The sequence below is a fragment of the Achromobacter sp. GQ309 genome (genome assembly GCF_059759315.1).
Window position 1 is genome coordinate 1 of record NZ_JCAXDP010000010.1, and the last position, 57,671, is coordinate 57,671.

Genomic DNA, 57,671 nt, shown 5'->3' on the forward strand with positions numbered 1-57,671 from the left:
GCCTGCGGGGTTTTGTCTTTAGTGAGAGACCAGGCCGTTGCGCTGGAGGTTGATTGCGCGATTGGCGCGAACCCTTCCGCGGCTGTAGGCGCCAGGTCCCATTGCAGTAAACCGTAGTGCCCAACAGTGTCAAAGCGGCACTTAAGTAAGACCCAAGATTCGTAAGACCCAAGATTCGAACGATTGACCCTGGTGTCAATTGCTCAAGCAGCTACGCTTGACGACCATGGCAAGGTGGTACCACTCCTTCCCATCCCGAACAGGACAGTGAAACGCCTTTGCGCCGATGATAGTGGACGGACGTCTGTGAAAGTAGGTCATCGTCAAGCTCTTATCCTCAAAGCCCCACCGGTACCCGGTGGGGCTTTGTCTTTGGTGCGTCACTGGCCTGCAAGCCGCGCCAATGCTGAATGTGCCCAAATAACAACGCGCGTGGGCGGGGTGGCTTTGTGCGGTAAGATTGTTCGAGTCAATTCGTTGGAGCGTTATCGTGAGTGATCCCCAGACCCCCGTGCCCGGTACGACATTGGACCTTCGCACGTTGACCCACGTGGCCTATGGCTTGTATGCCTTGGGCTTTCTGACGAGTGGATTTCTGGGCATTGCCACGATCGCGGCTGTTGTGCTCATGTACCTCAAGCGGTCTGACGCGGCCGGCACCGTCTACGCCGGCCATTTCGACTGGCTGCTGCGTACGTTCTGGTGGGCGTTGCTGTGGCTTGCCATCAGTGGGATCGCGACGCTCATCTTCATCGGCTGGATCGGCGTGGCGGCAACCATTGTGTGGGTGCTGTATCGCCTGATACGCGGTTGGCTGTCGCTGCTGGAAGGCACTGCGCCCACGTCTTACGCCTGAGTCCAGGTTGTACCCTCGGAAAGGCCGGCATTGATGCCGGCCTTTTTGCATGCGCCTCGTGTGACGCAGGAGAACATGCGCGCGGATGGTTCTTGGCTCGCGTGTGCACTCAATGGAATTGGAAAGGACGCGGGCGGGCGCCTTGTTTAGGAGCGGGGCGCTGAGCTTCGATTTAGTTGAGTGCGACGCGCAGGACGCATTCAGAGGCGGCGCGTGCGCCTATCGACGTCGCGTGTGCCGGAGGGGCCATTGAAGTGCGTGAGCATGCAGCTTGTCGGCTTGCAAAGGCGCACCAGCGCTGACGATCAGGCGAGAGCGTCGCTATTGAAATCGGGCGGGGATGTCCACGGACGTGGCAATGGGGAACTGCGAGGAGGGGGCTTGCTTGGTGGCGTCGAGCTCGCCCGGCCGTAAGCCAGGGCGTCGCGACAATCCAAAGGCAGGGACGTACGCCGTACGCCCTTTGCCTGCTTACTTCAGATGTGCGTTGACCAGTTTGGTCAGTTCGAACATCGTGACCTGATCCTTGCCGAAGATCGGGCGCAGCTTGGCATCGGCGTTGATGTTGCGCTTGTTGCTGGCATCTTGCAGGTTGTGCTTCTTGATGTATTCCCAGATCTTCTTGGTGACCTCGGTACGCGGCACGGCTTCCGAGCCGATGACAGCGGCCAATTCGGCGCTGGGGGTCAGCGGCTTCATGAATGCAGCGTTCGGCTTGCGCGCGGTCGCGGGTTTGGAGGTTGTGGCCATAATGCGGCGCTCCTTCTCTGGCTGTTGGAAAAATTGTCCTGCGGCCGGAGCATAACGTGTCTCTACAGTAAAGACAAAGGCATTTATCCTCTGTAGCAACTAAAATGCACCGACTGTCCCCTCTCTCACGTCATTCTGTAACGTCCTATGTACGCACGTTCTCCGTTGGAATCGATTCGGCTTTTTCATGACGAATTGACGGCGCTCCGGCGCGATTTGCATGCCCATCCAGAACTCGGTTTTGAAGAGGTCAGAACGTCCGGCATCGTCGCGGGTGCGCTGGAAGCGTTGGGCATCGAAGTGCACCGCGGTATCGGTAAGACGGGCGTGGTGGGCGTGATCCGCGGCAAGCGCTGCGACAGCGGCCGCATGATTGGATTGCGGGCCGACATGGACGCGCTGCCCATGACGGAAGACAACACGTTCGGCCACAAGTCGACCAAGCCGGGACTGATGCACGGATGCGGGCACGATGGTCATACCGCAGTGCTGATCGGCGCGGCGAAGTACCTGGCGCAGACCCGCAACTTCGACGGCACGGCGGTGTTGATTTTCCAGCCGGCCGAAGAAGGACGCGGCGGTGCGCGCGCCATGCTGGAAGACGGTTTGTTCGACACGTTCCCTTGCGATGCGATCTATGCCTTGCACAACTGGCCGGGCCTCAAACCTGGCACGATCGGCATCAACCCCGGACCGATGATGGCGGCGGCCGATCGCTTCGAGATCCTGATCACGGGGCGGGGCGGTCACGGTGCGCATCCCTATCAGACGATCGATCCGGTAACGATCGCGGGTCAGATCATCACCGCGTTGCAGACCATCGTATCGCGCAATGTGAATCCGCTGGATTCGGCGGTGCTGTCGATCGGGTCGGTGCAGGCCGGGCATCCGGGCGCGATGAGCGTGATTCCGCGCGAGGCGCGCATGGTGGGCACGGTGCGCACGTTTCGCAAGTCCGTGCAGGAGATGGTCGAGATTCGGATGCGCGAGCTGGTGAATGCCATCGCCGGCGCTTTTGGCGGCACCGCTGAAGTGGTGTACGAGCGCATCTACCCTGCGACGCTGAATACGCCGCAGCACGCCAACCTGGTGGCCGACATCGCGACTGAGATGATCGGCAAGGAAAACGTGGTGCGCGACCTGGTACCCTCGATGGGTTCCGAAGACTTTTCATTCATGTTGCAGGCCAAGCCGGGCGCCTACTTCCGTCTTGGCCAAGGCGGCGCCGATTCCGGTTGCCTGCTGCACAACCCGCATTTCGATTTCAACGATGCCGTCATACCCCTGGGCAGTGCGATGTTCTGCGCGCTTGCTGAACGGGGCATGCCGCTGGCAGATTAAGAAGCCTTCCATGTCTACTCAAAGCACGACTCAACTCACCATCACCCGCCCTGACGACTGGCATCTGCATTTGCGCGATGGCGCGGCGCTTGAAGCCGTGGTCGGCGATACGGCGCGCCAGTTCGCGCGCGCAATCATCATGCCGAACCTGAAGCCGCCGGTCACGACGACGGAACAGGCTTTGGCCTATCGAGGCCGCATCCTGGAAGCGCTTGGCAAGTCGGGCGTCAATCCGGCTTCGTTCACGCCCCTGATGACGCTGTACCTGACCGACAACACGCCCGCTGAAGAGATTGTGCGCGCGCATGAGTCGGGCCATGTCTACGCCGTCAAGCTGTATCCCGCTGGCGCCACGACCAACTCGGACGCGGGCGTGACCGATCTGCTGGGCAAATGCACGAAGGCGCTGGAAGCCCTGCAGAAATGCGGTATGCCGCTGTTGGTGCATGGCGAAGTGACGGATCCGTCGATTGACGTGTTCGATCGCGAAGCCATTTTCGTGGAGCGTGTGATGAAGCCGTTGCGGCGCGCCTTCCCCGCCCTGAAGGTCGTGTTCGAACACATCACGACCAAGGAAGGCGCGGAGTACGTTCGCGATGCGGAAGGTCCGATTGCCGCGACGATCACACCGCAGCACATGCTCTACAACCGCAATGCCATCTTCCAGGGCGGCGTGCGGCCCCACTGGTATTGCCTGCCGATTTTGAAGCGCGAGACGCACCGTCTTGCGCTGGTCGAGGCGGCGACCAGCGGCAGCCCGCGTTTTTTCCTGGGCACGGATAGCGCGCCGCACGCGCGCGGTCTGAAGGAACATGCCTGCGGCTGTGCTGGCTGCTACACCGCATTGCATGCCATGGAGCTTTATGCGACCGCGTTCGAGGCGGCCGGCAAGCTCGACAAGCTGGAAGGGTTTGCCAGCTTCCATGGCCCCGACTTCTACGGTCTGCCTCGCAATACCGGCACGTTGACGCTGTCGCGCGAGACCTATCAGGTGCCGGAAGAGTTGGCGTTCGGCAACGCGACGCTGGTCCCGCTGGCGGCGGGCGAGGCGCTGGAGTGGCGCGCTCACGTCTGAGGACGATCGCGGCTGGCGCCGCATGCAAATGAAAAAGGGGTGAGCGGCTGTGCCGTTCACCCCTTTTTTCCGCCGCGCGGACTATCTATATATAGCAGTCACGTCAAAGCGTGCCATCGCGCCGCGCTTCCAGCAGTTCCCAGCGCGCAAACTTCTCTTCGAGTTCAGTTTCGAGCTTGGCGAGTTCGCCGTTGATGCGGTCGACCTCGGCCGGCGCATCGCGGTAGAGGCTGCCGTCAGCAAGTTGGCCGGCCAATTCAGCTTGCTTCGCTTCGAGCGCGGCAATCGCGTCCGGCAGGCCTTCGAGTTCGCGCAGGTCCCAGGCGTTGATCTTGCCAGCCTTCGCAGGCTTGGGCCGCGCCGCCTTTGCTCGTGCGGCGCCGTCGTCGGCGGGTTTCGCGGCCTTGTCGGCCTCAGCCTGCGGAGCGACAGGCGCCGGGCGCTGTGCGACCCATTCGTCGTAGCCGCCCACGTAATCGCGCCAGTGGCTGTCGCCTTCGTAGGCGATCGTCTGCGTGACCACGTTGTTGAGGAAGGCGCGATCGTGGCTGACGAGCAGCACGGTGCCTGCGTATTCCTGCAGCAGTTCTTCCAGCAACTCCAGCGTTTCGATGTCCAGATCGTTGGTGGGCTCGTCCAGCACCAGCACGTTGGCCGGCCGGGCAAAGAGCCGCGCCAGCAGCAGGCGCGCGCGTTCGCCGCCGGACAGGCTGCGCACCGGTGATCCGGCGCGCGCCGGCGAGAAGAGAAAATCGCCCAGGTAGGTCATCACATGCTTGCGCACGCCGCCGATCTCGACCCATTCGCTCCCCGGACTGATGATGTCGACGAGCGAAGCGTTTTCGTCGAGCTGCGCGCGCATCTGGTCGAAGTAGGCGACGGCGACGTTGGTGCCCAGGCGCGTCGTGCCGCTATCGGGCTGCAGTTCACCCAGGATGAGCTTGAGCAGTGTGGTCTTGCCTGCGCCGTTGGGGCCGATGATGCCGATGCGGTCGCCGCGCAGAAGGGTTGTGGAATAGTCGTCGACTACGATCTTGTCGCCGAAGCGCTTGCTGACGTGATCGAGTTCGGCCACGAGTTTGCCGGAGCGTTGGCCTTCGGCCAGCGCCAGCGACACATTGCCCACGCGCTCGCGGCGTTCGGCGCGCTGCACGCGCAGGCTTTCCAGGCGACGCACCCGGCCTTCATTGCGGGTGCGGCGGGCTTCCACGCCCTTGCGGATCCAGACTTCTTCCTGTGCCAGCAGTTTGTCGAAACGCGCCTGCTCGAGCCTTTCGGACTCGAGCCATTGGGCCTTGCGCTCCTGCCACTGCGAGAAGTTGCCCGGGAAGCTCAGGAGGCGTCCGCGATCGAGTTCGACGATGCGAGTGGTGACGGCGTCCAGGAACCGGCGATCGTGGGTGATGATGACTGCGGCGCCTTTCCAGGCGCGCAGCATGTCTTCCAGCCAGGCGATGCCTTCGAAGTCCAGATGGTTGGTGGGCTCGTCTAGCAGCAACAGATCCGGCTCGTCGATCAGGGCGCGGGCAAGCGCGACGCGCTTACGCGTGCCGCCGGACAGGCCGGCGATCTGCACGTCGGCGGGCAGGCCCAGCTTTTCGATGACGGCGCGCGCGCGCGAGGGGCGCTGCCAGTCTTCGTGGTCGCCATCTGCATTGCATACGACGTCAAAGACAGTGGCGTTGTCGTCGAGCTCGGGTTCCTGTTCGACGGTGGCCACTCGCAGACTCGAGCTGCGCGCAATTGCGCCGTCGTCGGGCTGCGTGCGGCCGTCGAGCAGTCTGAGGAGCGAGGACTTCCCTGCGCCGTTGCGGCCGATAAGGCCGATGCGCTCGCCGGACTGGATGGCGAAGTCGGCATGGTCCAGCAGTGGATGGTGCCCATATGCGAGCTGGACGTCGGTCAGGGTGATGAGAGTTTCGAGGGCCATGTAGTGTTGGTGTCTGCGGCATCTAAGCGGATCAGCGCGTATTGTCGCAGGAACCCGCCCCGAGGTTCTTGCGGGCGCCCTGGGGACAGAGCGGACGGCTGTAATAGAATACGCACTGCAAGATGGGTCGGACGATCGCGGTGGGTGCAAGCTCATCGAGGAAGGTCCGGACTCCACAGGGCAGGGTAACGGCTAACGGCCGTCCGGTCGTGTCTTCGGGCATGGCTGAGGAATAGGACCACAGAGACGAGACTGCGGCGCGGGCGCGCTATGCGTGCACTGATACGGCCATCTCCGTATTGCGCCGTCCGGCAACGGGCGGCGGCATCGCAGGGTGAAACGCGGCAACCTCTATCCGGAGCAACATCAAATAGGCATGCGTGCGGCCTCACGGCCGTGAAGGGCGGCTCCGTCCGAGCATGCGGGTAGATGGCTAGAGCGGCTCAGCAATGATCCGCGCAGAGGAATGATCGTCCGCCAGGGCAACCTGGTGTACAGAATCCGGCCTATAGACCCGTCTTGCACTGATTTTCCCGGCGCGCGCGGATCTGGACGAGGCTGCGCGGCCGTCTGGCGCCCACCGCGCCAGTTGATTGCCTCTTCCAGTGTCGCCCATCTGGCGGGAAGCCTCGCCAACCGGAAGGATCGACCCAGCCCCAGGCGGTAAACCGCAATCGTTAGGCGCTACTTCTTAAGTAGGACTTTTAGAGTATGTCGCAACCTCCTGATTTATTGGGAGGTTTTTCTTTTTGCGAATTTACAAGTTGATCTAAGTCCTTGTTGTGATTGAAAAAATTGCAACCGCTCGCTTGACCGCCCCTTTCCCATACCGTAGAGTGGGAAATAGTAGGAAATTGTGCAATTAAGTGGGGTAAATGTGGTGTTTCAGGGAAGCAGCGCGCTCACGCTGGATGCCAAGGGACGGATCTCCATTCCGACCCGGCATCGTGACGCGCTCATGTCGCAGGCCGAAGGCCGGCTGACCCTGACCCGCCATCCCGACGGCTGTCTGCTGGTGTATCCGCGACCGGAGTGGGAAAAGAAGCGCGAGCAGATCGCCGCTTTTCCGATGACGGCCCGCGCGCTGCAGCGGCTGTTGCTGGGCAACGCTCAGGACGTGGAACTGGACGGCTCCGGCCGGGTCCTGATCGCTCCTGAACTGCGCAACGCTTCCGGTATGACGCGCGATGTGATGCTGCTCGGTCTGGGCTCTCACTTCGAGCTGTGGGACGCCGCTACCCTGGCCAGCCGAGAGGCTGAAGACTTGGCCAAGGGTATGCCGGACGTGTTGAACCAGTTTTCGTTCTGAAAGAGTTATGGAATTCGAACATCGGCCCGTCCTCCTGGCGCCGACGGTGGACGCGCTTTTGCTGCCCGGTTTCGGCGGCAAGGGTGCGGCACGGTCGCAGCCGCAGGATGGGCAGGATGTGGCTACGCGAATCGAAAGCGGCGTCTTCGTAGACGGCACTTTCGGCCGGGGCGGCCACAGCCGCGAGTTGCTTGGCCGGTTGGGCAAGCACGCCCGGCTGGTCGTGTTTGACAAGGACCCGCAAGCCATTGCGGTCGCCAACGCGCTGGCGGCCGAGGATGCGCGGGTCACTGTGGTGCATGGGGGCTTTGCCACCATGGCCGAAGAATTGCAGCAGCGCGGCATCGGCAAGGTCGATGGCGTGATGCTGGATCTGGGCGTTTCGTCGCCTCAGATCGACGATGCCGAGCGCGGTTTCTCGTTCATGCGAGACGGCCCGCTCGATATGCGGATGGACACCACTCGTGGTCCCACGGTGGCGGATTGGCTGGCGCAAGCCAGTGTGGATGAGATGCGGGAGGTCATAGCGGATTATGGCGAAGAACGGTTTGCTTTTCAGGTTGCAAAGGCGATTGCTGCTCGCCGCGCAACAAGGCCGCTGCGCACCACGCTCGAGCTTGCCGAGTGCGTCGCCAGCGCCGTCCGCACGCGCGAAAAGGGGCAACATCCGGCCACACGCACCTTTCAAGCTTTACGGATTTACATCAATCGGGAACTCGAAGAGCTCGCGCGCACCCTCGCGTCAGCTTTAGACCTGCTTGCCCCGGGGGGGAGGTTGGCGGTGATCAGCTTTCATTCACTTGAAGACCGCATGGTCAAGCAGTGCATCGCGGCGGCGGCCAGGCCGGCTGCTGCGCATGCACGCCTGCCCCTGCGCGAAAGCGAAATGCCCCAACCCGTTGTGCGATCCCTGGGCAAGGTCGTGGCCGAGGACGACGAAGTCTCGACCAACGCCCGCGCCCGTTCCGCCATCCTGCGCGCGGCTGAACGTACGGAAACGCCGCTGCCTGCCGAGGGCGGCTTTGCATTTGTGAAGATCGGTTCGCTGCCCGGCAGCGACCTCGCCCCGCCGCCCCGGCGTGGCGGCAAGGGAGGGCGCCGCTGATGGGTCGCGTCAACCTGATCGTTGCGGCTTTGCTGATGCTGTCGGCCATTTCCCTGGTCACCAGCCGGTATCAGTCGCGCCAGCTCTTCGTGGAGCTGGGCCGCGATCAGGCGCATGCGCGCGACCTCGAAACCAACTGGCGGCGCCTGCAGCTTGAGCGCGCCGAGCTGGCCCGCAATGCGCGGGTCGACGCCATTGCGCGCGATGGTCTGAAGATGATTCCCATCGTCCCCGACCGTACGCTCTATATGAATCAGGCGCCCGTGCCCGCGGCCGCCGGAGGCACGCAATGAAGCGCGTGCCCTTCTTCGACAATCCCGTGCTGCGCGGAAGCTTGCCTACGTGGCGCGCCCGCCTGGTGCTGATCCTGCTGTTTGGCGGGTTTACCGTGCTGGCCGGCCGCGCGCTGTTCCTGCAAGGATTGTCGACGGAATTCCTGCAGCAGCAGGGCGAGCGCCGCTACGAGCGCACGCTGACGCTGGCCGCCACGCGCGGCAAGATCATGGACCGTAATGGTGCGGTGCTGGCATCGAGTGTGCCGGCGCGCGCCATCTGGGCGATTCCCGAAGACGTGAAGCAGGCCACGCCCGCGCAGCTGGATTCGCTGGCCAAGCTGCTGGACACGCCGGCGGGCGATCTGCGCCGCCGCCTCGTCGATGAGGACAAGAACTTCGTGTACCTGAAGCGCCAGGTCTCGATGGACGTGGCCGACAAGATCAAACAGCTGGGCTTGCCGGGCGTGCACCAGCAGCCCGAAACCCGCCGCTACTACCCGGACGGCGACGTGATGGCCCACGTGGTGGGCTTCAATAGCGTCGAGGACCAGGGGCAGGAAGGCGTCGAGCTGACGTTCAACCAGCAGTTGTCGGGCCGACCGGGAAGCCGCCGTGTCATCAAGGATCGGCTGGGCCGCGTCATCGAAGACGTGCAGGCCGTCACGTTGCCGGTTGATGGCCGGGACTTGCGCCTGTCCATTGACACGCGCTTGCAGTACCTGGTGTTCAAGGAACTGAAGGACGCCATGGACAAGCACCGCGCCAAGGGTGCGACGGCCGTGGTGGTGGATGTGCACACGGGCGAGATCCTGGCGCTGGCCAACGTGCCGACCTTCGATCCGAACAACCGCGAAACCTTCCATGGCGCCAACCTGCGCAACCAGGCGATCACGGATACGTTCGAGCCGGGCTCGATCATGAAGCCCTTTACCGCAGCGCTGGCGCTGGACCTGGGCCGCATCAGCACCTCGACGCAGTTCGAGACGGGCAACGGCCGGTTCACGTATCAGGGCAGCACGATCAGCGACGTGAGCCGCAACGGCACGCTGGATGTGGCGGGCGTGCTGCGCAAGTCCAGCAACATCGGCATGACGATGATCTCCGAGAAGCTGGAATCCCGTGAAATGTGGGATCGCTTCACCGAATTGGGTCTCGGCCAGGCGCCGCAAGTGGGATTCCCCGGCGCCGCGCCCGGCCGTCTGCGTCCGTGGGAACGCTGGCGCTTGATCGAAAAGGCCACGATGGCCTACGGCTACGGCCTGTCCGTGTCGCTGCTGCAAGTGGCGCGCGCCTATACCGTCTTTGCACGTAACGGCGACATGGTGTCGCTGACGCTGGTCAAGCGCGATAGCGATCCGACCAGCGTCAAGATCTACACGCCCAAGACGACCGCCCTGGTGCGCGCCATGCTGGAGGCCGCCACCGGCCCCGATGGCACGAAGGCCGCGCAGGTGCAGGGCTACCGCGTGGCGGGCAAGAGCGGCACCGCGCGCAAGATCGTGGACGGCAAGTACAGCACGCAACGTTACCGCAGCTCGTATGTGGGTTTTGCCCCGGTGTCGGATCCCAAGATCGTGGTGGCCGTGTCCATCGACGAACCGACGATCGGCGGCTATTACGGCGGCGCCATTGCCGCGCCCGTGTTCTCCCATATCGTGGGGGGGAGCTTGAGGCTGATGGGGGTGCGGCCCGACGCACCGTTTGAATCCACGATTGTTGCTGGTATCAAGGAGCCAGGCAGATGAGCGCCAACGGCTTCCACTCTTCCCCTGCCGCCACGGTTGCCGAGACCGTGGCGTGGTTGCATGAGCGCGTGTCGTTGACCGCGCATCTCAAGCTGGACTCGCGCGACATCGAGCCGGGCGACGTGTTCGTTGCTTGCCCGGGACTGTCGAGCGACGGCCGGCTCTATGTAGATAAGGCGTTGGCGCTGGGCGCCAGTGCCGTGCTGTTCGAAGCGCCTGCCACCGATGCCGTACAAGCCGCGTCGGCCGGCACGCCCATGCTTGCGGTGACCGGCCTGCGCTCGCTGCTGGGCGAACTGGGCGACACCTGGTATGGCCGTCCGTCGGCGGCGCTGGCCGTGGTTGCGGTGACCGGCACTAACGGCAAGACGTCGTCGGTGCAGTGGATTGCCCACGCGCTGAGCCGCAACGACAAGGCTTGCGGCACCATCGGCACCCTGGGCGCCGTGCTGCCCGACGGCCAGACGCGGGGCGGCAGCCTGACGACGCCGGATGTGCTGACTGTGCACCGCACGCTGGCCGCGATGCGCGACGCCGGCGCGAAGGCCGTGGCCATGGAGGCCTCGTCGATCGGCATCGAGCAGGGCCGCATGGATGGCGTGCGCGTGGCGCTGGCCGCCTTCACGAATCTGACGCGCGACCATCTGGACTATCACGTCACGATGGAGCGCTACGAAGCGGCCAAGGCGCGCCTCTTCCGCTGGCCTGGCCTGACCGCCGCGGTGATCAACGCCGACGATGAAGCCGGGCTGCGGATCCTGGCCAGCCTGCCGGACGGCGTGACGCCGATGGGTTACAGCCTGAGCGACGATCCTGAAATTCCGGCCGCCATGCGTGCGCGGGACCTGCAGGCAACGTCGCAAGGCCAGATCTTTACGCTGGTGTCGCCGCATGGCGAAGCCCAGATCGTGACGCGCCTTTTGGGCGCGCACAACGTTTCGAACCTGCTGCTGGTCGCGGGCGTGCTGTACAAGCTGGGCCTGCCGTTTGCGCAGATTGCGCGTGAACTGGCGGCGACGGATCCCGTCGATGGCCGTTTGCAGACCGTGGAACCGGCAGTGAGCTTGCCAGCGCATACGGCACGCGGTCCGCTGGTGGTGGTGGACTACGCCCACACGCCGGACGCGTTGTCCCGTGCGCTGCTGGCGCTGCGTGCCGTGGCCACGGCGCGTTCCGGCCGCCTGATCTGCCTGTTCGGCTGCGGCGGTGAGCGCGATCCGGGCAAGCGTCCGGTGATGGGCGCCATTGCCGCGGAGCTGGCTGACCACGTGGTGGTGTCCAGCGACAACCCGCGCACCGAATCGCCCGAGGCGATCGTCCAGCAGATCCTGGCCGGCGTGCCCGAAACGGCGCATGCCGACGTGCAGGTCGATCGCGCGCGCGCCATCTTGCAGACCATCTGGGCGGCGTCGCCGGAAGACGTGGTGCTGCTTGCCGGCAAGGGTCATGAAACCTATCAGGACATCGGTGGCGAGAAGCTGCCTTTCGACGATCGGGAATGGGCGCGCGTGGCGCTGCTGCTGCAGCAGACGCCCGGCGTGTCCACCGATACGCGCCGCATCGGCGAAGGCGAACTCTTCGTCGCGCTGGTGGGCGAGAATTTCGACGCGCACGACTACCTGGATCAGGCAGCTTCGCGCGGCGCTTGCGCGGCGCTCGTCGCGCACCAGGTTGCCGATGCCGGACTGCCGCAGCTTGTCGTGGGCGATACGCGCGTGGCGCTGACGCGCATCGGCGCCGCCTGGCGTTCCCGGTTCGTGCTGCCCGTGGTGGCGGTGACCGGCAGCAACGGCAAGACGACCACCAAGGAAATGATCTCCGCGATGCTCGCCGAATGGCAGGGCGACGCGGGGCGCCTGGCTACGGCCGGCAACCTGAACAACGACATCGGCGTGCCGCTGACCTTGCTGCGCCTGCGCGCGGGTCATCGCGCCGCCGTGTTCGAGCTGGGCATGAACCACCCCGGTGAAATTGCGCAGCTTGCCGCCATTGCCGCGCCTACCGTGGCGCTGGTCACGAACGCGCAGCGCGAGCACCAGGAATTCATGCACACCGTCGAAGCGGTCGCGCATGAGAACGGCGCCGCGATTGCCGCATTGCCGGCCGATGGCGTCGCCGTGTATCCCGGAGACGAGCCCTACGCAGCCATCTGGGATGCGTTGGCCGCGCCGCGCCGCGTGCTGCGGTTTGGCCTGCAGCCCGGCCTGGACGTCTATGCGGAACAGATCATCGCGGAAGTCGACGCCACGCGCTGCCGTGTCGTGACGCCGGTCGGCGTTGCCGATCTGACGCTGCCGGTGGCGGGATTGCACAACCTGCGCAACGCGCTGGCCGCCATCGCCAGCGCCATTGCAGCGGGCGCGCCGCTCGAGATCGCGGTGCGTGCGCTGGCGGGATTCAGCCCGGTGGCCGGCCGCATGCAGCACAAGCGAATGGGTGACGGAACGTTGCTCATCGATGACACCTACAATGCCAACCCCGATTCGGTCCGCGCAGCCATCGACGTGCTTGCGCGCATCGGCGGCACGCGCGTCCTGGTCTTGGGCGACATGGGCGAAGTCGGGGACAACGGCCCCGCCATGCACGTCGAGGTGGGCAATTACGCGCGCGAGCATGGGCTCGACGCATTCATCACGCTAGGCGAAGCCAGCCGGGCGGCAGCTGCCGCATTCGGCGCTGGCGCGCACGCCTGCGCATCGGTAGACGAAGTCGTTGCCGCCTTGCGCGGCTTGCGCCCGTCCTGCGTATTGGTAAAAGGATCGCGCTTTATGCGCATGGAGCGGGTAGTGACGGCTTTTTCTTTGAATGACGGTACGGCAGCCGCAGGGCAGGGAGAGCAGCATGCTGCTTGAGATCGCCCGCCTGCTTTCCGACGATGTGCGCGCGCTGGGCGTGTTCGAATACATCACCCTGCGCGCCGTGTTGGCGTGCGCGACGGCGCTGGTGATCGGCCTGGTGGCCGGTCCGCGCGTCATCCGCAAGCTGACCGAAATGAAGATCGGCCAGGCCGTGCGCACGTACGGTCCCGAATCGCATCTGGTCAAGACCGGCACGCCGACCATGGGCGGCGTGTTGATCCTGATCTCCATCGCCATCAGCACCTTGCTGTGGGCGGATTGGACGAATCGCTTCGTGTGGGTCGTGCTGCTGGTGACTTTCGGGTTTGGCTGGATCGGCTGGCGTGACGACTACCGCAAGGTGGTCTATCGCGATCCCGAAGGCATGCCGGCGCGTCAAAAATTCTTTTGGCAAGCCACCATTGGCATGGTGGCCGCGGTGTATCTGGCGTTCGCGGTGTCCGCGCCCGCCAACACCGAACTCTGGCCCCTGTTCAAGGCGTGGGTGGGCAGCGGCTTCACGATGGCGCTGCCGACGCGTGCCGACCTGATCGTCCCGTTCTTCAAGACCGTGAGCTATCCGCTGGGCGTGCTGGGTTTCGTGGCGCTGACCTGGGCTGTGATCGTCGGCACCAGCAACGCCGTGAACCTGACCGATGGCCTGGATGGCCTGGCCATCATGCCCACCGTGATGGTCGGCAGCGCGCTGGGCATCTTCGCCTACGTGGTCGGTCGCGTGGACTATTCGAAGTACCTGCTGTTTCCGTACATCCCCGGCGCATCGGAATTGATGGTGCTGTGCGCGGCGATCGGGGGCGCGGGGCTCGCATTTTTATGGTTCAACGCGTATCCGGCGCAAGTGTTCATGGGCGACGTTGGCGCGCTTGCGTTGGGCGGTGCGTTGGGCACGATCGCGGTCATCGTGCGCCAGGAAATCGTGCTGTTCATCATGGGCGGCGTGTTCGTCGTCGAGACGCTTTCCGTGATGATCCAGGTGACCTGGTTCAAGTACACGAAGCGACGTTATGGAACAGGTCGACGCATTTTCCGAATGGCCCCGTTGCATCATCACTTTGAAGTGGGCGGCTGGAAGGAAACCCAGGTGGTCGTGCGTTTCTGGATCATCAGCATGATGCTGGTGCTGATTGGCCTCTCTACGCTGAAGTTGCGATGAACATGATGGAATCCTCCCGCGCTGACGCGCCGCTCGTGCTGATCCTCGGATTGGGCGAGACGGGCGTCGCTGCCGCACGCTGGTGCGCCCGCCTGGGCGCCCGCTTGCGCGTGGCCGACACGCGCGCGGAACCGGGAGGCCTGGCCGCGCTGCGCGAAGCGTTGGCGCAAAACGAAGTGGAATACCGGCTGGGCTGCGACGAGTCGTTTGCCACCGATCTGCTGGATGGCGTGTCGCAGGTCGTGTTGAGCCCGGGTCTGGCGCCCACGCAGGCGCCCGCCGCCGACGTGCTGCGCGAGGCCGAGGCCCGCGGCATTGAAATCGTCGGCGAGATCGAACTGTTTGCCCGCGCACTGGCGGATCTGGCCGCCGATCGCGAGTATCGCCCGCGTCTGCTGGCCGTGACCGGCACCAATGGCAAGACCACCGTCACCGCGCTGACGCGGCAACTGGTCGAAGCCAGCGGGCTGACGGTCATCGCTGCCGGCAACATCAGCCCCGCGGCGCTGTCCGCGCTGATGGACGCGCTGGACACGGACGCGCTGCCGCAGGTGTGGGTGCTTGAACTGTCAAGCTTCCAGCTTGAAACGACGCGCACGCTGATGGCCGATGCGGCCGTCGTGCTGAACGTGACCCAGGATCACCTGGACTGGCACGGCGGCATGCAGGCCTATGCCGATGCGAAGGGCCGCCTGTTGAAGATGGCGCGCATCGCCATCGTCAATCGCGACGATCGGCTGACCGTTGATATGGTGTCGTCGCTGAACGCCATGAACGTGCGCAGCTTTGGCCGCGATGTGCCTGAGCTGGTGGGCGACATGGGCCTTGAACTGGGACAGGGCGTAGCGTGGCTGACGGCCTGCGAGTCCAACGATTTCGATGAGCCGGCGCCGCCCACGCGGCGCAAGAAGGACGCGCCCGAACCGGTGCGCGCCAAGGGCCGTATGAGCCGCCTCATGCCCGTGGACGCACTGCGCATCCGCGGCATCCACAATGCACTGAACGCGCTGGCCGCGTTGCAGCTTGCCCGCTGCCTGGATCTGGGCTGGGGCGCCATGCTGCGCGCGCTGCGCGACTACGCGGGCGAGCCGCATCGCGCCGCCTTCGTGCGCACCATTGGCGGCGTGGACTACATCAATGACAGCAAGGGCACCAACGTGGGCGCCACCGTGGCCGCGCTGGAAGGCCTGGGCCAGCCCGTGGTGCTGATCGCCGGCGGCCAGGGCAAGGGCCAGGATTTTTCGCCGTTGATTCCCGTCGTCTCACGCCATGCGCGCGCGGTGATGCTGATCGGCCTGGATGGCCCGGAGATTGGCCGCGTGCTGGAGCCGACCGGCGTCAAGTGCCTGACTGTCGAGACCTTGCACGACGCCGTGCGCGGTGCGGCCGAACTGGCGCAGCCGGGCGACGTCGTGCTGTTGTCGCCGGCGTGCGCCAGCCTGGACATGTTCCGCAATTACCCGCATCGCGGGCAGGTGTTCGTGGAAGAGGTCGAAGACCTGGCCCGCGACCGTGGAGAGGTGGCATGAACCGCAACGCCGCCTCCTGGGCGAATTCCGTGGCGCGTGGCGCCGAGGCCGCGCAATGAGCCTGATCGCCGACCTGACCGCCAGCGTCAATGCCGTACGGCCCGGCCGTACCCGCATGCGCAACTTCGACATGCCGCTCGTGATCGCGGCGTCGACGTTGCTGCTGCTCGGCCTGCTGATGGTGTATTCGGCATCGATCGCGCTGGCCGACGGCCCGCGCTATGCGTCCTATGGCCGCTATTACTTCGTGATCCGCCACGGCCTGTTCGTCAGCGCGGGCCTGGTCGGCGCCGCCATCGTGCTGTCGATCCCCATCCGGGTCTGGCAGCGTCTGGCCGTGCCGCTTTTCGTGGTGACGATGGTGTTGCTGGTGGCGGTGCTGATTCCGGGCATCGGCCGCGAAGTCAACGGCGCGCACCGCTGGATCCCGCTGGGTCCGCTGAATTTCCAGCCGTCCGAGCTGATGAAGCTTGCCGCCTTGCTTTACGCGGCCGACTACACCGTGCGCAAGCAGGAGCACATGCAGGCCTTTGCCCGCGGCTTCCTGCCGATGGCGTTCGCGCTGGCCGGCGTCGGCATGCTGCTGCTTCTCGAGCCCGACCTGGGCGCGTTCATGGTGATCGTGGCCATTGCCATCGGCATCCTGTTTCTGGGCGGCATCAACGGCAAGTATTTCAGCAGCCTGCTGGCCGTGCTGGTGGGCACGTTCCTGATGCTGATCTGGCTGTCGCCGTGGCGTCGTGCGCGGCTGTTCGCCTACCTGGACCCCTGGAACGAAGACAACGCCTACGGCAGCGCGTACCAGCTGTCGCACTCGCTGATTGCGCTGGGGCGCGGTGAATGGTTCGGCGTGGGCCTGGGCGCCAGCGTGGAAAAATTGCATTACCTGCCCGAGGCGCACACCGACTTCCTGATGGCGGTGGTGGGCGAGGAACTGGGCTTTGCCGGCGTCATGCTGGTGATCACGCTGTTCGCCATCATTGTGTACCGCGGATTCGACATCGGCCGTCAGGCCATCGCCATGGAACGCACGTTCGCCGGCCTGGTCGCGCACGGCGTGGCCATGTGGTTCGGCGTGCAGTCGTTCATCAACATGGGCGTGTGCCTGGGCCTGCTGCCCACCAAGGGCCTGACGCTGCCCCTGATGAGCTACGGCGGTTCGGGCGTGGTGATGAACCTGTGCGCGCTGGCGATGCTGATCCGGGTCGACGTGGAAAACCGCATCATGATGCGCGGGGGACGGGTATGACCGCCGCTCGCACGATCCTGATCATGGCCGGTGGCACCGGCGGTCATATCATGCCGGGTCTCGCCGTGGCCGACGTGCTGCGCGAACGCGGCTGGCGCGTGCTGTGGCTGGGCAATCCCGAAAAGATGGAAGGCCGCCTCGTGCCGCCGCGCGGCATTGAACTGGTGCCGTTGCGCTTCCAGGGCGTGCGCGGCAAGGGCGCGTCCGCGTTGCTGAAGCTGCCGTTCCTGCTGCTGCGCGCGTTCGCGCAAGCGTGGTCGCGGCTGTCCGACGTGCGTCCTGACGTGGTGTTGGGCATGGGCGGTTACGTGGCATTTCCGGGCGGCGTGATCGCGGCGCTGCGCGGCACGCCGCTGGTCGTGCACGAACAGAATGCCGTCGCCGGCACCGCCAACAAGTGCTTGGCGAAGATGTCGCGCCGTGTGCTGAGCGGATTTCCTGGCGTGCTGCCCAAGGGCGAAGCCATGGGCAACCCGGTGCGCGCCGACCTGTGCGCCTTGCCGGATCCCGCCGAACGCTATGCCGGCCGCACCGGTCCGCTGCGCGTGCTGGTGGTGGGCGGCAGCCTGGGGGCGCAAGCCTTGAACACCACCGTGCCGCAGGCGTTGGCGCGTCTGCCGCTCGAGAACCGGCCGACGGTCGTCCACCAGGCCGGTGAACAACATTTGCCGGCGCTGCAACAGGCCTACGCCCAGGCGGGTGTGCAGGCCGATTGCCGCGCTTTCATCGACGACATGGCGGGCGCCATGGCCGACGCCGATCTGCTCATCTGCCGCGCAGGCGCCATGACGGTGTCCGAAGTGGCGGCCGCCGGCGTCGCGGCGCTGTTCGTGCCGTTCCCCCACGCCATCGATGACCACCAGACTGCCAACGCGCGCTTCCTGAGCGACGCGCAGGCCGCCTGGCTGCAGCCGCAGACCGCCCTGACGCCCGAGTGGCTGGCGGACTGGCTGAGCCAGCGCACCCGACAAGAACTCGAGGCTGTCGCCGTCCGGGCCCGCGCGCATGCGCGTCCCGACGCGGCCGCCCATATCGCCGACGTCTGTGAACAAGCAGCGGGGCGTTCATCATGAAACACAGAATTCAACATATCCATTTTGTAGGCATCGGCGGTTCGGGCATGAGCGGCATTGCCGAAGTGCTGCTGAACCTGGGCTACGACATCAGCGGTTCCGACCTGAACGAGTCGGCGGTGACGCGCCGCCTGGCCGGCCTGGGCGTGAAGATCGCGATCGGCCATGCCGCCAGCAACGTCACGGGCGCCAGCGCCATCGTCACCTCCACCGCGGTGGCGGGCGACAATCCCGAAGTGATCGCGGCGCGCTCTGCGCGTATTCCGGTGGTGCCGCGCGCCATCATGCTGGCCGAGCTGATGCGCTTGAAGCGCGGCATCGCCGTGGCTGGCACGCACGGCAAGACCACCACGACCAGCCTGGTCGCCAGCGTGCTGGCGGCGGGCGACCTGGACCCCACGTTCGTGATCGGCGGCCGCCTGAATTCGGCGGGCGCCAATGCGCGGCTGGGGCAGGGCGACTACATCGTGGTCGAGGCCGACGAGTCGGACGCCTCGTTCCTGAACCTGCTGCCCGTGATGGCCATCGTGACCAATATCGATGCCGATCACATGGACACCTACGGGCACGACGTGGCGCGGCTCAAGAGTGCGTTCATCGAATTCACGCAGCGCCTGCCGTTCTATGGCAGCGCCGTGCTGTGCTCGGACGACGCGAACGTGCGCGAGATCATGCCGTTCGTGTCGCGTCCCATCACGACCTACGGCCTGAACGAGGAAGCGCAGGTGCGTGCCTATGAGGTGCAGCCTGACGGCACGCGCATGCGCTTTAACGTGCAGCGCACTCACCGCGACACGCTGTTGCCGCCCCTGAACGTCGAACTGAATCTGCCCGGCCTGCATAACGTGCGCAACGCGCTGGCCGCGATCGCCGTGGCGACCGAGCTGGGCGTGTCCGACGCTGCCATCTGCGAGGCGCTGCGCGCGTTCAAGGGCGTGGGCCGCCGCTTCACGCAGACGGGCGAATTTCCGGTGCCGGCCAACCACGGCGGCGGCACGTTCACGGTGATCGACGATTACGGCCACCATCCGGTCGAAATGTCGGCAACGCTGGCCGCGGCGCGCGGCGCCTGGCCCGACCGTCGCATCGTGCTGGCCTTCCAGCCGCACCGCTACACGCGGACGCGCGATTGCTTCGAGGATTTCGTGCGCGTGTTGGGCACGGCTGACGCCGTCCTGCTGACCGAGGTCTATGCCGCTGGCGAACCGCCGCTGGTCGCCGCTGACGGACGTGCCCTGTCGCGCGCGTTGCGCGTGGCCGGCAAGGTCGAGCCGGTGTTCGTGGAAGACGTGGCGGAGCTGCCGCAGACGGTTGTGGATTTCGTGCGCGATGGCGACGTCGTCATCGTGATGGGGGCGGGTTCGATCAGCAAGGTCCCCGCCCAGGTGGGAGAGCTGGCATGAGCAAGCAATTCGGCAAGGTGGGTGTGTTGTACGGCGGCCGGTCCGCCGAACGTGAAGTTTCGCTCATGTCCGGCAAAGGCGTGCACGAGGCGCTGACCAGCGCCGGCGTGGACGCGCACCTGTTCGACACCGGCGAGCGCAGTCTTGCCGAACTGGCCGATCAAGGCTTTGACCGTGTGTTCATCGCGCTGCACGGCCGTTACGGCGAAGACGGCACCCTGCAGGGCGCGCTGGAACTGTTGGGCATTCCTTACACGGGCAGCGGCCCGATGGCCTCGGCACTGGCCATGGACAAGACCATGACCAAGCGCATCTGGCTGCAGCATGGCCTGCCCACGCCCGACTTTGAAGTGCTGGACGCCGATACCGAACTGCGCCTGGTCCCCGACCGCCTGCAACTGCCGCTGATCATCAAGCCGCCGCATGAGGGCTCGACCGTGGGCATCACCAAGGTCGTCGGCTACTCAGACATGAAGGAAGCCTACGCCGCAGCCGCGCAGTACGACAGCGAGGTCCTGGCCGAGCAATTCATCACTGGGCGCGAGCTGACCGTGGCCGTGCTGGGCTCGGGCAAGGCGGCGCGCGCGCTGCCGGTGATCGAGATCGCGGCGCCGGGCGGCAACTACGACTACGAACACAAGTATTTCTCCGACGACACGCAGTATTTCTGCCCGGCCGCCTTGCCCGCGGACGTTGCTGAAGAAGTCGCGCGGATTGCCGTCAAGGCGTATCAGACGCTGGGCTGCGAGGGCTGGGGCCGCGCGGATTTCATCCTCGATGCCGACAACCGGCCCTGGCTGCTTGAAATGAATACCTCGCCCGGCATGACCGGCCACTCCCTGGTGCCCATGGCCGCGAAGGCCGTGGGGATCAGCTATGCAGAATTGTGCGTGGCCATCCTGTCCGAGGCCTCGTGCAAGGTGCACGGCCACGCCCGCAACGCTTGATCTGGATACTCCGTGTGGAACGACGCTCGTACTACCAACCTGATCGCCAACACGCTCGCCGTGCTGGCGGTTGCCGCCATGCTCATCGCGGGCGTGGTGTGGGTAGCGCAACGTCCGTATTTCACGCTGTCGGCGATCGAGCTGGAATCGATGCCGGACACCGAACTGCACTACGTGTCGACGGGCGCCGTGCGTTCGGCGATCGCGGGCCGCGTGAAGGGCAACTTCTTCACGGTGGACCTGGACGACGCGCGCGAGATCTTCGAATCGGTGCCCTGGGTCCGGCATGCCACCGTGCGGCGGATCTGGCCGAACGTGCTGCGTGTGCGCATCGAGGAACAGCAGCCCCTGGCGCTGTGGAACGAGAACCAGATGATCAACACCTGGGGCGAGGCGTTCACGGCCAACACGGGCGAGGTGGACGACGACACGGTGCTGCCGCAGTTCTCCGGACCCGACGGCACGGAAGCGCTGGTCGTGCAGCGCTACGCCGAGCTGGCGCGCTGGTTCGCGCCGCTGGACATGCATGTGGAACAGTTGGAACTGAGCCCGCGCTACGCCTGGCGCGTCGTGCTTTCCAACGGCATGCTGCTGGACCTGGGCCGGGATCCGGGCGCCGATGCGCCGGACCCGCACGGCCTGCCCGGCGCCTTGCCGTTCGCGGCTCGTATTCAACGCTTTGTGCAGGCGTGGCCCACCGTATCGGGGCGCCTGGTAGGGCGCACCGTCACGCAGGCCGACCTGCGCTATCCGAATGGTTTCGCCCTGGCGCTGGCCCCGTTGCCCGCGTCGGAAACCAAATCCAAATCCACACCGAAACCTCCCAAGAAACGCTAACGCCATGACCCGTGACATCAAGGACCTTATCGTCGCCCTCGATATCGGCACCAGCAAGGTGGTGGCTGTGGTGGCTGAAATCCTGCCTGAAGGCCGCTTCGAGGTGCTTGGCCTGGGCCAGCACGAATCGCGCGGCATGCGCAAGGGCGTGGTCGTCAATATCGAGACCACTGTGAATTCCATTCAGCGCGCGCTTGAAGAAGCCGAGCTGATGGCAGATTGCAAGATTCGAGACGTCTACACCGGCATCGCCGGCAGCCATATCCGCAGCTTCAATTCCAGCGGCATGGTCGCCGTGAAGGACAAGGAAGTCACCGCCACCGACGTCGCCCGCGTCATCGAGACCGCCAAGGCGGTGAACATCCCGACGGACCAGCAGGTGCTGCACGTGCTGACGCAGGAGTTCATCGTCGACGGCCAGGAAGACATCCGCGAGCCCATCGGGATGAGCGGCCTGCGCCTGGAAGTGCGCGTGCACATCGTGACCGGCGCCGTCAGCGCCGCGCAGAACATCGTCAAGTGCGTCCGCCGCTGCGGCCTGGAAGTGCAGGACCTGATCCTGCAGCCGCTCGCCTCCAGCCTGGCCGTGCTGACCGCCGACGAAAAGGAGCTGGGCGTCGTTCTCGTCGACATCGGCGGGGGCACGACCGACGTTGCCATCTTCACCGGCGGCGCAATCCGCCACACCGCCGTGCTGCCCATCGCCGGCGATCAGATCACCAACGACATCGCGGCGATGCTGCGCACGCCCACGCCCGATGCCGAAGAAATCAAGCTGCGCTACGGCGTCGCCAAGCAGGTGCTGGCCAGCCCGGACGAGTCCGTGGAAGTGCCGGGCCTGGGCGACCGCGGCCCGCGCCAGGTCAAGCGCCAGGCGCTGGGCGCGGTGATCGAGCCACGCGTCGAAGAACTGTTCACGTTGGTGCAGCAGGTGGTGCGCGATTCCGGCTACGAGGACCTGCTGGCTTCCGGCGTGGTCCTGACCGGCGGATCCGCGCAGCTGCCCGGCATGATCGAACTGGCCGAGGACGTGTTCCTCAAGCCGGTTCGCGTGGCGGTGCCCGAGTACGAAGGCAGCCTTGCCGACGTGATGCGCAATCCGCGCTTCTCGACGGTGATGGGGCTGCTGCAGGAAGCGCGCATGCAGCGTGTGCGTGGCCGCAAGGTGGCTGCGCAGACGGGCAACTTCAAGAGCCTGCTTGCGCGCATGAAAGAGTGGTTCATGAATTAAAGGGTGCAGGTTGGGGCCTGCTCCTTGGTGCGAACCGCGGCTGTCCAGCGGGGAGCGCCAGAAAGAGGAGGCGTCTCAAACCCGTAGCGGGCCTATGTAGCCGGCGTCGGCTTTGAGGCGATTCACAAAAGATAGGTTGTCGGGGAATTTTTGTGATTTGCAAATTCGGACTTGTGAGGGAGTCATCATGATGAACTTTGAGATGCTTGAGAACAACACCAAAGGGACCGTAATCAAGGTCGTTGGTGTGGGTGGTGCGGGCGGCAATGCCGTCGCGCACATGATTCGCAGCGGTGTGCACGGCGTGGATTTCATCTGCGCCAATACCGATGCGCAAGCGCTGGCGGCAACCAATGCGCCGGTGCAGATCCGCCTGGGCCGTACCGGTCTGGGCGCGGGCGCCAAGCCCGAGCAGGGACGCGCGTCGGCGGAAACCGCGCGTGAGGAAATCCGTGCCGCGCTGAACGGCGCGCACATGGTCTTCATCACCGCGGGCATGGGCGGCGGCACCGGTACCGGTGCGGGTCCGGTCGTGGCCGAAGTGGCGAAGGAACTGGGCATCCTGACCGTGGGCGTGGTCACGAAGCCTTTCTCCTTTGAAGGCAACAAGCGCCTGAAGATGGCCGAGGACGGTATCTCGGAACTGGCCAAGCACGTGCATTCGCTCATCGTGGTGCTCAACGAGAACCTGTATGAACTGATGGACGAGGACGCGACGCAGGAAGACTGCTTCCGTTCGGCCGACGACATCCTGCACAACGCGTGCGCGGGTATCGCCGAAATCATCAACGTCGAAGGCAACGTCAACGTCGACTTCGAAGACGTCAAGACGATCATGGGCGAGCAGGGCCAGGCCATGATGGGCACGGCGTCGGCATCGGGCGCGGATCGCGCACGTGTTGCCGCCGAGCATGCCATTGCTTGCCCGCTGCTGGAAGGCGTGGATCTGAACGGCGCGCGTGGCGTGCTGGTCAACATCACCGCCAGCCGCTCGCTGAAGATGCGCGAAACGCGCGAAATCATGGAAACGATCCGCAGCTACGCTTCGGACGACGCGACCGTGATCTTCGGCACCGCCTACGACGAGTCCATGGGCGAAAACCTGCGCGTCACGGTGGTTGCAACCGGCCTTGGCCGTGCGCAAGCCCGTCCGCAACTGGTGCAGAACACCGCTGAAGTGCTGCGCACCGGCACCGACAACATGCCCATGGGCACGATGCCGGCCGGCCAAGGCGGCGACTACCGCAATCTGGACATGCCGTCTGTCATGCGCAATCCGCGCAGCCAGGCGTCGGCCCAGGTGCGGGCGCTGGAAAGCTCGGGAATGGATCATTTCGACATCCCGGCCTTCCTGCGTAAGCAGGCGGACTGAACCTAGAGCCGGTCAACGGCTCTAACTGCACTCCCTCACTCCGGCTCGCCTGTCCCCACGGGCGAGCCGGAGGCAGAGCGGTCCGTGTTTCCCTTGCACGTTAAATAAGGGACGGAGGTTTCGGCCGGTCTGAACGCCAGTTTGAATGGCGGCATGGATCGGACAGCGTTACAATACTTCGGTTACGCCGGCAATCCGTACTTATCTTGCCGGCTTCCGAGTTCAAAATTCCAAGTCTCATGTTCCGACAGCGCAGCATCCAGAATCTCGTCCGCACGACAGGCGTCGGCGTCCACTCAGGACGGCGGGTGGAGCTCACCCTGCGTCCGGCACAGCCCAATACCGGCATCGTCTTTCACCGGGTGGATCTGCCGCAGGTCGTCGACCTGCCCGCGCAAGCCACCGGCGTGGGTGACACCCGTATGGCGTCCGTGCTGCAACAGGGCAATGTTCGCGTGTCGACCGTGGAACATCTCATGTCGGCGTTGGCCGGCCTGGGTATCGACAACCTGCACGTCGACCTCACTGCCGAAGAAGTCCCCATCATGGACGGCAGCGCGGCGACGTTTGTTTATCTGTTGCGCTCGGCCGGCATCGTCGAGCAGAACGCGCCCAAGCAGTTCATCCGTGTGTTGAAGCCGGTGGAAGTGCGTGAAGGCGAAGGCCGCAACGAGAAATGGGCCCGGCTCGAACCCCATGAAGGGTACGCGCTGGCTTTCTCGATCGACTTCCGTCACCCCGCCATCGACTCCACGGCAAATTTCGCCGAAATCGATTTCGCCACGCATTCGTATGTTCGCGAAATCGCGCGGGCGCGCACCTTTGGTTTCGTGAATGAAGTCGAGGCCCTGCGGTCGATGGGCCTGGCCCGTGGCGGCAGCCTGGACAACGCCATCGTCATGGACGAGTACCGCGTGCTGAACAGCGACGGGCTGCGTTACGACGATGAATTCGTCAAGCACAAGATCCTGGACGCCATCGGCGACCTGTATCTGCTGGGCAAGCCGCTGGTGGCACGTTATGTGGCGTGCAAATCGGGCCACGGCCTGAACAACCAGCTTGCCCGCGCGCTGCTCGAGCAGCGCGACGCCTGGGAAATCGTCACGTACGAATCGCAGGCAGAAGCGCCCCAGGCGTTTCGCCATGAATGGAAACTGGCCTGACGCCAGGTTTCCGCTGAACCCGCGCACGGGGGCCACCTCCGGCTCAGCGCGGGTTTCTGCATAGATACCCGCTTGGGTTTCTCCTTAGGGACGACGCTGGCCGTCATCCCCTCGCGCGATAGTCGCAATCCGGTAGCCCACCATCCGGCCATCGGTCTGAAAAGTTGGTTTCGCGACGTTTCCAGCCCTTTGAGTTGCCGGACAAAGCCGGGTTGCTCAGCTACTCTTGTGATGCTTCAAGAGCTTGGCGACGGCATCGGCCAACGGACCTGGCCGCAGATTGCCGTGCAGCGTTTCGAACGCACCCAGGGCCTTGTCGTTCAGCGGCTGCGCCTCTGTGGGAGGGCGCGGCTGACGGGCGCCGGGCTTGGGTAACCCCGCTTGTACCTTGATGGCAATTTCGTTAAGGTTCCAGCCCTGGTCCGCCAGAGACCGCGCGATGCGCGGCGCCAATTGACGCATCTTGGCCGCATGCGCGGCGGTCGGCACCACCAGGTGCAGACACAGGTTTTCCAGCTTGGCGACCTGGCACACAGCACCCAGCGGGGCGGGCAACACCGCCGCCACCGCGTATTGAATTTGCAGATGCTTGCGGGCAGTCGCCAATACACCGGCGCCCCGCATGTCATGACCCAGCCATCCCAGGGCGGTATTTTCTACGCGCCGGCTGGTACTGGAACGTTGACGGTATGAAGCGGGTCTATTCATGCCGGCTTTAAAAGAATTAGGAAGCAAACCTTGAAGATCGTGATTATGCACGCCCGCGACGGGCAGGACGGGCATTTCACCCTGGGCGGCGCGCGACTGGCGTTGTTCCTGGGGGGCGCCTTGATTACCGCGGCCATTTTTGGCGCAGCGCTTCAACGATACATCACTCCGATCCTTCCCGCCGTCCACACAATGGGATGGCCGCTCTCTGAGCAGCCGGGGCGCGACGCCGATTTCCTGCGTGAAAACATGAACCTGCTGGCTTCGAAGGTCGGCGCGCTGCAGGCCAAGCTGGTCAGCATCGACGGCTTGGGCCAGCGCGTGGCCAAGGTGGCGGGCGTGGCCTACACCGACCCCGAATTGGCCCAGCAGTTGGCGTCTGCGCAGCCCGAGGCGCCGGCGCATCCCGAGGCCACGCAGGTCATGGACGACCTTTTTACCGACCATCCGCCGCCCAGCGCGGCGTCGGCCGAGGCGCTGGGCCGACAGCTCGACGAGATCCAGGCACGGCTGTCGCAGCAGACTGACAACCTGAAGTTGCTGGACGCGGCGCTCACCAAGCGTTCGGCGGATCAGGCGCGCATGCCGACCGCCATGCCGATCACCGATTACCCCTATCTGTCGTCCTCGTATGGCTGGCGCCGCAACCCGGTGACGGGCCGCTCGGCCATGCACGAAGGGCTGGATTTCGCGGCGCCCTCCGGCACGCCGATTCTGGCCGCGTCCGGCGGCGTGGTGCTGGAGGCCAAGTGGGCGCCAGGCTTTGGCAACATGGTCGAGATCGACCACGGCGACGGCCTGATCACCCGCTACGCCCATGCGTCGTCGTTGCTGGTCAAGCAGGGCGATCTGGTCGAGCGCGGCCAGCAGGTCGCGCGCGTCGGCAGCTCTGGCCGATCCACCGGCCCGCACCTGCATTTCGAGGTCCGCCTTGCCGGACAACCGCTGGATCCGCGCCTCTTCCTGGGGCCGCAGCCTCAGCACGCGCCGCCCGCCGTCGCGCAGGCTGCCGCGCCTTGAACCCTTCGCGGGTTGGCCGGTCAAACCGGCCGACAGTGCTACCCTGGTCATAGGTCCAGGCTATTACGCTCCAGGTGCGTTAAACTGGTTCGTTTCCCGGCGGACCCCCGCTCAACCAATAACATCAAGTCACGGGTGACGCTGCCCCAAGCGCTTCGGGTGTGGTGTGGCTCGTGCGGCCGACATACGCATGGTTTCTCTGCTCAAAAAACTCATAGGTAGCCGCAACGACCGGCTGCTTAAGCAGTATCGCAAGCTGGTAACCCAGATCAATGGGCTCGAACCCAAGATCTCCGCGCTCTCCGACGCGGAACTGGCGGCCAAGACCGACGAATTCCGTTCCCGCCACGCCCAGGGCACGTCCCTGGACGATCTGCTTCCCGAAGCCTTCGCCGTTGTGCGCGAAGCCGGCAAGCGGGTGTTCGGCATGCGGCACTTCGACGTGCAGATGCTGGGCGGCATCGCCCTGCATAACGGCAAGATCGCCGAAATGCGCACGGGTGAAGGCAAAACGCTCATGGCGACGCTGCCCGTCTACCTGAACGCCATCGCCGGCAAGGGCGTGCACGTGGTCACGGTGAACGACTACCTGGCCCGCCGCGACGCCGAATGGATGGGCCGCCTGTACCGGTTCCTGGGCATGTCCACCGGCGTGGTGGTGCCGCAGCAGCCGAACGACGAAAAGAAGGCCGCGTACGCTGCCGACATCACGTACGGCACCAACAACGAATTCGGTTTCGACTACCTGCGCGACAACATGGAATTCCGTGTTGAAGACCGCCGCCAGCGCGTGCTGTTCTACGCCATCGTCGACGAAGTGGACTCGATCCTGATCGACGAGGCCCGCACGCCCCTGATCATCTCCGGCCAGGCCGAAGACCACACCGAACTCTACGTCCGCATGAACGCGGTGCCGCCGCTGCTGACGCGCATGGCGCACGAGCCCAAGCCGCAGGAGCCGGAACCCGAAGGCGATTACTGGGTCGACGAAAAGAGCCAGCAGGTCTACCTGTCGGAAGCCGGCCACGAACACGCCGAAGGCATTCTTGCCCGTCTGGGCATCCTGCCCGAAGGCGAATCGCTGTACGACCCGCGCCACATTGCGCTGATGCACCACCTGATGGTGGCGCTGCGCGCCAACACGCTGTTCTTCCGCGACCAGCAGTACGTCGTGCAAGACGGCGAAGTGGTGATCGTTGACGAATTCACGGGCCGCCTGATGGTGGGCCGCCGTTGGTCCGATGGCCTGCACCAGGCCGTCGAAGCCAAGGAAGGCGTGAAGATCCAGCACGAGAACCAGACGCTGGCGTCGATCACGTTCCAGAACTACTTCCGCATGTACGAAAAGCTGTCCGGCATGACCGGTACGGCGGACACGGAAGCGTACGAATTCCAGGAAATCTACGGGCTCGAGACGGTCATCATCCCGACCAACAAGCCCATGGTCCGTAAAGACCAGAACGACCAGGTCTTCAAGACCGACGGCGAAAAGTACAACGCCATCCTCGAAGACATCCGCGATTGCCACCAGCGCGGCCAGCCTGTGCTGGTGGGCACCACCAGCATCGAGAACTCCGAGCTGCTGTCGGGCCTGCTGAAAAAGGCCAAGCTGCCGCACGAGGTCCTGAACGCCAAGCAGCACGCCCGCGAAGCCGAGATCGTGGCCGAAGCCGGCAAGCCGGGCCACATCACGATCGCCACCAACATGGCCGGTCGCGGTACCGACATCGTGCTGGGCGGCAGTGTCGACAAGCAGGTCGACCTGATCCGCGCCGACGAATCGCTGTCCGAAGCCGAAAAGACCGCGCGCATCGAAAAGATCCGCGCCGAATGGAAGCCGCTGAACGATCAGGTCAAGGCTGCGGGCGGCCTGCGCATCATCGGCACCGAGCGCCATGAATCGCGCCGTATCGACAACCAGCTGCGCGGCCGTGCCGGCCGTCAGGGCGATCCGGGCTCGTCCCGCTTCTACCTGTCGCTGGAAGACTCGCTGATGCGCATCTTCGCGGGCGACCGCGTGCGCGCCATCATGGAACGCCTGAAGCTGCCCGAGGGCGAGCCCATCGAGGCCGGCATGGTCACGCGCTCGATCGAGACCGCGCAGCGCAAGGTCGAAGGCCGCAACTTCGACATCCGCAAGCAATTGCTGGAATACGACGACGTTTCCAACGACCAGCGCAAGGTGCTGTACTCGCAGCGCAACGACGTGCTGGAAGCCGCCAGCGTCAGCGCAACCGTGCAGAACCTGCGCGACGCCGCGGTGACCGATCTGTTCAACACGTACGTGCCGCCGGAATCGGTGGAAGAACAGTGGGACATCCCCGCGCTGCAGAAGGCGCTGGAAGCCGACTGGCACCTGCATCTGCCGCTGACCGAGATGCTGGAAAAAGAACCCAACCTGAACGACGAAGAACTGCGCGAACGCGTGGTGGCCGCGGCGCGCGATGCGTACCAGGCCAAGGTCGACCAGGTGGGCGAGGAATCGTGGTCGCAGTTCGAGCGCTCGATCATGCTGCAGGCGATCGACACGCACTGGCGCGAGCATTTGTCGGCGCTGGATTACCTGCGTCAGGGCATCCATCTGCGCGGCTATGCGCAGAAGAATCCCAAGCAGGAATACAAGCGCGAAGCCTTCGAACTGTTCTCGGGCATGCTGGAACGCGTGCGCGACGACGTGGTGAAGGTGCTGATGACGGTGCGCGTGCAATCGTCGGAACAGGTCGAGCAGGCCGAAGCCGAAGCGGCGCAGTCGCATGTGCAGAACGTGCAGTATCACCACTCCGACTACGACGAGGCGCTGGCTTCCGACGCGCAGGAAACGGGTGCGCAACCCGCGCGCAACGCACTGCCCAAGGTCGGCCGCAACGATCCGTGCCCGTGCGGCAGCGGTAAGAAGTACAAGCAGTGCCACGGTAAGCTGGTCTGATAAAAGGGGTTAGCCTTCATGCTGCATTCTGTCGGCCGCACTGAATTCGACCACGCCGTCGTCATGGTGCGAGACCGGCTGGATGCGCTGGCGCCCCATTACGAACGGCAGGGGTTTCACCTCAGCGACAAGGCTGTGCACAACCTGGGGTCGTGCAATCGCTTGATCGTGCTGGAAGGCACGTACGTCGAATTGCTGGGTTGGCCGCCGGGCGCGCCGCCCGCGCGCAAGGAAATTGCCGATTCGCCATTTGGCCTGGAAGCGCTGGTGTTCCGGACCTATGACGCCGAGGCCACCTACAAGCGGCTGCAGGACGCCGGCTTTGCCGTCAATCCCGTCCAGGAACTGACCCGTCCGGCCATGCTGGACGGTCAGGAAGTCCAGGCCCGTTTCCATACCGTGCGATTTGCCGAGCAGCCCTTGCCCGGCATCCGTATGTATTTCTGCCGACACCTGACGCCCGAGTGCGTCTGGTCGCCCGAGCTGATGGCGCATCCCAATGGCGCCCGCAGCCTGCATCGTATCGATGCGCGCGCGGCGGACGCCCGCGGCGTGGCCGAGCGTCTGGCGCTGGTGGCCGGGGTGACTGCCGAAGCCGCCAACGGCGGGTGGGACGTGCCGCTGGCGAACCTGCGCATTCACGTCCAGCAGGATGACAACGCGCAGACGCCTGTCCTGTCGACGCTGACCCTCGAAAATCGCGATGGCGCGCACTACACGCTGGATACCGGACTGTAGCCTTCCACGTACCGACTGCTTGCCGATAGCCCGCCGCCTGGCGGGCTTTTTCATGCCTGCCCGTCCCCGCCGCGAGGCGGCCGTGGGCGACGACCGTGAAAAGGGTGCCCGCCTGGGGCAAACCCGGGTTGTCCGTCAAAGTGTATGCACTTTAGTATGCACTTCATCCCGACTGGAGCATTGTCACAGGCGATCCGGTATGACGCTCTCCCAACCTGCAGCCACCCCCGTTGCCCGCGCGGCCCGCACCTCGGCCGGGCAGGCCGAGTTGTATGGCGCCGTCAAGGCCATGGCGGTGCGCTTTGAGTTCAAGCCGGGTGAACGCATCAACGAGGTTGAGCTTGCGCGCCGGCTGCACGTAAGCCGCACGCCGCTGCGCGAGGTGCTGAACCAGTTGATGGTCGAAGGATTTCTGACGCGCGCGGTCAATCGCGGCTTCATTGCCCGCCTGCTGGATGCCAAGCAGATCCACAGTCTTTATGAATACCGCGCGGTGCTGGAAGCCGGCATCGTGCGTGCAGCCTGCGAGCGCGCGACCGACGAGGAGCTTGCCAGCCTGCGCGCCTTCGTCGAACGCTCGCGCGACGAGCCCGACGACAGTGATGCCGCCCGGTTGCTGGAACTGGACGAAGCCTTTCACCTGGCGCTGGCGCGTTACTCGCGTAACGAAGAATTCGTGCGGGCGCTGGAAAGCGTCAACGCGCGCATTCATTTCGTGCGCTGGATCGACATGCAGCAAGGACGCCGCAGCCATACGCAAGGCGAGCACCTGCGCATCGTGGACGCGCTGCAAAAGCGCGACATCGAGGCCTTGCCCGGCCTCATCAGCGCGCATATCGGCCGTCGGCTGGACCAGATCACCGACGTCATCCGCACGGGCTTTTCAACGATTTACATGCGGGACCAGGCCGAACCCGCCACGGTAGTGCCGGCCAACACCACAACAGCAGGGGAAAACTGATGAATAGAACGATCAAGCGGGCGCTGGCGGCGGTATGCACGCTGGCCGCGGCCGGGGGCGCCTTTGTCGCCGCGCCGGCGATGGCCGAGGAACGGTCGCTGATTCTCGTCGTGCCGTATCCGCCGGGCGGCAGCACCGATATCCTGGCGCGGATCCTGCAGCCGCGCCTGTCGCAGCAGATGGGCGGCCGCGCGGTGGTGGTCGAGAACCGTCCGGGCGCCGCCAGCCAGATCGCCACGGCGTTCGTGGCGCGCGCCGAACCGGACGGCAACACGCTGCTGGTCAGTTTCGACAATCACGGCATCAACCCGGCCGTGAAGCCCAAGCTGCCGTACGACACGTTCAAGGATTTTGTCGCCATCGGGCAGACGGTGCGCTTTCCGCTGGTGATCGGCGCGAATCCGAGCGTGCCTGGGGACAACCTGAAGGAGTTCCTGGCGGCAGCCGCCAAGCAGCCGCCCAACAAGTTCAACTATGCGTCCACGGGCGTGGGCTCGCTGAACCATCTGGCGCCGGAAGAGCTCAAGCGGCTGTCGAAGGTGGAGCTGCTGCACGTGCCGTATGGCGGCGGCGGACCGGCCATTCAGGCGGTCGTCGGCGGGCAGGCCAACATGACGTGGCTGAGCTTTGCCGCGCTGCGTGGCCAGATCCAGGCCGGCAAGATCAAGCCGCTGGCCGTCGCCGGCGAAAAGCGCCTGCCCGAACTGCCCAACGTGCCCACCGTGGCCGAATCGGGCTTCCCTGGCTTTGTCGCTTATTCGTGGAGCGGCATGTTCGCCCCGAAGGGCACGCCGGAAGCCACCGTCAAGAAACTGACGGCTGATTTCCAGGCGGTGCTGGCCGATCCCGAGATCAAGAAGAAGATCACGGAAGCGGGCTTTGAGATCGTTGCGTCTGATGGTCCTGCGCTGGATGCGTACGTGAAGTCGGAGTACGACCGCTGGAGCGCTTTCATCAAGAGCAGCAACATCAATCTGGACAACTGAACGGCGTCGGGCCGGGGCGGCTGAATGCCGCCCCGGCCCGGCTCCCGAATTACGTGGAGATGACATGGAACACATGAACGGCGCCGAAGCGATGGTGCGGATGCTGCAACACAACGGCGTCAAACATATCTTTGGCCTGTGCGGCGACACCACCTTGCCGCTTTACGACGCGCTGTACCGCTTGGACCACGGCATGCAGCACATCCTGACGCGTGACGAGCGCAGCGCGGCCTACATGGCCGACGCCTATGCACGCGTGACCGGCAAGGTCGGCGTGTGCGAAGGCCCGAGCGGCGGCGGCGCGACCTATCTGCTGCCTGGTCTGGTCGAAGCCAACGAGTCGTCGATTCCCGTGCTGGGCATCACGTCGGACGTGGCCGTCGGCTCGCGCGGCAAGTATCCGCTGACCGAACTGGACCAGGAGGCGCTCTACCGCCCGCTGACCAAGTGGAACCGCACGATCGACCGCGCGGACCAGATTCCGGGCATGGTGCGCGCGGCCTTCCGCGCCATGACGACCGGCAAGCCCGGCTCGGCGCACCTGTGCTTTCCCTATGACGTGATGAAGCAGGAAGTGGATGCGTCCGACGTGTGGGCGCAGCCCGAGCACGGCAGCTTCCCCGCCATGCGCTTCGCGCCGGATCCCGCCGACGTGGCGCGCGCCGCGCAACGCCTGGTGGCGGCGCGCTCGCCCGTGATCATCTGCGGCGGCGGCGTGGTCATCGCCGGCGCCTGCGGCGCGCTGCAGGAAGTCGCCGAGGCCTTGAAGGCGGCGGTGTGCGTGACGGTGAGCGGGCAGGGCAGCCTGGCCGACACCCATCCGCTGAATGCGGGCGTGGTGGGATCGAACGGCGGCGTGATGGCGACGCGCGATGTGGTGGCGGCTGCCGACGTGGTGCTCTTCGTGGGCTGCCGTGCCGGGTCGACCTCGACCGAGCACTGGCGCTTCCCGAACCGCAACGTGCCGATCCTGCACATCGACATCGACCCGATGGTGATCGGCGCCAACTACCTGACCGAAGTCGGTCTGGTGGGCGATGCCAAGCTGGCCCTCGAAGCGCTGTCCGCCGAAGTGCAGGCGCGCATCAAGCACCGGCCGTCCGATGCGACCGACGGAGCGGTGCTGGCCGGCCGCGCCAAGGAGGCACGCCGCGCGCAGCTTGAGCCGCTGGCCGCCAGCCTGGACGCGCCGATCCGCCCCGAGCGCGTGGTGCAGTCGCTGAACCGCCTGCTGCCCGACGACGCGGTAGTCTGCGCGGACCCCGGCACGCCGTGCCCGTATTTTTCGGCCTATTACGACGTCTCGCGTCCCGGCCGCCACTTCATCACCAACCGCGCCCACGGCGCGCTGGGCTTTTCGATGTCGGCGGCGCTGGGCGCCTGGGTCGGCCGTCCGCAATCGAAGTGCGTGTCGGTGATGGGCGACGGCAGCTTCGGCTTCACGGTGGGTGAATTGGAAACCATCGTGCGCCACAAGGCGCCGCTGCTGATGGTGGTGTTCTCGAACTCGGTCTACGGCTGGATCAAGGCCAGCCAGAAGGCCGGCTACGACAAGCGCTACTACAGCGTGGACTTCAATCGCACCGACCATGCGCGTATCGCCGAGGCCTATGGCGTGAAGGCGTGGCGTGTCGAGGACCCGTCCAAGCTGGACGCCGCGATCAAGGCCGCCATGGAGCACGACGGCCCTGCGCTGATCGACGTGATCGCGCAGCCGCTGCAAGATACCGCGGCGCCCGTGAGCCAATGGATGGGTTGATGCGGTAAGCGCAGCGCGCTGCATTGCCGATGGGGCCCTTCGCGGGGCCCCATTTTTCTTGGCCGGTCCGATTAGAAAAAAATTCCCTGCCGGCGGGCGCGCTCCTATACTGGACCGCTTCGGAGCGGCGGGCCGCGGAGGTCCGGCGCCGTCAACGCGACAGCAGAGAGGGCAGGCATGGACCTGGGGATCAGCGGCAAAAAAGCACTGGTGTTTGGCGGCAGCCGCGGCATGGGGCGCGCCTGCGCCCTGCAGTTGGCGCGCGAAGGCGTGGCCGTGACCATCGCGGCGCGCAATCCGCAGACGCTTGAACAGGCCGCCGCCGACATATCGCGCGAAACCGGCATCGGCGTGGGCTGGGTGTCGGCCGACCTGACGCTTGCCGAGGGGCGCGACGCGGCAATCGCCGCCTGTCCGCATCCCGACATCCTCATCAACAACGCCGACGGCCCACTGCCGGGCGACTTCCGCGACTGGTCGCGCGACGACTGGATCGCCGCGCTCGACGCCATGATGCTGGGACCGATCGACATGATCCGCCGCGTGGTGGACGGCATGGTCGAACGCCGGTTCGGCCGCATCGTCAATATCGTGTCGCGCAGCGTGAAGGCGCCGCATGCCGAGCTGGGGCTGTCCAACGGTGCGCGTTCGGGCCTGATCGGCTTCGTGGGCGGCCTGGCGCGCCAGACGGTCCGGCACAACGTCACCATCAACAATCTGCTGCCGGGCGCCTTCGCCACCGATGCGCAGACCCGGCACATCCAGGGCATGGTGGAGCAGGGCGGCAAGACGTTCGAGCAGTTGTGGGACGAGCGGGCGCGCAGCAACCCCGCCGGCAGGTATGGCCAGCCCGAGGAACTGGGCGCGTTGTGCGCGTATGTCTGCTCGGCGCACTCGGGTTACATGACTGGGCAGAGCCTGCTGATCGACGGGGGCGGCTACCCCGGGACTTATTGATGGCTTCAAGACATCCCATGGACCAGACGGACCTGAAGATACTCGCGCTGCTGCAAAAGGACGCCACCTGCTCGGTTGCGGAAGTGGCCGAACAGGTGAATCTTTCCGTGACGCCGTGCTGGCGCCGGATCCAGAAGCTGAAGGACGACGGTGTCATTGCGCGCAACGCCATCCTGCTGGATCCCCGCGCGCTGGGCCTGAACCTGACGGTGTTCGTGTCCATTCGCACCAGCCAGCACAACGAGAAATGGACGCAAAGCCTGATCAATGCCGTGATGGCCTTGCCCAACGTGGTCGAATTCCATCGCATGGCCGGCGACGTGGACTATCTGCTGAAGGTGGTGGTCGAGGACATGGCGGCGTACGACCGCTTCTACCGACGGCTGATCGGCGCGGTGGATCTGCTGGACGTCAGCGCCAGCTTCTCGATGGAAGTCATTAAAAGCACCACGGAATTGCCGCTGGGCGCCGTGTAGCCGCCGGGCGCGCAAATTTTTTCCTGAGTCCCCCGCCGCCGCGGATGCAAATTTCTTTCTGCGTGTTGCGCGGGCCCAATCTGGCAATGCTTTTGCGCGGGGCGCGGCGTAGGATATCGCTCACTCCAGTCTTGGAGTGAATCGGGATATCAGAGGACCCTATGTCGTTGGCAGTGCCCGCCGGCTGCGCCGGATTGCAAGAAACGCGGCAAGCAGCATCGGTGGATGACCTCCTGGCCGGCTGGAATGGTGTCGACGACCTGTGGGTGTTTGCCTACGGTTCCCTGATCTGGCATCCCGGGTTTGCCTGGCGCGAACGGCGCCTGGCCACCGTGCGGGGCTATCACCGTTCGCTGTGCCTGTGGTCGCATGACCACCGCGGGTCGCCGGACAATCCTGGTCTCGTGTTCGGACTGGATCGCGGCGGTTGCTGCCGCGGCGTGGCCTTCCAGATCGCGGCCAGCGACGTGCCGCAGGTCTTTGAAGCCTTATGGCGCCGGGAGATGGTCACGGGCGCCTACCGTCCGCGCTGGCTGACCTGTCACACCGAGGCCGCGCCGGTGCGTGGACTGGTGTTCCTCCTGAATCGCACCTGCCGCGAGTACGCAGCCGATCTCTGCGACGACCGCCTGCTGACGTCCGTGCGCAATGCAGTCGGACACTCCGGACCGTGCCTGGACTACGTGGTGGAAACGGCGCGCGCGCTGCGTGCGCATGGCATCGACGACTGGCGGCTGGGCGATCTGGTGCGCAAGCTGGGTCACGCGTTCTGACGCGTTTCAGAACTGCCAGCGGCCGAACACGAACAGCACATTGCCCGCGCCGCTTGAGCCCGGGATGTACGTCGCGTAAAGCATGGCGTCCTTGTAGCCCGCGCTGACCAGCGGCAGGATGCCGGGAAACGGCACGTAGCTCATGATGTCGTGGCGCGCGGTGAGGAACACGGTGTAGCCCGCGCCGAGCCGGAAGTTGTCGCTGACCTGGCCGATCTTCAGAAAGCCATAGCCGGCGATGGGCTGCACCTTGGAGTGCGAGTCCAGAAACGCCATGGCGTACAGGCCCTGCCAGTCGCCGTCTTCATCGTAGATACTGCGGCCGTAGCCGCCGCCCCAGGCAAGTTCGCGGAAGCTGTCGATCTTGTCGGCGCTGTACTTGGCGCGGTTGTGCCAGGCCCAGCCGCTGACATAGAGGTCGTTGCCGCCTTCGGACCAGATCTGGTCGATGCGATTGCACGCCGACTGGGCCCACGAGGGCATGCCGTCGCAGGCGTGTGCGGAAACGGTGAAAACGGACAACAGTACGCAGAGCAGCGCGGCGCGGAATCTGGCGGTCATCGCAGGACCCAGGTAAAGATGACAGTTCCGTTACTGTAACGGAGCGCGTGTCATCTTCCCTGTCAGCGGGCTGTCACCGGGGGGCGGCAGGGGCTGAGGCCGTCCGATGCGGCGCACGGATGTGGCGGCAGCGCTACAGAAGAAAGATCGTGGCCAGGCCCAGGAAGATGAAGAAGCCGAGCGAATCGGTGGCGAACGTGAGCAGCACCGACGAGCCCATTGCCGGGTCCTTGCCGAAGCGCGCCCGCACCATGGGCACCAGCACGCCGACCGAGGCGCCGACCAGCATGTTGCAGATCATGGCGGCCATCATCACCAGCGCGATGGACAGCGAGCGCGAGATCACCCACGCGAACAGGGCGGCCACGAGGCTGCCGCACAATCCCACCAGCAAGGTCACGAACAGCTCGCGCTTGACGAGCTGCCACAGGTTGCGACCGGTGATACGGCCCATGGCCAGCGCCCGGATGATGAGCGTCATGGTCTGGTTGCCCGAGTTGCCGCCGATGCCGGCCACGATCGACATCAGGAACGCCAGGATGACGATTTGGCTGACCGTGCCCTCGAACTGCGACGCCACGAACGAGGCCGTGGCGGCAGTACAGAGGTTGAACAGCAGCCACGGCGCGCGGTTGCGCAGCGCGGTGCTGACGGGGGCAAAGATGTCTTCTTCCTGCAGACCGGCGCGCGACAGCGCCTGTTCCTGCGAGTCTTCGCGCATCACGTCCACGACGTCGGCGATGGTGACGCGGCCGATCAGCCGGCCCTGGTCGTCCATCACGGGGGCGGAAACCAGGTCGTAGCGCTCGAAGGCGCCGGCGGCGTCCGCGTCGGAGTCCAGCGGGTTCAGCGTCAGGAAGTCGGAATTCATGACCGCCCGCACTTCGGTTTCGGGCTCGCTGACCAACAGGCGCGACAAGGGCAGGATGCCTTGCAGCTTGTCCTGGCGGTCCACCACGAAGATCTGGTCGGTGTGATCGGGCAGTTCGTGCAGCCGGCGCAGGTAGCGCAGCACGACCTCGAGCGTGACGTCCTCGCGCACGCGCACCATCTCGAAGTCCATGATGGCGCCGACGCTGTCTTCCGGATAGCCCATGGCTTCCAGCAGCTGCGCGCGTTCTTCCTCGGTCAGACCCTTCTGGACTTCGGCCACCACATCGGGCGGCAGGTCGGGCGCCAGGTCGGCGAGCTCGTCCGCGTCCATGCTTTCGGTCGCGGCGACGAGATCCTGGCGGTCCATCGCTTCGATCAGCGATTCACGGACCCAGTCTTCGACTTCGAGCAGGACGTCCGCGTCGTGTTCGGGGCTGACCAGCTTCCAGATCGCCTGGCGCTCGTCCTTGGGCAGCGATTCGAGGATGAAGGCGATGTCGGCCGGGTGCAGGTTGTCGACCAGCGTCTTGAGCTCGGCCTCGTGCTGGCGGTGCACCAGGTCTTCGACGAGGGGCGCCTTGGCGTCGCCTTCTTCCTGGCGGTGAACCAGGTCTTCGACAAGCTGCTGGCGCCGCAGGCGCTCCTGGACTTCAGCCAGGGCGGTCTGGGCGTCTTCCGGGTCGAGGCGGCGTGGCGTCGCGGGCGGTTTCTGCGCGGCGGCGGACTGCGTCATGCGTTACGGCTCAAAGTGTGGGAAGAGGGCGGCTGCGCCGCGCTTCGTCGGTGGCGACATACGTCAGCGTGGCCTCGGTGACCTTGACGACTTCGGCGTCCAGCCGCTGGCGTTCCGCGTAGACCTCGACGGAGACCGTGATGGACGTGGTGCCGGTCTTGACGATGGCGGCGTAGAAGCTGAGCAGGTCGCCCACGAACACGGGCTCTTTGAACTGGAAGGCATTGACCGCGACGGTGGCGACACGGCCAGCGGCGCGGCGGGCGGCGGGGATGGACCCGGCGATGTCGACCTGAGCCATGATCCAGCCGCCAAAAACGTCCCCGTGGATGTTCGCATCGGCCGGCATCGGCATGACGCGCAACACCGCGTCGCGATGGGCAGGCAGAGTCGTAAACGGGGTTTTGGTGCTGGAGGTCATGCGGCCGACTCCAATGCTAGAGAACCAGCCGATTATGCAGGAAAAACGAGACGGCGGCGTGCGCGTCGGCGCCCGCCGCCCGGCCCGGCGCGGCCATCAGGTGGCCAGCTTGACGATCCCGTAGCCGCCAACCAACAGCCAGACGTAAAGGATGAAGCCCAGGGCCATTACGCGCGGGCCGGCCTTGCGGATCTGGGCGAAGCGCGTTTCGATGCCCAGCGCGGTCATGGCCATGGTCAGGGCGAAGACGTCGAGCCGGCGGATGGCCGCGACGACATCGGCGGGAATGATGTCGAGCGAATTGATGATGGCCAGCACCAGGAACCCGACGGCGAACCAGGGGATCGGAAGCTTGGCGCTCTTGCCCTGGCCGCCCGCATGGGAGGCGGCGCTGCGCAGGTAAATGCCCAGCACCAGCAGCACGGGCACCAGCAGCGCCACGCGGGTCATCTTGACGATGGTGGCGACCTCGGTGGTGGCGGGGTCGATGTTGCTGGCGGCGCCCACGACCTGCGCCACTTCGTGAACCGTGCCGCCGATGTAGATGCCAAGCGCCTGCGTATCGAAGTTCAGCCAGCCGGCGTGATAGAAGACCGGATACAGGAACATCGACAGCGTGCCGAACAGCACCACGGTCGCGACAGCCACCGCGCTCTTGTGAGGGGCGGCGCGCAGCGTGGGTTCGAACGCCAGCACCGCGGCGGCGCCGCAGATGGCGCTGCCCGCGGCGGTCAGCATGGCGGTGTCGCGATCCAGTCCGAGCAGGCGCTGGCCGACGACGGTGCCGATCAGCAGCGTGCCCACCACCACCGCCACGGACACGGCCAGCCCCGGCATGCCGACGGCGGCGATCTGCTGGATGCTGATGTTCAGGCCGTAGAAGGCGACCGCGATGCGCAGCAGGCGGCGCGCGGTGAAATTCACGCCGACGCCCCAGTCCGCGGGCATGGTGCCGCGCAGGAAGTTGCCATACAGCATGCCGACGACGATACCCACGACCAGCGGCGAAAAACCGAGCTGCCGGATGAAGGGCAGATCGGCCAGTTGCATCACCGCGCCGGCCATCAGGCCCACGAACAGCACGCCGTTGAGCTTGTCGCGCCAAGGCGTGGCGGCGGCAGCGGGGGCTGCGGCAGCAGGGGCCGCGGGGCTGGCGGGAAGGGGGACGGCGGTCGTGGTGGAGGTGTTCATTACTGGCCCTTTGGGCATAACTACATAACTAGACGAAATATTAGATCCGGCCGTATTATTTGAAAAATCTTCAATCTAAATATTGAATATCAGAAATTCTGATATCGAGCCCATGACGCCGGATCAATTGCTCACATTTGCCGCAGTCGCCGATACCGGCAACATCAGCCGCACCGCCCAGGCGCTGCATCTGTCGCAACCGGCGGTGTCCGGCCAGCTGCGCGCCTTGCAGGAATGGTTTGGCGAACCGCTTTACCGCCGCAGCGGCCACGGCATCGCGCTGACCGAAGCCGGCGAGCGCCTGGCCGAGCAGGCGCGGCAGTTGCGCCAGGTGTACCGGCAGGCGCAGGCCGTGCGGGAATCCTGGCGTGGCCTGGAAACCGGTGCATTGCGATTGGGCGCCAGCACCACGCCGGCCAGCTACCTGCTGCCCCGCCTGGTGGCGGACTTTCGCCATGCGTTTCCGGCCGTCAGCCTGCATCTGTCGGACGGCAATACGCGCGAGATCGTGGATCGCCTGCCGGCGCTGGACCTGGCGTTCATCGAAGGCGACGTGCCCGCCGGACTGCCCGCCGACACGGCGGTGCACGCATGGCGGCAGGACGAAGTAGTGGCGATCGTGCGGGCGGATCACGCCCTGGCGGGCAAGGGCGCCGTGACGCTACGGGATCTGGCGGGGTCGCCGCTGGTGATGCGCGAACCCGGTTCCGGCGTGCGCCGGCTGGTGGAACGGGCGTTCAGCGATGGCGGTCTGGCGCCGTCGGTAGGCCTGGAGCTGGCGGGGGTGGAAGGGGTGAAGCAGGCCGTGCGTGCGGGGTTGGGCGTGGGCTTCGTGTCCGTGATGTCGATGCGTCACGAAGACGGGGCACTGGCGGCCCTGCGCCTGTTGCCCAAGCCGCTGACGCGAACGCTGAGCATCCTGGTGCCGCATGCCGATGCGGCTGCCCGCGCCGCCGAACGCTTTCTGGCGATGTGCCTGGCGGTCGGCGGGCAGGACGTCGGGTAACTTAGCAGCGGGGCCGTTCAGGCCTTGGCCAGGCGTTTGAGCGCCAGCTGCACCCAGTAGGTGCCGCCCAGCGGCAGCAGATCGTCGTTGAAGTCGTAGCTGCCGTTGTGCAGCATGCAAGGGCCCAGTCCGTGGCCGCTGTCGCGGTGCTCGCCAGTGCCGTTGCCGATCCACACGTAACAGCCCGGCAGTTCCTGCAGCATGAAGGCGAAATCTTCCGCACCCATGGTCGGCTGCACGTTGGCGTTGACGTTGTCCGCGCCGACAATGTCGCGCAGCACGTCGGCGCAGAACGCGGCTTCGTCGGCGTGATTGATGGTGGGCGGGTAGTTGCGCTGGAACGTGAATTCGACTTCGCAGTCCATCGCCGCGCTGGTGTGGCGGGCGATCTCTTCCATACGGCGTTCGATCAGGTCCAGCACGTCCAGCGTAAAGGTGCGCACCGTGCCGCGCAATTCGGCGTGGTTGGGCACGACGTTGTCGGCGCTGCCCGCGTGGATCTGCGTGATGCTGAGCACCGCGGCATCCAGCGGATTGCGGTTGCGCGTGACGATGGTCTGCAGCGATTGCGCCATCTGCACCGCGGCCATGACGGGATCGATGCCAAGGTGGGGCATGCCGGCGTGCGTCCCCTTGCCCTTGATGACGATCGAGAATTCGTTGCTGGAGGCCATGATGGGGCCGGGCGTCAGACCGAACTGGCCGGGCTTCATGCCGGGCCAGTTGTGCATGCCGAATACTGCTTCCATCGGGAATTGCGTGAAGAGGCCGTCGTCGATCATGCGCTTGGCGCCGCCGCCGCCTTCCTCGGCGGGCTGGAAGATGACATAGACCGTGCCCGCGAAATCGCGGTTCGCGGCCAGGTATTGGGACGCGGCCAGCAGCATGGCGGTATGGCCGTCGTGGCCGCAGGCGTGCATCTTGCCTTCGTTCTGGCTGGCATGCGCGAAGGTGTTGACCTCTTGCATGGGCAGCGCGTCCATGTCGGCGCGCAGGCCCACGGCGCGATCGCTGGGCTGGTTGCCGCGGATGATGCCGACGACGCCAGTTCCGCCCAATCCGCGATGGATCTCGATGCCCCATTCCTCGAGCTTGGCCGCCACCACGTCGGCGGTGCGGAACTCTTCGAAGGCCAGTTCGGGATGCGCGTGGATATCGCGTCGGATCTTGGAAATATCCTGGTGCCAGGCAACGATGGGTTCAAGGAGTTTCATGAGCGAACTCGGGCGGAATATGGGGAACGGACAAAGGGTATCATCATTCAAAAATCAATTTAATGGAGACAAATACCATGACGCGTCCGTGGCTTGCTCAGTATCCCCAAGGCGTTCCTGCGGAGATCTCCACCGAGGATTATTCCTCGCTCACCGACTTGCTGGACCGGGCCTGCAAGCGTTACGCATCACGCATCGCCTGCACGGCGATGGGCAGCAACATCACCTATGCGCAGCTGGACGGGCAGGCACGCGCGTTCGCGGCATGGCTGCAAGGCCTGAACCTCGAAAAGGGCGCGCGCGTGGCGCTGATGATGCCCAACGTGCCGGCGTATCTGGTGTGCATGCTGGGATCGCTGCGCGCGGGCATGACCGTGGTGAACGTCAATCCGCTCTATACCGCCGACGAACTGCAGCGGCAATTGCTGGACAGCGGCGCGTCCGTCATCGTCATTCTGGAAAACTTCGCGCATACCTTGCAGCAGGTCTCCAATCGCGGCGACCTCAAGCACATTGTCGTGACCGGCCCGGGCGATCTGCTTGGCGGCCTGAAGGCGCCGCTGGTCAATCTGGCCGCGCGCTACATCAAGAAGATCGTGCCTGCGTGGCACATCGACGGCGCGCACGCGCTGCCCAAGCTGCTCCACGAAGGCGCGCACCTGCCGTTCAATCCGCCGTCCATTTCCATGGACGACGTGGCGGTGCTGCAATACACGGGTGGCACCACGGGTGTGCCCAAGGGCGCGATGCTGTCGCACCGCAATCTGGTGGCCAACGTGCTGCAGACCGAAGCGGTGGCGCAGCCGGTCGTGCATGACCTGGCGGACCAGCAGCTCACCATCATCAGCGCGCTGCCGCTGTATCACGTGTTCGCCATGACGGTCTGCGGCCTGTATGCCCTGCATGCGGGCATGCGCAACGTGCTCATCATCAATCCGCGCGATCAGCCGTCGCTGATCAACGCATGGCGCAAGACGCCGGTGAATCTGTTTCCGGGCGTCAATACGCTGTTCAACGCGCTGGCGCACAACGAAGACTTTGCGAAGCTGGATTTTTCCGGCCTGCGGCTGACGCTGGGCGGCGGGATGGCCGTGCAGCAGCAGGTGGCCGAACGCTGGCTGAAGATCACCGGGCGGCCGCTGATCGAAGGCTACGGCCTGTCCGAGACGTCGCCGGTGGCGACGGTCAATCCCACCAACGCGACGGCGTATTCCGGTTCGATCGGGCTGCCGTTGCCGTCGACGGATGTGGCGATTCTGGACGATGCCGGCAACGAGGTGCCGCTTGGCGAACGCGGCGAAGTCGGCATCCGCGGGCCGCAGGTCATGCTGGGGTACTGGCGCAAGCCTGATGAAACGCGCGATTCGATGACGGCCGACGGCTACTTCCGTACGGGCGACATCGGCATCATGGACGAACAGGGCTACACGCGCATCGTGGACCGCAAGAAGGACATGATTGCGGTGTCCGGATTCAAGGTCTATCCGAACGAAGTGGAGGCGGCGGTCGCGCAGCATCCCGGCGTGCTGGAATGCGCGGCGATCGGGGTGCCCGATGAGCACTCCGGCGAGGCGGTCAAGGTGTTCGTCGTGAAGAAGGACCCGGCGCTGACCGAAGAACAGGTGCAGCAGTGGTGCAAGGACAAGCTGACGGGCTACAAGCGCCCGCGCTTTGTGGAGTTCCGTGACGAACTGCCCAAGAGCAACGTGGGCAAGATCCTGCGCCGCGAGCTGAGGCCGGACGCGCAGGCCGCTGCGGCATCCGCCAAGACGTCCGCGTAAAGCGGCAGAGGCCGCTCACGGCGGCCTCTGTCGTTCAGGCCGCCGTTTGGCTGCCTGCGGTTTGCGTTTCAGCCCTGCTTGTTCAGATGCGGGGCAATCATTTCATGCAGCGCGCGTTCGATGGCGGGATTGCCCGCCACGACGCGCCCGCCGATCGGCCAGGGATCCTGCTTGTGCATGTCGGTGCAGACACCGCCCGCTTCGCGCAGGATCAGCGTGCCCGCAGCCACGTCCCAGGGCGCCAGGCCCATTTCCCAGTAGCCGTCGTATCGGCCGCAGGCGGTCCAGGCCAGGTCCAGCGCGGCGGCGCCCATGCGGCGCACGCCGCGAGACCGGTTGATGGCGTCATGCAACATTGGCATGTACTGCGCGGCAAATGAGAAGTCGCGGAACGGGAAGCCCGTGGCCAGGACGGCGTCTTCGATCGTCTGCGTGCGCGAGCATGAGATCCGCCGGCCATTCAGCCATGCGCCCACGCCGTACACGCCCGTGAATAGCTCTTCGCGGCAGGGGTCGTAGACCACGCCGATGACCGGCGTGTCCACGGCCAGGGTTTCGTTGGCCGACATCGACGTGCCCGCGTGCGCGATCAGGGCGATGGACACGGCGTAGTGCGGGATGTCGTGCAGGAAGTTGGTCGTGCCATCGAGCGGGTCGATGTACCAGGTGGCCGCGCCTTGCGCCTTGCCGCCCGTTTCTTCGGCGACGATGCCGAACCTGGGCGTGCGGGCCTTCAATTCCTGGATGATCGCGGCCTCCGCCTCGCGGTCCGCCTGCGATACGAGATCGTTGCGGGCCTTGCGATCGATCACGAGATCGGCGCGGTGGTGCGCGTAGGATTGCAGGATGGCTGCGCCGGCATGGGCGGCCGTGACCGCCGCGTCGATGGCGGCGCACAGGTCGATGGGCGAAGCCAGCGATTGGGGCTGATCGTAGGTATCCATTGGCCCAGTGTAAGCCCGTCCATGCGTCAAACCGGTGGCAAACGGACTAATCCATTGGGCCGCGTGGTGCGCATCCAACGCGAATCGGCCGGTGGCCCGATAATTCGCGCTTCATCGTGTTTGTATTTATTGGGCTGGATGTCTGTGACTTACGTTCCGCTGGTTCCCGCAAAGGTTGATGTCGATGCCGACGGCAGGCTGGTCAGTTCCGTCTATGGCGATGTCTATCACTCGCCGTCGGGGGCGCTGGGCCAGGCCGAACACGTCTTCCTGCGCGGCAACGGACTGCCGGAGCGCTGGCGGGGGCGCGCCTCGTTCACCGTCTGCGAGACGGGCTTTGGATTGGGGCTGAACTTCCTGGCGCTGTGGAAAGCGTGGCGGGACGATCCGCAACGGTCTGCGGCTTTGCACGTCGTCTCCATGGAAGCGCACCCATTTTCCCGGGACGACCTGGCCGCACTGCTGGCGCGCCATGCGCCCGAGCCGCTGGCAGGGCTGGCGCGCGCCCTGGCTGCGCAGTGGCCGGCGCTGCTGCCGGGACTGCATCGGCTGGAATTCGAGAACGGCGCCGTCACGCTGACGCTGGGCTTTGGCGATGCGCAGGTGCTGGCGCCGCGCCTGGGCGCACGGGTGGACGCGTTTTTCCTGGACGGCTTCGCGCCCGAGCGCAACCCCGAGATGTGGGCGCCGCCGCTGTTGCGCGCGTTGGCCAGCCTGGCGGCGCCGGACGCCACGGTCGCCACGTGGGCCTGCACCGGCGAACTGCGCCGCAATCTGGCCGATGCCGGCTTCGACGTGCGGCGGGCGCCCGGATATGGGGGCAAATGGCACATGACGGTGGGGCGGGTCCTCCAGGCCGGAAGTGCGGCGCTGCCGGCGGCGGTCTCATCGGAACGGCATGCGGTGGTCGTGGGCGCGGGGCTGGCCGGTGCGGGCATTGCTCACGCGCTGGCGGGCCGAGGCTGGCGCGTCACCGTATTGGACGCCGCCCGGTCGCTGGGCGCGCCGGCGCATGCCGGCCACTTGGCTGCGGCGCTTACACCGGTGGTCGCGCGGGATGACAACGCACGGGCGCGGCTGTCGCGGGCGGGCAGCGAGCGGGCGATGGCGCGCTGGCAGGGTCTGCCGGGCGGCGCGGCGCCACGGGTGTGCGGCACCGTCCAGGTCGAGCGGGACGCGGGCCGGTCGGCGACGCTGGCCGGCACCCTGGAAGCGCTGGCGTTTCCGTCGGATTGGGTGCGCCAGGTGTCGCGCGAAGAAGCCAGCGCATTGGCCGGACTGCCGGTCGCGCGGGGCGGCGTGTTCTTTTCGCAAGGGATGCTGGTGCAGCCGGGGCTGCTGATCGACGCGTTGCTGTCCGCGTCCGGCGCGGTGGTGATCCCCGGTCGCGCCGAGCGGGTGTCGTCTGCGGGCCAGGCTTGGCGCGTGCTGGACGCGTCCGGTGCGGAGCTGGCCCGGGCCGACACCGTGATCCTGGCCAATGCCGCCGGTTCGCGCGAGGTGCTGGCGGCCAGCGGCCTGCTTGACCCGCTGCCCCGCGTCGCCCAGATGCACGCGCTGGCCGGCGAAGTCACCTTGATCCCTGCCGCGGCGCTGGACGGAGGCCCGCGGTGCATCGTCGGGGGCGAGGGGTATCTGTTGCCGGACATCGGCGTGGGCTGCGTCGTCGGCAGCACTTATGTCCACGGCGCCGTCGAGGCCGTGGTGGGCGCCGAAGGGCAGGGCGTCACGCTGGGCAAGGCGGCCGGGCTGCTGGATGGCCGTTTTCCGGCAATTGACGCGCTGGTGCCGGGCAGCCTGCCCGGGTGGGCTGGGTGGCGCGCCGTCCTGTCGGGCCGTCTGCCCGCGGTCGGAGAATTGCCGCATGCCCCGGGTCTGTGGCTGGCTGCGGGTTATGCATCGCGGGGGCTGTCGTGGTCGGCGCTGATGGGAGACCTGATCGCGGCCCGTCTGATGGCCGAACCGCTGCCGCTGGAGACCGATCTGGCCCAGCTTGTTTCACCACGATGAAAAAAATTTAATGCGCGGCGGGGGCTTTGCCGGGCTGGCGTAGAATTGTAAGAATTGCCGGAATTTGGCGCGAATAGGCCGCAATTGACCTTTCGGGACGGCAATTCGGCGACTCGGCGGCGTCTGCGCGCCTGGCGCAGGCCAAGGGCTTCATGCCCCTTTTTTGGATGAATTAACCGTCCAAAAGAGGGATCGAGTTTATTTCAAAGCTCAAATCCGTCAAAATAGCGTCTTTTGATGGTTTTTGGCTTAAGCCGGGGGATGCTCTGTGCCGCCCAAGTTCGACTTTGCCCATACTACCCAGCTCGATAATGTCGAGCTGTTGACGTCCCGCCCCAGTCGCATCGATTTCGACGCGGGCGATGGGTTGCACCTGGTAGTCGAGGCGCATGCGCCTGGAGTTTTTCGCCTGCGCTGCGGCGAGGCGAACCACTTCAATGATGACAAGCCCGGCGCGCGCGTGCGCGCCGTGGCCGAAATGCTGCTCGCACGCCAGGAGGCGGTGGGCGAAGCTACCATCGCGCCCCGCGAAAGCGGGGACGGCTGGCGAATCACACAGGGCGACGTCGCCCTGGAGATTCAGACCAACCCTGTGCGCGTCGCCCTGTACCGCAACGAAGACCGCGTCTTCGAATCCGAGGTTTCCGCGCATACGCCCGCATTCGGGTACAACGCGCTGGACCAGGCCGATGACGCTGTCTGGACGGCCGGCTTCACGCTGGCTGCCGACGAGCGGGTGTTCGGCCTGGGCGAAACGCCCGGGGACCTGAACCGCCGCGAGGAATCGGTGGTCTCCGACGACCCCGAGCATCGTGCGCTGCCGTTGGCATGGAGCCCGCGCGGTTGGGGCGTCTACGCCAATACGATGCGCCGCGTGGAACACTCGGTGGGCGTCGCGCCCGCGGATTCGGCCTATGTGCTGACCGTCGACGACGCCGTGCTGGACCTGTTCCTCTTTGCCGGCGAACCCGCCGAAATCCTGAATCAATACACCGCGCTGACCGGCCGCGCCGGCCAGCCCGTCCTGTGGGCAATGGGTGCGTGGCTGCAGCAGGCTGCCGGCGAAATGCCGACGCAGACGGTCGCTCTGGTGGCGCGCATGCGCGAAAACCAGATTCCCGTCGACGCCGTGACGCTGGCCCAGCCGATCGCGTGGGGCTTTCAGGCGGACAAAACGGTTTTCGAATGGGACGCCCAACGCTTTCCCGACGCCAAGCAGATGCTGGCGCTCTTTCACAAGCACAACGTGCATGTGGCGGCCTCCGGCTTTCCGGGCGTCATCAAGACCAGTCCGCTCTTTGAAGAACTGGAAGACCGCGGCTGGCTGCTGACCAAGGACGACGGCGCCGCCCAGGTGTTCGACGGCAACGCCGCCACGTCCGGCCAGCCCTACGGCCTGCTGGACCTGACCTACCGCGACATCTACAACCTGTGGGTCGAGCGTCACCGCCAACTGGTGGAAGACGGCCTGGACGCGCCCGCCTGCGACGCGCAGATCGCCATTCCCGATGGCGTGACCGCCCGCAACGGCGAGACCGGCCCGGCCTTGCGCTCCATGTACCCCTTGCTGGTGCGCCGCGCGCTGTTCGACGCGGTGGCCGGACTGAAGGTGCCGCCCGAGGGCGTGGTGCCCAGCGCCGACCTCTTTCCGGCGGCCCAGCGCTTGCCGTGGCAGGTGGGGCCCCAGGTCGACAACACCTGGGAAGGCCTGCGCCACACGCTGCGCACGTCCCTGTCGATCGGTTCGAGCGGCGTGCCCGTCCAGGTGCACAACATCGGTTCAGCCGCGCGCGATCGTTCGGGCATGACGTCCGAGCTTTACCTGCGCTGGCTGACCGCCGGCGTGTTCTCGGCCAATTTCTCGTTCCAAGGCGTGGAAGGGCTGATGCCCTGGGATTTCGGCGACGAAACCCTGTCCCACGCCAAGACCTGGATGCAGTGGCGCTACCGCCTCGTGCCCTATGTGCTGGGCGCCATCGAGGACTCGGCCCGTACCGGCCTGCCGGTGCAGCGCTCCATGGCGCTGTCGTTCCCGAACGATCCGCACGCCCACGAATGGGATCTGCAATACCTGCTGGGTCCGGCCCTGCTGGTGGCGCCGGTCACCGAACCGGGCAATCAGGTGCGCGTCTACCTGCCCAAGGGCGAGGCCTGGTGGGATCTGAACACCGGCCACCGCTACGAGGGTGGCACCACCTGGACCATCGATTGCGAGCTGGGCCAGTTCCCGGTGTTTGGCCGCGAAGGTCACATGCTCTGTCTCGGACCGGCCGCGCAGCATACGGGCGAGTTCAACTCGGCTCGTATCCTGGACGAGGTCTGGATGTTCGGCATGCCGGTGCATAACCCGGTCGTCATGCGCAACAAGATCCGCGTGATGCAGATGCAGGGCTCGAGCTACATCAAGGGGCTGGAAGGGCTGCGGATTTCGCCGTCCGAAGGCCTGGAAGTGAAGCGCCGCGGCGCGGAAGTCCGCATTTCGCGCGCTCGCTGAACCCGGATCGGCCGCCCGTCGGCCGCCAATTAAAAGGGCAGTCAGGAAGGCTTTCCTTCCCGGCTGCCCTTTGTGTCTTTGCCGGATCGCCGTTGTCGGGGCACTTGCGCGTCCTTTGAGAAGCGCAGCGGGGCCGAGTCGGCAACTCATATTACTTGTAGTTATTAAAAATGGAAAAAACGGTCGTTCTCTTTAGAAGAGAAAAGATACAAAATCGCTTGCCATGATTCACATCGAGAACCTATCCAAGACCTATGCCACGCCGCACGGAGAATTCCAGGCGCTGCGCGGCATCAACCTGCACATCGAGCAGGGCGAGGTCTTCGGCATCATCGGTCCCAGCGGGGCCGGTAAAAGCACGCTGGTCCAGTGCATCAACCTGCTGGAACGTCCCAACCAAGGCAACATCTCCATCGGCGGCCAAGCCCTGACGGGCCTGTCCGAAGCGCAACTGCGAGAACAGCGCCGCCGTATCGGCATGGTGTTCCAGGGGTTCAACCTGCTGTCGCGCCGCACGGTGTACGGCAACGTGGCCCTGCCGCTGGAAATCGCGGGCGTGGCCAAGGCCGAGATTCCGGCGCGCGTCGAGCGCCTTCTGGCGCTGGTGGGCCTGGAGCATCTGCGCGACCGTTACCCCAGCCAGATCAGCGGCGGCCAGAAGCAGCGCGTCGGCATTGCCCGGGCGCTGGCCAACAATCCGGACGTCCTGCTGAGCGACGAAGCCACCTCTGCACTGGACCCGGAAACGACGCACAACATCCTGGCGCTGCTGCGCGACATCAACCGCAAGACCGGCGTGACCGTGGTCATGATTACGCACCAGATGGAAGTCGTGCGCGAGGTCTGCGACCGCGTCGCCGTGCTGTCGCAGGGCGAGGTCGTGGAAATCGGCAGCACGCGCGAAGTGTTCGCCCAGCCGCGCCACGACGTGACGCGCAACATGGTGTCGGCCGCCACCGCGTCGGAACTGACCGACGCCACGCTGGCCGCCGTCCAGGAACGCATCCGCGCGCTTACCGCCGCCAAGCCCGGCCAGGCCGTGCGTCTGCTGCGTCTGTCGCTGACCGGCACCGACGCCTCGGGCGCCTTCCTGTCCGACCTGACCCGGCAGTTCGCGCTGGACGTGGGCCTGGTGCAGGCGCGCGTCGAAGACATCCAGGGCGTGGCCGTGGGCACGATGTTCGTGCTGGCCCAAGGCGCGCCCGCCGCGCTCAAGGACGGCATCGCCGCCCTGAACGCCCGTGACATTACCGTTGAAGAAATAGCTCATGAGTCCGCAACTGATCGACCTGCTTATTACGTCGCTGCTTGACACCCTGCTGATGGTGGGCGTGGCCAGCGCCATCGCGGTGATCATCGGCATTCCGCTCGGCGTGACGCTGACGGTGACCGCGCGCGGCAACATGCTTGAAAACCAGCCCGTGAACCACGTGCTGGGCGCCATCATCAACGCGACCCGCTCCGTGCCGTTCGTGATCCTGATGGTCGCGATCATCCCGTTCACGCGGCTGGTGGCACAGACCTCCATCGGCACCACCGCCGCCATCGTGCCCTTGTCCGTGGCCGCGATTCCGTTCATGGCCCGCATCGCCGAAAACGCCATGCGCGAAGTCGATCCGGGTCTGGTCACCGCAGCGCGCGCGATGGGTGCTTCGCCCATGCAGATCATCATGAAGGTGCTGCTGCCCGAAGCCCTGCCGGGCCTCATCGCCGCCACCATCGTGACCGTTGTCAGCCTGATCGGCTATTCGGCCATGGCCGGCGCCATCGGCGGCGGCGGACTGGGCGACCTGGCGATCCGCTACGGCTACCAGCGCTTCCAGTCCGACGTCATGGCCGCGGTCGTGATCGTGCTGATCGTTCTGGTGCAGGCCATCCAGAGCCTGGGCGACCGCTTCGTGCGCCGCATGTCGCATCGCTGATCCACTTTGTTTTTTCCTACTTCCGTCATATCGGGATATCGCAACATGAGCATCAAGGTTTTGAAGTCGCTGGCCGCGTTCGCGTTGGGCGCCGCCGTTTTCGCCCAGCCCGCGCTGGCTCAGGACAAGCCCCTGAAGGTCGGCGTCACCGCCGGCCCGCACGCCCAGATCTTTGATGTGGTCAAGGCCGAAGCCGCCAAGCAGGGCCTGAACCTGCAGGTCATCGAGTTCTCGGACTACGTGCAGCCCAACGTGGCGCTCGCCGCGGGCGACCTGGACCTGAACAGCTACCAGCACCAGCCCTACCTGGACAACGCCAACGCCGACCGCGGCTACAAGCTGGTCAGCATCGCCAAGACCGTGATCTTCCCGATCGGCATCTACAGCAAGAAGATCAAGTCGCTGTCCGAACTGAAGGAAGGCGCCCGCATCGCGCTGCCGAACGACCCGACCAACGGCGGCCGCGCGCTGCTGCTGCTGCAGGCCAATGGCCTGATCAAGCTGCGTCCGGAAGCGGGCCTGAAGGCCACGCCGATCGACGTGGTCGAAAACCCCAAGAAGCTGCGCTTCATCGAACTGGACGCCGCCCAATTGCCGCGTTCGCTGGACGACACCGACGCCTCGGCCGTGAACACCAACTTCGCGCTGGAAGCCGGCCTGAACCCGACCAAGGATGCCATCGCCCAGGAATCGCCCGATTCGCCGTACGCCAACGTGCTGGTCGTGCGTGAAAAGGACAAGGACCGTCCCGAGTTCGCCAAGCTGGTCTCGATCTATCACAGCCCCGCTGTGAAGGAATTCATCCAGACCAAGTTCAAGGGCGCTGTGGTGGCCGCCTGGTAATCCAGGAGCTGGATGCGTTCTGAAGACGGCCGCCGCGAGCGGCCGTTTTCTTGGCGCGTTGCGGTGGCGGGATGCGGACAGATCGCGCCTGCAACACGACCGGCTGTCATTTTTTGACAAGCCCATCGAAATCCGCCATAATTTCGGGCTTCGGTCGGGTTGTTAGCTCAGTCGGTAGAGCAGCGGACTTTTAATCCGTTGGTCGCGAGTTCGAGTCTCGCACAACCCACCACCCCAATTCGCAGGACATTGTGAACGCCGCTATTCATAGCGGCGTTTTTGCGTTTGGATCCAAGCGCCCTTGGCGTCGAGGGTCAGCGGCCGGCTACTGACCGCGCCTTACGCAGGTACTCGGTAATTTCTGCTTCCGGCACCGCGCGCGAAAACAGAAAGCCCTGCAGTTCATCGCAGCCCGCAGCGCGCAGGAAATCGCGTTGCGCAGGCGTCTCGACCCCTTCTGCGTTGATCGTCAGTCCCATTGACCGTCCCAGCATCACGACCGCATTCACGATGGCGGTCGAATCGCTGCCTTCGCCAATATTGGCCACGAAGCTGCGGTCGATCTTGATCTTGTCGACCGCGAACCGCTGCAGGTAGCTCAGGCTGGAATAGCCGGTTCCAAAATCGTCCAGCGCTATCCGGAATCCCGCAGCGCGCAGTGTGGCGATGGCCTTCTGCACCCGGCCATCGTCTTCAATGAACACGCCTTCAGTGACCTCCAGTTCGATCTGCGCGGGGTCCACGCCCGCGCGTTGCACCAGGTCGATGACGCGCTCGGCGAATCCTTGGCCGCGAAACTGCACGGGCGACAGGTTCACGGCGATGGACAGGCCCGGCCATTGCAACGCGGCGCGGCAGGCTTCCTTCAGTACCCATTCGCCCAGCGGCACGATCAGCCCCGTGGATTCGGCCACCGGCACAAAGATCTGCGGCGACACAGGGCCCTTGCCCGGATGATTCCACCGCACCAGCGCCTCCACGCCCACCAGCTGCTGCGTGCTGCTGTCGATCTGCGGCTGGAAATGGACCTGGAGCTGGCCGCTGCCGGCCAGCGCGCGGCGCAGGTCTTCCTCGATGACCGCCTTGGCCTTCAGCGTGTCGTCCATGTCGGGGGCGAAGAAGCTGTACTGGTTCCTGCCCAGCTCTTTCGCGCGATACAGCGCGATGTCGGCCTTGCGCAGCAGCTCGCTGCGCGTCGTGCCGTCACGCGGGGCCATCGACGCGCCGATGCTGGCGCCCACGAAGGCCCGGCCGCCCAGCAGGTCGAAGGGCTCGCGCACCTCCGCGAGAATGCGTTGCAGCAGGGCGGTCGCGCCAGCTTCGGTCGCGTTCTGCATCAGCACGGCGAACTCGTCTCCGCCCAGCCGCGCGACCGCATCGTCCGGCCCGAGGATGAGCTTGACCCGTCTTGCGAACTCTTCGATGAGCGCGTCGCCCGCGGCGTGGCCCCACGTGTCGTTGACCTGCTTGAAATGGTCCAGGTCCAGCAGCAGCACCGCACAGCACGCATCGGGCCGGCGGCGGACCAGCGCCTGGTCCACGCAGGTGTTGAAATAGGCGCGGTTAGGCAGTCCGGTCAGCACGTCGTGAAAGGCGAGATGCTGCGCATGCGCTTCGCTGGCCTTCAGTTCGACATGGGCCGTCCGTAGTGCGCTCAGGTGCGCCTGTTGCTGGCGCAGCAGGCGATAGGTGCGCAGCGCCAGCAACGCGATCAGGACCAGCGCGCTGGCCAGCATGGCGGCGACGGATGGCAGCATGGCGCGCCAGAGTTCGGAGCCGGGCAGGTCCGGACGCCACATCAGGAAGCCCAGCGCGGCGCCATCGGACGATGTCAGGGGTATTTCGCGTTCGTCGACGCCGTCATGGCGCGTGCGCGTGGCATGGTAATGGAGCCCGTCGATCAGGTTGTCGCGCGAAAACGCATGCAGGAAATTGCCGTCGATGAACCGGACGCTGACGAGCAGATTGCGGGTCTCGAAGGCCGGCGCATTGAGGTCGGGTGAAAAGCGCGCGACGCGCATGACGCTCACGACCGCCGGCCTTTGCCCGACGATGGCAAGATCGGTGGCGTGCACGGCCGCCCGCGTGGTGCGTGCAGACGCGTCGGCGGACGGCGGCTGGCCGGGCAGGCGTTCGTGGTCGTTATTCGGCCGGGTGGTCACCCCGCGCGTCAAGGCGACGAACGGACGGATGTCGGGTTCGTAGAAGGCGTAGCGCTCCGGGTCAACCATTTCGCCGTGGACATTGCCGTAACGCAGGGCGTCGTCCGGCCCCAGGATGAACACCAGATCCTGCTCGAACAGCCGGTGCAGCCACGCGCCCACGTTGTCGTCGAGCCAGACCTGGTCGGGAGCGGGCTTGGCCAGTTCGTCGACCAGCATGTCCCAGATCGCGACGGCTTCCTGCGCCTGTGCCACGTCGTCCAGGATGTTGCTGATCGCCTGTTGCAGCTCCTTGCTCTGGCGCATTGCGGACATGTCGTCGCTTTTTTCCACGGACAGGTGCAGCGAGAACAGCATCGCGGCCAGGAAGCCGCCAAAGGCGACCAGCACCAGGACGAGCAACGCGCCAGCGGAACGGGGAGGCGGCCCTGCTTTTTTTCTCATGCCGATACAGCTCCGTCTTGTTGGGGCACGCAACATACGGATCGGATGCTCTTCGAGGCCGCGTGCCGGCGCGGCGGGATTCGAAGAGGCACGTGACCGATCTGTACGCTGTCGCGGATGTCGACGATTCCGGTGCCCAGCAGGAGCAGCTCGCCGCAAATTGCGTGCCTGCGGCAAACTTGCCCCTTGATTCTGGCTCGCAGGCCTTCGTGAGAACCCTGGCGCCCGGCTGTTGTCCGGCATGGCATTTGCTGCGGGCTCGGTTTCATTTCCTCGCGATCCGCTGCGGATCCAAGACATCGATGTTCTTCACGCAAGCGCTGGGCCCGGCTGACGCCCCTGTGTTGCCCCCATCCCCCCTGGTGGTGATCTCGCCCCATCTGGACGACGCGGTTCTGAGTTGCGCGGGCCTGCTGGCCGCGCGCCCGGGCAGCACCGTCGTGACGGTGTACACGGCGCTCGCGCCGACGCCGCATTTGCGCACCGAGTGGGACCGGCGTTGCGGCTTCGACAATGCGCAAGCGGCGATGACGTGCCGGCTGGCCGAAGACAGAGAGGCGCTTGGCATGGTGGGCGCAGTCGGGCGGGCGCTCGATTTTCTGGATAGCCAGTACACCGCGACGCCTGATGAAGATGCGCCTCGAATCACCGAACGTCTGTTCCACCTGCTGGCGAGCCTCGCGCCTGCGAGCGTGGTCATGCCGCTGGGCCTGTTCCATTCGGATCACGTGCGCGTCAGCGATGCGGCGCTGATGATCCGCGAGTCGCTGCCCGGCGTTGGCTGGTTCGCTTACGAGGACCTGCCGTACCGCCAGCTGCGTGGCGTGGTGCAGGCGCGGCTGTCACAGTTGCTCGCGCGCGGCGTCACGGCCACGCCGGCGCATCTTGCGGTGGATGCGACGTCCAAGGCGCGCGCCATCGGCGCGTACGCGTCGCAGTTGAAAGGACTGGACTGCACGGCCTCGGAATTGGCGCTGCATGAAACCTTCTGGCGGTTGACGGACGGCGCCGTGGATGCGCGCTGACCTGCAACCGCCTTATCCGCGCTGCATCAGGTAGTGCAGCATTTCGCCCAGATCGGCGGGTTTGACGAAATGATGATCGAAGCCCGCGACGCGGCTGCGCTCGATATCCTGGGGGCCGCCGTAGCCGCTCATTGCGAAGATCAGCGCGCCGCTGCCCCACGTTTCGCCGCGTACCCGCCGGCAGACCGCGTAGCCGTCCATGCCTGGCATGCTGATGTCCAGCATGATGACCTCGGGTTTGTGCTCCAACGCCAGCGTCCAGGCCGTCTGGCCATCGGGGGCGGTCAGCACGTCGTGATTTTCCAGCTTCAGGATCTCGGCCAGCGTCTCGAGGGCGTCCCGGTTGTCGTCCGCGATCAGGATCTTGAGTGGCCGGTGCGTCCGCCCGCTGGCCGGCGTGGCGCTGGCATCCATGGCGGCTTCCGATTGCGCCATCGGTAGGGTGACCGTGAACTCCGCCCCTTTGCCCACGCCGCGGCTGCTGACTTCGACCTGCCCGCCGTGCAAGTCCACCAGGCGCTTGACCAGGTACAGCCCGATGCCCAGCCCGCCTTGCGCATTGGCCCGATCCACGCGAAAGAACATATCGAAGATCCGGGCGCGGTCCTCGCGCGACAGCCCGATGCCGTGATCGCGCACCCGCACTTGCGCCGTGGCGCCGGCTTGTTCCACACGCACCGATACATCGATCGTGGACTCCACCGGCGAGAACTTCGACGCGTTGTTGATGAGGTTGGCAAACACCTGCGCCAGCCGCACGGGGTCGGCATTGACAGGCATTGCCGGTTCGTCCATCGACAGCATCAGCGCTTGCTGCTTGCTGCGCACCGCGGCCTCGCCCATTTCCATCGCGCTCTTGATGACGTCTTGCAGGATCACGTGTTCCTTTTGCAGCAGGAAGTTGGCCTGGCCGACGCGGCCCACGTCGAGCAGATCGTCGATGAGCCGTGAGAAGTGCTTGATCTGGCGGCCCAGCAGCAAGGCAAGCGAGCGCAGGTTGGGATCAGCGCCAAAACGCCTGTGCAGCAGGTCCGTCACGTTGCGGATCGCGGCGAGCGGGTTACGCAACTCATGCGCCAGCTGCGCCATGAATTCGTTCTTGCGCTGGTCTGCCTCCAGCAGCTTGAGCTCCGTGTGCTTGTGGTCGATGAGATCGCAGGCCTGGCGCACCAAAAGATCAAGCAGGCGTTCGTCGTGGTTGCTCAAGGGGTGCGCATCCTGCCAATGCGTGGACAACATGCCGATCACCGCGCCCGCGCGCGAGATCAGCGGCGTGGCCTGCACGGCCGTCACGCCCAGTGTGTGGAGCGCATCCTGTTCCGCAGCGTTCGACATGAACGCGCATTGGGAAATGTCGGGCACCGAGACCCGCGCCGCCGAGCGTAGCGCCTCCTTGCACAGACAGTGGCTGTCCAGCGACGTGTCGTTCCAGAACGGACTGCCGCGGGGATCGAAGCCCTTGCAGGCCAAGAGCCGCAGCTCCGCACCGTTGCCGTTCTGCGCGCTGAGCAATTGAAGCGCGGCGCTGCTCGATGCCATCAT

46 protein-coding genes, 1 tRNA gene, 1 rRNA gene and 1 other RNA gene (1 of these 49 running past the window's edge) are annotated in these 57,671 nt (G+C 65.5%); 38 read left to right on the forward strand and 11 right to left on the reverse strand.

The window, feature by feature from the left end; all coding sequences use genetic code 11:
• Window positions 1-216 precede the first annotated feature (216 nt).
• Both rrf and AC6CIE_RS25435 read left to right on the forward strand, forming a co-directional pair.
• Window positions 217-329, forward strand: a 5S ribosomal RNA gene (rrf, locus tag AC6CIE_RS25430).
• Window positions 330-490: 161 nt separating this feature from the next.
• A complete protein-coding gene (locus AC6CIE_RS25435) occupies window positions 491-856 on the forward strand; it encodes a DUF4870 family protein (protein WP_056569333.1) in 366 nt (121 codons plus the stop codon).
• A gap of 471 nt (window positions 857-1,327) precedes the next feature.
• Here the strand turns inward: AC6CIE_RS25435 and AC6CIE_RS25440 are convergent, their stop codons facing one another.
• A complete protein-coding gene (locus tag AC6CIE_RS25440) occupies window positions 1,328-1,606 on the reverse strand; it encodes an SWIB/MDM2 domain-containing protein (RefSeq protein ID WP_006217453.1) in 279 nt (92 codons plus the stop codon).
• A 147-nt stretch (window positions 1,607-1,753) separates the two neighbouring features.
• On the opposite strand from AC6CIE_RS25440, the gene AC6CIE_RS25445 reads away from it, so the two are divergent.
• Both AC6CIE_RS25445 and pyrC read left to right on the forward strand, forming a co-directional pair.
• On the forward strand, window positions 1,754-2,947 hold the full coding sequence (locus tag AC6CIE_RS25445; RefSeq protein ID WP_498094528.1) for a M20 aminoacylase family protein: 1,194 nt from the start codon (window positions 1,754-1,756) through the stop codon (window positions 2,945-2,947).
• On the forward strand, window positions 2,943-4,022 hold the full coding sequence (gene pyrC, locus AC6CIE_RS25450) for a dihydroorotase (protein ID WP_498094649.1): 1,080 nt from the start codon (window positions 2,943-2,945) through the stop codon (window positions 4,020-4,022). Before AC6CIE_RS25445 ends, pyrC begins: the two co-directional genes overlap by 5 nt.
• Before the next feature lie 103 nt (window positions 4,023-4,125).
• Here pyrC and AC6CIE_RS25455 read toward each other — a convergent pair whose 3' ends face one another.
• Window positions 4,126-5,952 carry an ATP-binding cassette domain-containing protein gene (locus AC6CIE_RS25455; protein ID WP_498094530.1) on the reverse strand — a complete coding sequence of 609 codons (1,827 nt, stop codon included), beginning with the start codon at window positions 5,950-5,952 and terminating at the stop codon, window positions 4,126-4,128.
• Window positions 5,953-6,071: 119 nt separating this feature from the next.
• Between AC6CIE_RS25455 and rnpB the strand changes: the two genes are divergently transcribed.
• The 16 genes from rnpB (at window position 6,072) to lpxC (ending at window position 25,201) form a co-directional block, all read left to right on the forward strand.
• Window positions 6,072-6,477: RNase P RNA component class A (gene rnpB / locus AC6CIE_RS25460), an RNA gene on the forward strand.
• A 355-nt stretch (window positions 6,478-6,832) separates the two neighbouring features.
• Entirely contained in the window at window positions 6,833-7,261 is a 429-nt protein-coding gene (mraZ, locus tag AC6CIE_RS25465) for a division/cell wall cluster transcriptional repressor MraZ (protein WP_056322651.1), read from the forward strand.
• A 7-nt stretch (window positions 7,262-7,268) separates the two neighbouring features.
• A complete protein-coding gene (gene rsmH / locus AC6CIE_RS25470) occupies window positions 7,269-8,366 on the forward strand; it encodes a 16S rRNA (cytosine(1402)-N(4))-methyltransferase RsmH (protein ID WP_175139419.1) in 1,098 nt (365 codons plus the stop codon).
• Window positions 8,366-8,659: a cell division protein FtsL gene (gene ftsL / locus AC6CIE_RS25475; protein WP_056569320.1), complete on the forward strand. Its 294-nt coding sequence runs from the start codon at window positions 8,366-8,368 to the stop codon at window positions 8,657-8,659. Before rsmH ends, ftsL begins: the two co-directional genes overlap by 1 nt.
• Entirely contained in the window at window positions 8,656-10,386 is a 1,731-nt protein-coding gene (locus AC6CIE_RS25480; protein ID WP_175125648.1) for a peptidoglycan D,D-transpeptidase FtsI family protein, read from the forward strand. The genes ftsL and AC6CIE_RS25480 overlap by 4 nt, the downstream gene beginning before the upstream one ends.
• Window positions 10,383-13,238, forward strand: coding sequence for a bifunctional UDP-N-acetylmuramoyl-L-alanyl-D-glutamate--2,6-diaminopimelate ligase MurE/UDP-N-acetylmuramoyl-tripeptide--D-alanyl-D-alanine ligase MurF (gene murF, locus AC6CIE_RS25485; protein ID WP_498094532.1), 2,856 nt, complete (start codon window positions 10,383-10,385; stop codon window positions 13,236-13,238). Before AC6CIE_RS25480 ends, murF begins: the two co-directional genes overlap by 4 nt.
• A complete protein-coding gene (mraY, locus tag AC6CIE_RS25490) occupies window positions 13,228-14,397 on the forward strand; it encodes a phospho-N-acetylmuramoyl-pentapeptide-transferase (RefSeq protein ID WP_105237357.1) in 1,170 nt (389 codons plus the stop codon). Before murF ends, mraY begins: the two co-directional genes overlap by 11 nt.
• Window positions 14,394-15,926, forward strand: a complete 1,533-nt coding sequence (gene murD / locus AC6CIE_RS25495; RefSeq protein WP_498094534.1) for a UDP-N-acetylmuramoyl-L-alanine--D-glutamate ligase — start codon at window positions 14,394-14,396, stop codon at window positions 15,924-15,926. The genes mraY and murD overlap by 4 nt, the downstream gene beginning before the upstream one ends.
• A gap of 55 nt (window positions 15,927-15,981) precedes the next feature.
• Window positions 15,982-17,175 carry a putative lipid II flippase FtsW gene (gene ftsW / locus AC6CIE_RS25500; protein ID WP_175139416.1) on the forward strand — a complete coding sequence of 398 codons (1,194 nt, stop codon included), beginning with the start codon at window positions 15,982-15,984 and terminating at the stop codon, window positions 17,173-17,175.
• Window positions 17,172-18,248, forward strand: a complete 1,077-nt coding sequence (murG, locus tag AC6CIE_RS25505) for an undecaprenyldiphospho-muramoylpentapeptide beta-N-acetylglucosaminyltransferase (RefSeq protein WP_218345029.1) — start codon at window positions 17,172-17,174, stop codon at window positions 18,246-18,248. Before ftsW ends, murG begins: the two co-directional genes overlap by 4 nt.
• A complete protein-coding gene (murC, locus tag AC6CIE_RS25510) occupies window positions 18,245-19,651 on the forward strand; it encodes a UDP-N-acetylmuramate--L-alanine ligase (RefSeq protein WP_175125638.1) in 1,407 nt (468 codons plus the stop codon). Before murG ends, murC begins: the two co-directional genes overlap by 4 nt.
• Complete coding sequence (locus tag AC6CIE_RS25515; protein WP_175139415.1) at window positions 19,648-20,598, forward strand: D-alanine--D-alanine ligase; 951 nt, start codon at window positions 19,648-19,650, stop codon at window positions 20,596-20,598. Before murC ends, AC6CIE_RS25515 begins: the two co-directional genes overlap by 4 nt.
• A gap of 12 nt (window positions 20,599-20,610) precedes the next feature.
• Window positions 20,611-21,435, forward strand: a complete 825-nt coding sequence (locus AC6CIE_RS25520; protein ID WP_175125634.1) for a cell division protein FtsQ/DivIB — start codon at window positions 20,611-20,613, stop codon at window positions 21,433-21,435.
• Between the two features lie 4 nt (window positions 21,436-21,439).
• Complete coding sequence (gene ftsA / locus AC6CIE_RS25525) at window positions 21,440-22,666, forward strand: cell division protein FtsA (protein ID WP_006217473.1); 1,227 nt, start codon at window positions 21,440-21,442, stop codon at window positions 22,664-22,666.
• Between the two features lie 187 nt (window positions 22,667-22,853).
• Window positions 22,854-24,038 (forward strand): cell division protein FtsZ, encoded by a 1,185-nt coding sequence (ftsZ, locus tag AC6CIE_RS25530; protein ID WP_056320774.1) that lies wholly within the window; start codon window positions 22,854-22,856, stop codon window positions 24,036-24,038.
• 239 nt (window positions 24,039-24,277) lie between these two features.
• Window positions 24,278-25,201 carry a UDP-3-O-acyl-N-acetylglucosamine deacetylase gene (gene lpxC, locus AC6CIE_RS25535; RefSeq protein ID WP_056320776.1) on the forward strand — a complete coding sequence of 308 codons (924 nt, stop codon included), beginning with the start codon at window positions 24,278-24,280 and terminating at the stop codon, window positions 25,199-25,201.
• A gap of 216 nt (window positions 25,202-25,417) precedes the next feature.
• Here lpxC and AC6CIE_RS25540 read toward each other — a convergent pair whose 3' ends face one another.
• The gene (locus tag AC6CIE_RS25540; RefSeq protein ID WP_175125683.1) at window positions 25,418-25,825 is read right to left on the reverse strand and encodes a DciA family protein; all 408 of its coding nucleotides are present in this window, start codon (window positions 25,823-25,825) and stop codon (window positions 25,418-25,420) included.
• 129 nt (window positions 25,826-25,954) lie between these two features.
• Here AC6CIE_RS25540 and AC6CIE_RS25545 point away from each other — a divergent pair, with 129 nt between their 5' ends.
• From AC6CIE_RS25545 to AC6CIE_RS25585, 9 genes are all read left to right on the forward strand, one after another.
• Complete coding sequence (locus AC6CIE_RS25545; RefSeq protein ID WP_175125681.1) at window positions 25,955-26,929, forward strand: M23 family metallopeptidase; 975 nt, start codon at window positions 25,955-25,957, stop codon at window positions 26,927-26,929.
• Window positions 26,930-27,119: 190 nt separating this feature from the next.
• Complete coding sequence (gene secA / locus AC6CIE_RS25550; RefSeq protein ID WP_175125631.1) at window positions 27,120-29,855, forward strand: preprotein translocase subunit SecA; 2,736 nt, start codon at window positions 27,120-27,122, stop codon at window positions 29,853-29,855.
• An 18-nt stretch (window positions 29,856-29,873) separates the two neighbouring features.
• Window positions 29,874-30,593: a VOC family protein gene (locus tag AC6CIE_RS25555; protein WP_498094537.1), complete on the forward strand. Its 720-nt coding sequence runs from the start codon at window positions 29,874-29,876 to the stop codon at window positions 30,591-30,593.
• Between the two features lie 199 nt (window positions 30,594-30,792).
• Complete coding sequence (locus AC6CIE_RS25560) at window positions 30,793-31,554, forward strand: GntR family transcriptional regulator (RefSeq protein ID WP_175139412.1); 762 nt, start codon at window positions 30,793-30,795, stop codon at window positions 31,552-31,554.
• Window positions 31,554-32,540, forward strand: a complete 987-nt coding sequence (locus AC6CIE_RS25565) for a tripartite tricarboxylate transporter substrate binding protein (protein ID WP_498094539.1) — start codon at window positions 31,554-31,556, stop codon at window positions 32,538-32,540. Before AC6CIE_RS25560 ends, AC6CIE_RS25565 begins: the two co-directional genes overlap by 1 nt.
• Before the next feature lie 64 nt (window positions 32,541-32,604).
• A complete protein-coding gene (locus AC6CIE_RS25570) occupies window positions 32,605-34,299 on the forward strand; it encodes a thiamine pyrophosphate-binding protein (RefSeq protein WP_175125624.1) in 1,695 nt (564 codons plus the stop codon).
• Window positions 34,300-34,476: 177 nt separating this feature from the next.
• Window positions 34,477-35,256: an SDR family oxidoreductase gene (locus AC6CIE_RS25575; protein WP_175139410.1), complete on the forward strand. Its 780-nt coding sequence runs from the start codon at window positions 34,477-34,479 to the stop codon at window positions 35,254-35,256.
• Window positions 35,257-35,273: 17 nt separating this feature from the next.
• On the forward strand, window positions 35,274-35,732 hold the full coding sequence (locus tag AC6CIE_RS25580) for an Lrp/AsnC family transcriptional regulator (RefSeq protein ID WP_056569264.1): 459 nt from the start codon (window positions 35,274-35,276) through the stop codon (window positions 35,730-35,732).
• Between the two features lie 161 nt (window positions 35,733-35,893).
• Entirely contained in the window at window positions 35,894-36,505 is a 612-nt protein-coding gene (locus AC6CIE_RS25585) for a gamma-glutamylcyclotransferase (protein ID WP_498094541.1), read from the forward strand.
• A 6-nt stretch (window positions 36,506-36,511) separates the two neighbouring features.
• On the opposite strand, the gene pagP is transcribed toward AC6CIE_RS25585, so the two are convergent.
• The 4 genes from pagP to AC6CIE_RS25605 form a co-directional block, all read right to left on the reverse strand.
• Complete coding sequence (gene pagP / locus AC6CIE_RS25590) at window positions 36,512-37,066, reverse strand: lipid IV(A) palmitoyltransferase PagP (protein WP_175139409.1); 555 nt, start codon at window positions 37,064-37,066, stop codon at window positions 36,512-36,514.
• A gap of 133 nt (window positions 37,067-37,199) precedes the next feature.
• A complete protein-coding gene (gene mgtE, locus AC6CIE_RS25595) occupies window positions 37,200-38,672 on the reverse strand; it encodes a magnesium transporter (protein WP_175125612.1) in 1,473 nt (490 codons plus the stop codon).
• A gap of 10 nt (window positions 38,673-38,682) precedes the next feature.
• Window positions 38,683-39,093, reverse strand: coding sequence for an acyl-CoA thioesterase (locus AC6CIE_RS25600; RefSeq protein ID WP_056569253.1), 411 nt, complete (start codon window positions 39,091-39,093; stop codon window positions 38,683-38,685).
• A gap of 96 nt (window positions 39,094-39,189) precedes the next feature.
• On the reverse strand, window positions 39,190-40,284 hold the full coding sequence (locus tag AC6CIE_RS25605; RefSeq protein WP_498094543.1) for a YeiH family protein: 1,095 nt from the start codon (window positions 40,282-40,284) through the stop codon (window positions 39,190-39,192).
• Window positions 40,285-40,396: 112 nt separating this feature from the next.
• On the opposite strand from AC6CIE_RS25605, the gene AC6CIE_RS25610 reads away from it, so the two are divergent.
• Window positions 40,397-41,290 carry a LysR family transcriptional regulator gene (locus AC6CIE_RS25610; RefSeq protein ID WP_175125610.1) on the forward strand — a complete coding sequence of 298 codons (894 nt, stop codon included), beginning with the start codon at window positions 40,397-40,399 and terminating at the stop codon, window positions 41,288-41,290.
• Between the two features lie 17 nt (window positions 41,291-41,307).
• Here AC6CIE_RS25610 and AC6CIE_RS25615 read toward each other — a convergent pair whose 3' ends face one another.
• On the reverse strand, window positions 41,308-42,504 hold the full coding sequence (locus AC6CIE_RS25615) for a M20 aminoacylase family protein (RefSeq protein WP_498094545.1): 1,197 nt from the start codon (window positions 42,502-42,504) through the stop codon (window positions 41,308-41,310).
• A gap of 77 nt (window positions 42,505-42,581) precedes the next feature.
• On the opposite strand from AC6CIE_RS25615, the gene AC6CIE_RS25620 reads away from it, so the two are divergent.
• Window positions 42,582-44,285 (forward strand): AMP-binding protein, encoded by a 1,704-nt coding sequence (locus AC6CIE_RS25620; RefSeq protein ID WP_175125605.1) that lies wholly within the window; start codon window positions 42,582-42,584, stop codon window positions 44,283-44,285.
• 68 nt (window positions 44,286-44,353) lie between these two features.
• Here the strand turns inward: AC6CIE_RS25620 and AC6CIE_RS25625 are convergent, their stop codons facing one another.
• Entirely contained in the window at window positions 44,354-45,229 is an 876-nt protein-coding gene (locus AC6CIE_RS25625) for an inositol monophosphatase family protein (protein WP_175139407.1), read from the reverse strand.
• Window positions 45,230-45,367: 138 nt separating this feature from the next.
• Here AC6CIE_RS25625 and mnmC point away from each other — a divergent pair, with 138 nt between their 5' ends.
• From mnmC to AC6CIE_RS25655, 6 genes are all read left to right on the forward strand, one after another.
• Window positions 45,368-47,239 carry a bifunctional tRNA (5-methylaminomethyl-2-thiouridine)(34)-methyltransferase MnmC2/FAD-dependent 5-carboxymethylaminomethyl-2-thiouridine(34) oxidoreductase MnmC1 gene (mnmC, locus tag AC6CIE_RS25630; protein ID WP_498094547.1) on the forward strand — a complete coding sequence of 624 codons (1,872 nt, stop codon included), beginning with the start codon at window positions 45,368-45,370 and terminating at the stop codon, window positions 47,237-47,239.
• Between the two features lie 268 nt (window positions 47,240-47,507).
• On the forward strand, window positions 47,508-49,733 hold the full coding sequence (locus AC6CIE_RS25635) for a glycoside hydrolase family 31 protein (protein WP_175125599.1): 2,226 nt from the start codon (window positions 47,508-47,510) through the stop codon (window positions 49,731-49,733).
• Window positions 49,734-49,956: 223 nt separating this feature from the next.
• A complete protein-coding gene (locus AC6CIE_RS25640) occupies window positions 49,957-51,045 on the forward strand; it encodes a methionine ABC transporter ATP-binding protein (protein ID WP_498094549.1) in 1,089 nt (362 codons plus the stop codon).
• Window positions 51,002-51,655: a methionine ABC transporter permease gene (locus tag AC6CIE_RS25645; RefSeq protein WP_056569227.1), complete on the forward strand. Its 654-nt coding sequence runs from the start codon at window positions 51,002-51,004 to the stop codon at window positions 51,653-51,655. Before AC6CIE_RS25640 ends, AC6CIE_RS25645 begins: the two co-directional genes overlap by 44 nt.
• A gap of 45 nt (window positions 51,656-51,700) precedes the next feature.
• On the forward strand, window positions 51,701-52,498 hold the full coding sequence (locus tag AC6CIE_RS25650) for a MetQ/NlpA family ABC transporter substrate-binding protein (protein ID WP_175125593.1): 798 nt from the start codon (window positions 51,701-51,703) through the stop codon (window positions 52,496-52,498).
• A 156-nt stretch (window positions 52,499-52,654) separates the two neighbouring features.
• Window positions 52,655-52,730 (forward strand) — tRNA-Lys (locus AC6CIE_RS25655).
• Between the two features lie 82 nt (window positions 52,731-52,812).
• On the opposite strand, the gene AC6CIE_RS25660 is transcribed toward AC6CIE_RS25655, so the two are convergent.
• The gene (locus AC6CIE_RS25660; protein WP_498094551.1) at window positions 52,813-55,104 is read right to left on the reverse strand and encodes a putative bifunctional diguanylate cyclase/phosphodiesterase; all 2,292 of its coding nucleotides are present in this window, start codon (window positions 55,102-55,104) and stop codon (window positions 52,813-52,815) included.
• Window positions 55,105-55,196: 92 nt separating this feature from the next.
• Here AC6CIE_RS25660 and AC6CIE_RS25665 point away from each other — a divergent pair, with 92 nt between their 5' ends.
• Window positions 55,197-56,129, forward strand: coding sequence for a PIG-L deacetylase family protein (locus AC6CIE_RS25665; RefSeq protein ID WP_498094553.1), 933 nt, complete (start codon window positions 55,197-55,199; stop codon window positions 56,127-56,129).
• A gap of 12 nt (window positions 56,130-56,141) precedes the next feature.
• Here AC6CIE_RS25665 and AC6CIE_RS25670 read toward each other — a convergent pair whose 3' ends face one another.
• Window positions 56,142-57,671, reverse strand: the 3' portion of a protein-coding gene (locus AC6CIE_RS25670; RefSeq protein WP_498094555.1) for a hybrid sensor histidine kinase/response regulator. Its footprint extends 732 nt past the window's final position; 1,530 of the gene's 2,262 nt are visible here — the last part of the coding sequence; its start codon lies off the right edge, out of view; it ends in the stop codon at window positions 56,142-56,144.

Bases quoted from the DNA above. Each gene is read 5' to 3' on its own strand.
- AC6CIE_RS25440 (WP_006217453.1), bottom strand. From the start codon at position 1,606: ATGGCCACAACCTCCAAACCCGCGACCGCGCGCAAGCCGAACGCTGCA.
- AC6CIE_RS25445 (WP_498094528.1), top strand. From the start codon at position 1,754: ATGTACGCACGTTCTCCGTTGGAATCGATTCGGCTTTTTCATGACGAA.
- AC6CIE_RS25455 (WP_498094530.1), bottom strand. From the start codon at position 5,952: ATGGCCCTCGAAACTCTCATCACCCTGACCGACGTCCAGCTCGCATAT.
- rsmH (WP_175139419.1), top strand. From the start codon at position 7,269: ATGGAATTCGAACATCGGCCCGTCCTCCTGGCGCCGACGGTGGACGCG.
- ftsL (WP_056569320.1), top strand. From the start codon at position 8,366: ATGGGTCGCGTCAACCTGATCGTTGCGGCTTTGCTGATGCTGTCGGCC.
- AC6CIE_RS25480 (WP_175125648.1), top strand. From the start codon at position 8,656: ATGAAGCGCGTGCCCTTCTTCGACAATCCCGTGCTGCGCGGAAGCTTG.
- murF (WP_498094532.1), top strand. From the start codon at position 10,383: ATGAGCGCCAACGGCTTCCACTCTTCCCCTGCCGCCACGGTTGCCGAG.
- mraY (WP_105237357.1), top strand. From the start codon at position 13,228: ATGCTGCTTGAGATCGCCCGCCTGCTTTCCGACGATGTGCGCGCGCTG.
- murD (WP_498094534.1), top strand. From the start codon at position 14,394: ATGAACATGATGGAATCCTCCCGCGCTGACGCGCCGCTCGTGCTGATC.
- ftsW (WP_175139416.1), top strand. From the start codon at position 15,982: ATGAGCCTGATCGCCGACCTGACCGCCAGCGTCAATGCCGTACGGCCC.
- murG (WP_218345029.1), top strand. From the start codon at position 17,172: ATGACCGCCGCTCGCACGATCCTGATCATGGCCGGTGGCACCGGCGGT.
- murC (WP_175125638.1), top strand. From the start codon at position 18,245: ATGAAACACAGAATTCAACATATCCATTTTGTAGGCATCGGCGGTTCG.
- AC6CIE_RS25515 (WP_175139415.1), top strand. From the start codon at position 19,648: ATGAGCAAGCAATTCGGCAAGGTGGGTGTGTTGTACGGCGGCCGGTCC.
- ftsA (WP_006217473.1), top strand. From the start codon at position 21,440: ATGACCCGTGACATCAAGGACCTTATCGTCGCCCTCGATATCGGCACC.
- ftsZ (WP_056320774.1), top strand. From the start codon at position 22,854: ATGATGAACTTTGAGATGCTTGAGAACAACACCAAAGGGACCGTAATC.
- lpxC (WP_056320776.1), top strand. From the start codon at position 24,278: ATGTTCCGACAGCGCAGCATCCAGAATCTCGTCCGCACGACAGGCGTC.
- AC6CIE_RS25540 (WP_175125683.1), bottom strand. From the start codon at position 25,825: ATGCGGGGCGCCGGTGTATTGGCGACTGCCCGCAAGCATCTGCAAATT.
- AC6CIE_RS25545 (WP_175125681.1), top strand. From the start codon at position 25,955: ATGCACGCCCGCGACGGGCAGGACGGGCATTTCACCCTGGGCGGCGCG.
- secA (WP_175125631.1), top strand. From the start codon at position 27,120: ATGGTTTCTCTGCTCAAAAAACTCATAGGTAGCCGCAACGACCGGCTG.
- AC6CIE_RS25555 (WP_498094537.1), top strand. From the start codon at position 29,874: ATGCTGCATTCTGTCGGCCGCACTGAATTCGACCACGCCGTCGTCATG.
- AC6CIE_RS25560 (WP_175139412.1), top strand. From the start codon at position 30,793: ATGACGCTCTCCCAACCTGCAGCCACCCCCGTTGCCCGCGCGGCCCGC.
- AC6CIE_RS25565 (WP_498094539.1), top strand. From the start codon at position 31,554: ATGAATAGAACGATCAAGCGGGCGCTGGCGGCGGTATGCACGCTGGCC.
- AC6CIE_RS25570 (WP_175125624.1), top strand. From the start codon at position 32,605: ATGGAACACATGAACGGCGCCGAAGCGATGGTGCGGATGCTGCAACAC.
- AC6CIE_RS25575 (WP_175139410.1), top strand. From the start codon at position 34,477: ATGGACCTGGGGATCAGCGGCAAAAAAGCACTGGTGTTTGGCGGCAGC.
- AC6CIE_RS25580 (WP_056569264.1), top strand. From the start codon at position 35,274: ATGGACCAGACGGACCTGAAGATACTCGCGCTGCTGCAAAAGGACGCC.
- AC6CIE_RS25585 (WP_498094541.1), top strand. From the start codon at position 35,894: ATGTCGTTGGCAGTGCCCGCCGGCTGCGCCGGATTGCAAGAAACGCGG.
- pagP (WP_175139409.1), bottom strand. From the start codon at position 37,066: ATGACCGCCAGATTCCGCGCCGCGCTGCTCTGCGTACTGTTGTCCGTT.
- mgtE (WP_175125612.1), bottom strand. From the start codon at position 38,672: ATGACGCAGTCCGCCGCCGCGCAGAAACCGCCCGCGACGCCACGCCGC.
- AC6CIE_RS25600 (WP_056569253.1), bottom strand. From the start codon at position 39,093: ATGACCTCCAGCACCAAAACCCCGTTTACGACTCTGCCTGCCCATCGC.
- AC6CIE_RS25605 (WP_498094543.1), bottom strand. From the start codon at position 40,284: ATGAACACCTCCACCACGACCGCCGTCCCCCTTCCCGCCAGCCCCGCG.
- AC6CIE_RS25610 (WP_175125610.1), top strand. From the start codon at position 40,397: ATGACGCCGGATCAATTGCTCACATTTGCCGCAGTCGCCGATACCGGC.
- AC6CIE_RS25615 (WP_498094545.1), bottom strand. From the start codon at position 42,504: ATGAAACTCCTTGAACCCATCGTTGCCTGGCACCAGGATATTTCCAAG.
- AC6CIE_RS25620 (WP_175125605.1), top strand. From the start codon at position 42,582: ATGACGCGTCCGTGGCTTGCTCAGTATCCCCAAGGCGTTCCTGCGGAG.
- AC6CIE_RS25625 (WP_175139407.1), bottom strand. From the start codon at position 45,229: ATGGATACCTACGATCAGCCCCAATCGCTGGCTTCGCCCATCGACCTG.
- mnmC (WP_498094547.1), top strand. From the start codon at position 45,368: ATGTCTGTGACTTACGTTCCGCTGGTTCCCGCAAAGGTTGATGTCGAT.
- AC6CIE_RS25640 (WP_498094549.1), top strand. From the start codon at position 49,957: ATGATTCACATCGAGAACCTATCCAAGACCTATGCCACGCCGCACGGA.
- AC6CIE_RS25645 (WP_056569227.1), top strand. From the start codon at position 51,002: ATGAGTCCGCAACTGATCGACCTGCTTATTACGTCGCTGCTTGACACC.
- AC6CIE_RS25650 (WP_175125593.1), top strand. From the start codon at position 51,701: ATGAGCATCAAGGTTTTGAAGTCGCTGGCCGCGTTCGCGTTGGGCGCC.
- AC6CIE_RS25660 (WP_498094551.1), bottom strand. From the start codon at position 55,104: ATGAGAAAAAAAGCAGGGCCGCCTCCCCGTTCCGCTGGCGCGTTGCTC.